The following is a 57,671-nucleotide window of genomic DNA, read 5'->3' as shown; positions in this document are numbered from 1 at the left end:
TCAGCTACACTGGTTGCCCTTTGCAGATAATGGTCAGCAGTTGGCAGGACAGCAAGTACAAAAGCGTTTTAACATAAAACAACTGACTGTTGAGCTCATTCACAGTGACTATGACGGTTTTGTGCAGCAAATGCAGGCGCAATGGCAATATGGCTATCAGCGTACGACTGACCATATACAGCAGCATGGTCTATGAACTCACAAATGAAAAATATTACACAGTCGACTTCAGCTCATAAGCTATCGCATCTTATCGTTTTCGGCGGTACGAGTGGACTTGGCTTGGCGTTGGCGCTGCATCATCAGGCGCTTGGCTGGCAAGTGAGTGGGGTTGGTCATAGCGTAGAGAAGATAGCCCATATCAATAGTCAGCATCCTGACATTGTTACTTACTGCTGTGATTTAACCGATAGCGCGCAAACACAAACGTTGGTAGATAACTTGTCAGATATTAGTTTTCAAAGAGTAATTTATAGCGCGGGTAGTTACACCAATGAGCGTATTCATCATTTGAGTCAAGCTGACAGCGATAAAATGCTAGCGATTAATCTGCAAGCGTTCGAGCAGGTTTTTAGGTGGGCAAGTGAGCAGATGAAGCGTCAAAGTCAGTTATTGGATATGGACAAAAATTCTAGACTGAGCATAATCTGTATCGCTTCTATCGCCGGTACAATGAATTATCCTTATGCCAGCCTTTATGCCAAAAGCAAACGCGCGATGATTGCGACTGCCAGCGCTTATCGAGCGGCACTTGCGCCGTATAATATCCAAGTCAACTGCATCGCCTCAGGTTATATGAATACCCAAGCCCTACGTGATTTGAATGACGGTGATGCTAGCCATAAGCCCTTTATAATGACGACAAAAACAGCGATTAACCACATTATGCAAGCGATTGATGAGGATAATGAGTTGGCCATATTTCCATGCTCCATGCGCTATATCACTCGGGCGCTCAATCATTTGCCTAAGCCTGTGCTTAACTGGATATTGCGCAGTAAGTTGGATAAAACCACTTAATATAGTCAGTCCTAAATAAAAGAAATACAACTATTGTAACTTGCTACTGGTATCCATTTTTCTTGCTTGCTGTGCATATGCCGACAGAGGCTGCGAATAATTAATCCCAGTAGCACTATATTCTTTTAAAAGTAGATCGACTATAACAGCTTACCCAAGCAGCCAATAAAACAAGGTAAATAACGGTACACCAATTAGCAAACTATCCACTCTATCCAATACGCCGCCATGTCCGGCAAGCATAGTGCCAGTATCTTTTACCCCGTGCTGACGCTTAAAGGCGGATTCTAATAAATCTCCAGCGATACCACTGACCGCTAAGCCATAAGCAGCTAATAAGCAAACCCACCAACTAAATGGCGTAAGCCAAATGCCTAATAGCGTTGCCAATACTGCCGCGAGCATACTACCGAAAAGAGCGCCTTCGATGCTCTTATTTGGGCTAATGGTTGGCGCAAGACCGCGCTTAAATAGTTTGTGACCAAGCAATCGTCCGCATAAATACTGGGCAATGTCATTGAACTGGCTGGCGAATAATACGAAAAATAAAATGCCATACTGCTCGCGTTGCCAGATTAATTGCTGTAAGGCAATGAGGCTGACAATCAGGGCGATAAAAGCAAAACTAAAGATTAGGTCTAACAGATTTAGACGTGTGTAAGCTTGAGTAGAATGGGCAGGGGTTTCGATAAAAGGCTGAGTATTTGCTTGCAAACCGCGCGCTTGGAGTTTTTCAATTAACATAGATTTGCTCTGTGGACACCATATACGTCTAATCTCATAAACGCCACGCAAACCTATCAAGACAAAAAAAGTGATGAGTAGCCACTGATAGGGGTAGGTAGGAGGCTGCATGAGTTGGCTATTATTCATTATTTTAGCGATAACATAACACGCGCAAAGCGCCGCTAACATGAGCCACCATGAGCGGGCGATCAAATAAATTTTCGGTAAGCGCTGACGCAAGCGAGGTAAGGCAAGCGTGCCCCACGTCAAACTGACGACCATCATAAGTCCGATCACAAACAGCGTATCAGTAGCCATATTTTTAGCACTTTGAGGTCAATAAAGAACGGCAAGTTACCGTTTGCTCATGGTTAGAGTGGCAACCTTCAATCGCTGTTAGACGTTAGCAACTGTATTTACCACTCTAGCCTCTGTATCATCGATTATAGGCTGAAGCAGCCAATCAACGCCACTCTCTTTGTCAGCTGTTTTGTCAGCTTCTCTCAACTTCGATAATGGCGCAATCACACTGGTTCGAGGTGTGGATGCCAAATGCGGATAGTCTTTACGATAGTGACCACCGCGACTCTCATAACGCTGATAAGCTGACTGAATAACCAATGTGGCTAATTGTAATTGTCGTGCTAATTGAAATAGTGTCAGCTCATCAGCAGTGATAGTGCCATCTAAAGTACTCATGCTGGACTGATTTAATCTGGTTTTTTCAAGCCACTGTTGCCATTGTAGTATCTGTATTAATATTTGCTCTAATGATTCGGCATTTCGAGTGATACCCATATAGGAGGTCATTAAAATTTTTAATTCTGTGACTATTTTGCCAGCATAATCGTGGGTAACGATATCAGTGTCATCACAATGAGATAAATTAAATAGAATGGTAGGAGAAGAAGGAAGCTTAATAGCTTGAATATCTTTGAGCGTTGGTGCTGTCCAAATGGCAGTTGCTAATAAGTTCGAGTGATCATAACTGGCAACGGGAGTTAGGTTTTCTAATGCTTTTAAATATCGCGGTAAGTCAGCAGCGATATTGCGCCCAACGACTACGCACTCCAAAAGTGAATTACTAGCTAAGCGGTTTGCTCCATGTAGACCTGTATAAGCAACCTCACCAGCAGCATAAAGCCCTGCCACATCGGTCAAACCATTGGCACACGTTACCACACCGCCGCAGCTATAGTGAGCGGTAGGGGCAACGGGGATAGGTTCCCTAGTCATATCAATACCGAGGTTGAATAATGTTTGATAAATCTGTGGGAAATGCTCCCGTAAAAACTGTTCTGGCAAATGACTGACATCTAAATGTACGTAGCCAAGTCCGTTATTACTGATCTGCTCAGCGATGGCGCGAGCGACGATATCGCGCGGTGCCAATTCTGCCCGTTCATCAATTTCCAACATAAAGCGCGCACCGGTTTGCGGGCAGGTCAGCCGCCCACCTTCACCGCGTAGTGCTTCCGATATTAAAAAACTACTGTCTGCCACTGCTAAGCCCGTCGGATGAAATTGGATAAATTCTAAATTTGCTAATCGGCAGCCGGCTTGCCATGCCATCATAACCCCATCGCCGACACAGACGTCGGGTGCACTGGCACGCTTAAATAATTGACCCATGCCACCACTAGCCAGTACGACTGCGCAACTATAAAAAGTCAGTTGTCGTTGATTATTATGATCAAAAACTTGCGCCCCTTGGCATTGCTTATTTGGATTGGCACTGTTTGTTAAAAGGCTCAGCGCTTCATGGTAGGGCAAGATAGTGATATTAACAGCATTTTGCGCCTTTATAGTCAAGGCTTCCATAATATGTCGACCAGTCGCATCATCCGCATGTGCGATCCGCCTGCAACCATGCCCGCCTTCTTTGGTTAAATGTAAGTCGGCAGTCTGTAGTTTGGTGACAGGTTTTGCATTATCTTCTTGCGGTATCTGCGTAAAAGGCACGCCTTGCTCACATAGCCATTGGACGGCCTGTTGCCCGGCACTTAAAATGCGACTGGTATTATTAGCTTCGCATAACCCTGCGCCAGCGATTAGGGTATCAGCTATATGGTCAGCGACAGAGTCCTCTTTATCCAAGCTTGCCGCGATACCACCTTGGGCATAATGACTGGAACAGACTTCCAAGGCGGCTTTGCTCAATACGGTAATGTTTAGCGATTTTGGTAATGCTAGAGCCGTGCTTAAGCCTGCTAATCCCGCGCCAATGATAAGTACGTCAGTTTGTACCATAGCAGCAGGGCTATCGAGACCTAATGATTCCGCTGTCAATGCCGCGCTCATATTAGGCAGCTCCGACATTGGCAAATAACTCACGGTCTTTGACAATATCTCCGCTCGCTGTCACACGCTGTTTTTGTGATTCGGCAAAATCAAGCATGCGTTGCAAGGGTTTTCTAGCCGCGACTGCCAGCTCAGGCGTCATCAAAACTTCACCGCTGCGCTGCGTCAAGCATTGTTCAATACCTTTTAGACCATTCATTGCCATCCATGGGCAAAATGCGCAACTCTTACAACTGGCGCTTTCACCTGCAGTAGGTGCAGCCAAAAACCGCTTAGTTGGTGAGCGTTTTTGCATCTCATGCAAGATGCCCAAATCGGTAGCGACGATAAAGGTATCAGCATCCATCTCATAAGTCGATTGCAGCAGCTTACTGGTCGAACCTACCACATCGGCGAGCGCCACTACGCTATCAGGGGATTCAGGATGCACCAATACCCTAGCGTTTGGATACTCCTCTTTTAATTGCATTAGCTCGGTCGCTTTAAACTCATTATGTACGAGGCACGAGCCTTGCCAAAGCAGCATATCTGCGCCCGTCTCTTTAGCAATATATTTACCTAAATGGCGATCAGGACCCCAAATAATTTTTTCACCATTCGCATGCAAATGGCGAATAATGTCGATGCCAACCGATGAGGTCACCACCCAATCGGCACGGGCTTTGACGGCGGCGCTGGTATTGGCATAAACGACGACTGTACGCTCAGGGTGAGCATCACAAAAGGCTGAAAACTCATCGGCAGGACAGCCCAAGTCAAGCGAGCATTCCGCTTCTAGGTCTGGCATCAGTACTGTTTTTTCCATACTTAAAATTTTCGCCGACTCACCCATAAAGCGGACGCCAGCGACCACTAAGGTCTGGGCGCTATGCGCTTTCCCAAAGCGTGCCATCTCCAACGAGTCGCCCACGCAACCGCCGGTTGCCAATGCCAAATCCTGAATAAAGGGGTCGACATAATAATGGGCGACCAATACTGCATCATGCGCTTTTAATAGCTGTTTAATGTTTTCCTCGACTATGAGACGTTCAGTACGCGGCAAGTCTGCTGGCATTTTAGCTTTGGCATATTCAATATTCATTTGTATTGCAATGCGATTGTCATTACTCATGATGGGCGCGTCGTAAGGATAAGTTTTCATAGATGCAAACCTTTTAGGCAGTAACGACAAGCAATATGCCGCTAAAAATAAGTCAATTAATATCGCTGGCTAGTCAGATGTTTTAATTATGCTCATTTTGAGCATAAATACAAGTATTTTTTATACATTTATGATTTGTACATTTATGATTTATAAAGACTCATTTTATATAATTACAACCACGAACTATGATAATCGTTGATTCAAGCTATACTGAGCAAATGGTCAACGGCTTAGCAGTTGAGCTTTATTTAATAATTAAAATAAAAGGTAATCACTAAAGTCATGACGTTGTCTTATTCACACGCGCATCAGCAAGGTAGTGGCACCACAGAAGTCGTGGCCGTGCTAGTCGCCATTACTGAGCATACCGCTCGGGTCTTAACCGTTGATCAAGGAAAGCTGTTACCCAATGGTCCATTGATGCCGTTGCATCGTTCATTGCAAGCGGGTGTGCGCCAATGGGTTGAGGAGCAAACACAGCAACCACTTGGTTATTTGGAGCAGCTATACACCTTTGTCGATACCAATAGGCGCAATGTTGATGGTCATGCACTGGTCTACGTGAGCTATTTGGGACTGGTGCAAGAGACACAAACGCAGCAGTTACAAAGCCAAGCATTGTGGCGCGATTGGTATGATTACTTTCCTTGGGAAAATCATTTGGATGGCATACCTAGCATCATTATGAATAATATTGTGCCAGCATTATTGAGCTGGGCAGATAGCGCTAAAGATTCAGGCATTCAGCAGCGCCGCCGTCAGCGTATTGGTTTATGTTGGGGTGTAAGTGAAGCGCTCTTAGTGGGTGATATGACCACAAGTGAAAATGCGGATAATGAATACACAGCCTATGAGCATTATGAAAATAGAGAGTGGGTCGCTGAGCATGTGTTACTGCGCTATGAGATGCTGTATGAAGCGGGGCTGATACCGGAAGCACCTAATTATCCACCCAGCTATTCAATGAATCATCAAAGCGTCCATCAAAGTGCTCACCAACCGAGCCATCAAAATAAGCTACCTGAAAACTGGTCACAGCTCATTGGTGTGCCGATGTATTATGATCATCGCCGAGTGATTGCAACGGCTATTTCACGGCTGCGTGCCAAAATTGAATACCAACCGCTTATTTTTGGCTTGATGCCAGATGTATTTACCTTGTCACAATTACAACAAAGCGTAGAAGCGCTCTCAGGAGTGCGCTTGCACAAGCAAAATTTCCGTCGTTTGCTAGATTCACAAAAACTTGTGACGGAAACAGGACAGAGTAGTAGCGCCCAACGTGGTCGCCCTGCCAAGCTTTATCGCTTTCGTCATGATATTGAACTACAAAGCTTATTGATGGATAGTAAGTTGCCTAAGCGTAAATAGGAGTCGATAGACTACCTTGCTATCTTTATTTTGATGATTATAAAACCCTGTCAGCTGCACAAAATGATGACGGTTCCTTGCGAGGCTGTTAACTTTACGCTATATTTATGCTCATTTTGAGTTTAATTGCGTAAGCATATATGAACGCCACGTTTATTTAAGGGTTAAAGATGACAGTTAAAAAAGAACCAGCATTGGATGATGTATTGCTTAGACCTTTGGTTGAAGCTGCGCTAACTGAAGATTTGGGCAGACGCGGAGATGTCACATCACAAGCCACCATTCCAGCCGATATGCAAGCAAAGCTAGAGATTAAAGCTCGGCAAGCAGGCATGATATGTGGTATGGATTTGGCACGTTTATCGTTTGCGATGGTTGATCCTCAGATTGAGTTTGTGGCTCAAGTTGCTGATGGTGAATGGGTTGACGCGGGTACAGTCTTGGCTAGTGTGCGTGGTAATGCGTGCCATTTACTGACAGCAGAACGTACCGCGCTCAATTTTATGACCCACTTGAGTGGCATTGCGACAGATACCAGAAAAATTGTAGATAGTGTGGCAGAGTATCCTGCGCAAATTACTTGTACACGTAAGACCATTCCTGGCTTGCGCATTGTACAAAAGTACGCGGTACGCTGCGGCGGCGGGCGCAACCATCGTTTGGGACTGGACGATGCTATTTTAATCAAAGACAATCATATTGCCATCGCTGGTGATATAAAGACTGCGATTAAACAAGCGCAAAACTTCGCTGGGCATTTAATTCCCATCGAAGTAGAAGTCGATACTTTAGCGCAATTAGCGCAGGCATTAGACGCTGGCGTGAGCTTGGTGCTATTAGATAATATGTCCCCTGAAATACTAGCGCAGGCAGTAACGATGTGTAAAGGTCGCGCGAGAACAGAAGCTTCAGGTGGTATTACTCCTGAAACCGTGCAAGCAGCAGCAAAAACGGGTGTTGATTTTATTGCCATGGGTTATTTGACGCACAGTACCACGGCATTAGATATCGGTCTTGATTTTAGCGCATGATTTTCAACATACCTGTCTTTACATACCTGTTTTAGTGATTAGGCTTTATGAGGTTATTTACCCGCCAAATGACGGTTGATTGGTCAATGTTAAGTATCTGTTTTTATAGATAGTCTGCTGTCAGAAAGTTAAGCAAAGTTAATGATTTAATTAGCTTATCTGCCTATGATACAATGACATTTTCAACCAACTATTGGGTCATCGTCGTACTTGCACGATGACCTTATCTTTTTGCCCGATTTGACTAATAGACAAGCGAGCGCTCAGTGAATACTGAAATCATCAAGATAATCTTAGCCTTTATGGTACTGATTAATCCCTTTAGCGCTTTGACGTTATTTTTGGATTTGACCCGTGGTTATTCGATGAATAATCGACGCAAAGTGGCGCGTGTTGCTTGTTTGACGATTTTTATCACTATTAGTTTCTTTACGGTAGCAGGCGAGACATTACTAAAAGCACTTGGTATTTCTATCGGCTCGTTTCAGCTGGCAGGTGGTATCTTGGTGTTTTTGATTGCTCTTAATATGATGAATGGCGACGGTAATCCCGTGAAGCCCGATCAAGAAAACTTCGATGTTGACCATGTACAAGACGCGCCGCCCACCATGGCAGCAGCAGTTGTGCCTATCGCTATTCCAATGATGATTGGACCAGGTGGTATCTCGACGGTGATTATTTATTCTTCACAAGTCTCTGGTATTTTGCAAGTATCTGCCATATTGATTGCTGGTTTATTTATCAGTCTGTTTTGCTATCTAGCATTGATGGCGGCAGGTCGTATCAGTCGCTTGCTGGGTGATACTGGATTGAACATCATGAGCCGAATTATGGGGATGTTATTGGCGGCAGTTTCTATCGAAATTATCGTTAATGGCTTACGCACTTTATTTCCTGATTTAGTGTAATGACGCTGCTACGTTATGTTTGTCCGTCAGTTTTTTGACTTATTCCTCAATGGGCGTGTTGAGTATTCAACCCTAGCACTGACAGTGCTGATTTATGAATGTTTAATACGCCTTAATGAAAAGCACGTGCAAACTCATATCAAATTTAAAAACCAAAGATTCGGTTAGAAGCCCTTTTTGTAGAATAGTCATGTCTTAAGCTATGGCTAATTAATCACCAAAAGTATTCGAAAAAACACCATTCATAAAAATATGTTACAGTGGACAGACAACTATTATCATAGGAGTTAGTCTTGAGTAATAAAAGAATTGCTATTTTAGGTGCAGGTCCAAGTGGTTTAGCACAATTACGCGCTTTTGAAGCAGCTCGTTTGGCTGGTGCAAAGAACTTACCTGAGATAGTGTGTTATGAAAAGCAAAACGCTATTGGTGGCATGTGGAACTATAGCTGGCGTACAGGATTAGACAGAAATGGTGAGCCTGTTCACGGTAGTATGTACCGTTACTTGTGGTCCAATGGTCCAATGGTCCCAAAGAGTGCTTAGAATTTGCTGATTATTCGTTTGACGAGCATTTTGGTGAAGCGATCCCCTCATATCCACCGCGTGAAGTCCTAAAAGACTATATTATGGGGCGTATCGATAAACAAGATATCCAGAAATACATCCGCTTTGAATGCCCAGTACGTTGGGTGTCATTTGATGATGAGACGCAAAAATTCACCGTGACGGTGATGAATCATAAAACCAACGAGCAAGAAGTGGAAGAGTTTGATTATGTCGTCGTGGCGACGGGTCATTTCTCCACGCCCAATATGCCTTACTTTGAAGGGTTAGAAGCTTTCCCTGGTCGCATTCTGCACGCGCATGATTTTCGTGACGCCTTAGAGTTCAAAGACGAAGATATTTTGCTCATCGGCAGTAGTTATTCAGCCGAAGACATTGGCACGCAGTGCTATAAGTATGGCACCAAATCAGTCACTATCAGCTATCGCACGCAAGCGCTCGGCTATGACTGGCCAGAGGGCATCAAAGAAGTGCCTTTGGTCACCCATTTTGAAGAAGATGTGGCGCACTTTGCCGATGGTAGCAGCCAAAAATTTGATGCCATTATTATGTGTACCGGTTATCTGTTTCATTTCCCCTTTATGCCCGATGAGTTACGTCTGCAAACGCATAACTGCTTATATCCAGCCAACTTGCACAAAGGGATTTTCTGGCAGCCAAACCCAAAGCTCATTTATTTAGGTATGCAGGATCAGTATTTCACCTTTAATATGTTTGACGCTCAAGCATGGTATGCACGTGATGTGATGATGGGCGATATCGAATTGCCTGAATTGGTACACTGTCAAGCAGATGAGAAAAAGTGGTTGGCAACTTATGCGAAGTGCGTGACGGTCAGCGATTCAATCGACTTTCAAGCCGCTTATATTCGTGATTTAACCAATGCGACCGATTATCCAGAATTTGCCGTTGAAAAACAGGGTGAAATCTTAAAAGAATGGCAAAAAGATAAAGCCGATAATATCATGACCTTTAGAGAAAAGGCGTATCGCTCTACGTTAACAGGCACGCTATCGCCTGAGTTGCCAGAGCCTTGGTTGGACGTCCTTGATGACTCGCTTGAGCATTTTTTGAACTTAACCTTCGTTAAGCCTAAAAAGCGTAAAAAAGTATCGTAAATAGTAAAAGTGTGAGATTCCAAAAAGCCAAACGCATTTATACAAGGTGTTTGGCTTTTTTTGTACTTATACTTATATTTAGGAGCTGTGTTAATGGTTTATCCTATCACCTATTTTGCCTTTATCGTTGTTTTTAACTTCGGTACAGATGCCACGCCAAATACAACATGAGTATCCCTACCAAAGCATCGAGTATATTCCACGCTTTTGGTTTGGCAAATAATGGTTTGAGTAATCGCGCCGCATAACCCAACGCAAAAAAGAAAAAGAATGAGGCGCTGACTGCGCCGACTGCAAATGCCAGCTTACTACTAGCACCCGTTGAAACCATGCCAACGAGTACCAATGTATCTAAGTAGACGTGTGGGTTGAGCCAAGTAAAGCCAAAACATAATAACAGGGCTTTTTTTAAGCTGGTGACGACTTGTCCCTCGACGGTGAGTGCATGTGTGACGCGCGCACTGGCATATAAGCTCTGCAATCCATAGCCTAGCAAGAATACAACACCAGCGAATTTTGCGATATTGACCACTTGCGGATATTGCGCCGTAACCGCGCCAAAACCGCCAACGCCCGCAGAGATTAATAGCGCATCACTGACCGCGCAAAATAAGCAGACAAAAAATATGTGCTCGCGTTTGAGTCCTTGTTTGAGTACAAAGGCGTTTTGTGAGCCAATCGCGATGATGAGCGATAGCCCAAGTAAGAATCCAGAGGTGTAGTCGGTCGCATTCATAATAGTGTGCTTAGCAGGGGGCGGATGAGAGGTGTTGACATTTTGCTTACTGGCAGCGCGGTAAAAAGCTGTTAAGATACGCTATTGGATAAATCTATGCAATACGAGCGCAATAAGCGTGCACGGGACGAGGGGCAAGGTAGGTCATGGTGGTAAGTCTGACAAGAATGCTAAAGTCATTTGGGCAAGCTCAAGATGACCTGCCAACGCTAGCAGCCAAAAATGCTCAGGAGATGGCTATCAGTCAAGATATAGAGGTGACTGATAATAATAGTAAAAACAATGATAAAAACGATCAAGCTGTCAGTCAGCGTTCTGTACTGACGCCGCCTGAGCGCAGCGAATGTATTTGTGATGCTTTGGCGCAAGTGAGTGATATCAGAACGCCGACACCTTTGACTGATCGCTACCTGTCCAATCGCGCTCAGATGCGCCCGACCAATAGACCGCCTTTTGACCCCGATACTTTATGGTATCTCAAACATGGACGCTGCCCGATTATGACTGAGCTTGTTGATGTGGTCGATGAAGCCACCCTAAACGCCATGCCCATCGAGGCCGTTGCGATACTAGACCGTATCAATGGTAAGTTAAAACGCTATCGTGAGTGGAGCAGTGAGCTGAACGAGGAGCAACAGCAACATAATGAACGCCAATTTGTCATCGATAAGCTGGTGTCAGAGAGCATTCCAGAAGCCCTCCATCATTATGAGCAATTACAGCGTTTTAGTCCGCACCGCACCAAAAACAATATGGTGCAAGGAAAAATGACGGCAGGTGACATGCTGACGGATTTGTTTTTAGAAATTGATTATGAGCTTGATGAATTGTTAGATGAGCTGCATCAAACGGTGATGAATCGTTTGGCTTCAACGCACCGTTATGTCAAAAGCCGGACAAAAAGTTAATGGCTAATAGTTAATGGCTGTTGATTGTCATTATAAAATTAACATAATTCAGAGCTGTGATTAAATTGGGGACACGTCCTAACATGGTTTTCACACAAGCGACGCAATGCATAACAATATAGGGCTTTAATAGAGCCTTATTTTTTTGTTTAATAATAACTATCTATCTTATTTAAAATAATAAGAAGTTTAAAATAACAAGAAATTTACCAAGCCATTTTATTCAACAATTAGGATACTCTAATGACTCAAGTTACTGCGATGTTTGTCATGTTCATTTTATATGGAGTGTTACCAGTCGCTGGTTTATATCTGGGGTATCGTGGTATCAAAAAAATGACTGCGCCTAAAATGCTTGAGTACAAAGCGATGCCGCAATTGGGTTACATCCCAGAAAAAAGCTTGCCTGTTGAAGTCAAAACAGCACTTGACCAAATCAATGAAAAAGGGGAGAAGCTGCGGGTCATTTATGGCGATACCAATAATGATGGCAAGATAGACGATAAAGACACGGTCAATGAAACCTACATTATGATTCAAAATTTAATGGACAGACATGTGCCACTTGCTGTGACTGACTATCGCCGCTTGCACGACTTAGATGTGGGGGATGGCGCGCGCGCTGACACGACCAAAATCAAGCACTCTAATGTGACTGGAAAAGAAGCGCTATTAGATGTATTACGTACCATTAATACTCAGTTTGATGATTTACTGAATGCCTCTTATCACCAAGATGGTCAAAAGCTGCTGGCGACCAACCGCTATCTACAAAAACGCTTTAATAATCCTGCTACTACGACAGATATTGAAAAGCTCGATAGCAATGTTAGTAGTGTCCGTAGTGCTAATACCAATATAGAAATTAAAGCGATTGAAAATCCAACTAGCGCAACTGGTAAGAATGTGAGTGCTGAGAATATTAAACTGTAAAGGCAAAGTGGTGTGATCAAACGATGAAGAGTAAGGGTATATGAGCATCTTAATAGGCATTGGCATTGTGACGACCGTCACCACCTTTTATTTGGGTAAAAAAGGCTGGCATGCGCTGCACAAAGCGGTCGGTATTTCGCCAGGTGTACTCACTTATCAGGATTATGATGCACCGTTGTCATTGTCCAAACTCAGTTGGCAGCAACTAAATTTAAATAAAAAACACCTGAAAAATTTATCAGAGCCACAGCTGCGCCAATTAAAACGTATCGATGAAAAAGTAACCCACTATCAAGCATATCAAAAATCACTACAAGCTCAGCATAAAACGCCTGCCGTAACCGAGCAACAGTTTGTATTAAACAAGATGTTGCAAACTCGGCTACCTGAAATGCTAATCAGGCATCATCATTTGGCACAAATCAATACAAGCACCAATCATGTTGGTGATGATAAAAGGATTGAAGCCAGTGAGTTATTACAGCAAGTCTTTAATAATATTGAGCAGCGTCTAGATAGATTATTAGAACAAATGGAAAGTCAGCAGTTGCAAGAGCCACGAGTAATGAGGAATTATATTAATAGCCACGATAGCTAAATATAAGTCGTCAGGTTGACAGCTACCTTTTATATTATTTCTATAAAAAAAGCTGCCAATGATTATTCATCATTGGCAGCTTTTTTGTGGTCTACTTTAAAACTATTGAAGATTCAAAGTCACACTACATTTTACATTCAGGCGATTAACGCTTGTCGTTGCGGTCACGAGTATTGCGCGTACCACGGCTGGCAGGGCTAGCACTACTTTTAGGCTTCGCGCTGCTGTTACGATTGTCGCTACCACTGCGGCTATCGCTACGACTGTCAGTAGCGCGACGCGCTTTAAGCGGCTTGCTTCTGATACGCTCTTGTTTCTCTTTCGCTGCGCCATGCAGACCCGTACCATAACGAGGACGTAAGCTCACTAGATCGGTCAACGTATTGATGTCTTTTCTGTCGAGTTCTAAGAAACGACCAGTACGTAGCTCTTTTGGTAGAGCAATCGTACCGTAACGCGTGCGTAGTAGACGGCTTACTTTCAGGCCTTGCGATTCAAACAAGCGACGTACTTCACGGTTACGACCTTCTTTTAGCTGGACGTGATACCACTTGTTGACGCCTTCACCACCGCCTTCTTTGATATCTTCAAACTTTGCAATGCCATCTTCTAGCATAACGCCAGCCGTTAATGCACGTGCAATTTCAGGCGTGACTTCACCCAATACACGTACTGCGTACTCGCGAGTGACTTCACCAGACGGATGCATCAAGCGATGCGCCATCTCACCATCATTGGTAAACAATAATAGCCCGGTTGAATTGATGTCCAAGCGACCAACCATCACCCAGCGATCATGAGTCAGTTTTGGTAAACGCTCAAAAACGGTTGGACGACCTTCTGGATCTTTAGCAGAGCAGACTTCGCCTTCAGGTTTGTAGTAAGCGATAACACGGCGACGCTTTTCGTTTTCAGAGGTGTATTTAATCTGACGACCGTCAACGCGAATCTCATCGCCTTGCTCGACGCGATCACCAATGGTCGCAGGTCCGTTATTAACAGTAACACGCCCTGATTTTATGACTTCTTCCATTTGACGGCGTGAGCCAAGACCCATACGGGCGAGGGCTTTCTGTAATTTTTCATCTTTCATAATCATGTCCTTGAGTCGGTGGGTTTACATTTCTCAATGTAAAAAATTGGATTGACTATTCTACGCTATTTTGATGACTTTAGCACGCAAACCAGTATCTACAAACGGTATCAATTTATCGTTTTACATTAATAAAAGAAAGTTTGCTAAATTAAAAGAGATTTCTAAAATAAAAGTTGATTAGGGTGTTGTGAAACTAAGCTATTTGCACACAAATGCTTATATTTATATTTTTAATAAAACAGTAGTTTCTTTGAATATTATTAAGATCAGTTAAGCAGCATAACCAATACCAAATTTCTGTTTTCGGCAGCATAAACCCTAAAAAATACTGCTAACTCCTTTGAATATGTCTTTAAATTTAGATTTTTCTGTCTTCTTGTTTTTATCGATATGCGCTATACGTCATTTGTGAAAAGGGTTTACGTAAAATAAATCAACTAAGAAAATTGTTCTTACATCAATGTTTATAAATATTGCGTTATGTATAGTTTAGGTGTATATTCAATAAATACATCCTTTTTTATGAATATATTGATAGCAGCAAGGCACTTATTTTTGATTCACGAATATAAATATGAGTAACTGTTATGGTTTATAAATATTTCATTTCTGTACAAAAGCGCTCCTTAATAGTAAGTGCGTCTTGCCTATTGCTGACAGTATTGCTCAGCAGTTGCACAATAAATTCAGGACTTCAGTCTGGGAAATTACCCGAGTCAGGGAAATTCACTGCAGAAAACGGTCTACAATTCTATATTCAACCTTTGAGTTTGGCTAATCTACCACCTAAAGAAGCCGTCAATCTTGATCGAGATTTATATCATTTAGTAAAAACATCTGGGCGTGTCAGCTATGGCATTGCTAAAGGGGATGTTCTCAATATTATCCTGACCAATTATCCAGATATTAATGCCTCAACGTCTAGTCTGACTGTTGACCAGCAAGGGTTTATACAATTCCCCTTAATAGGGAGAGTCAAAGCCAGCGGTCTCAGTGTGCCGCAGTTCACTGCCACTTTGCAAAGCAAGCTTCAACGCTATCTCAAATACTCAGATCCTCAGGTCAAAATCATCAACTACCGTGGTAGTAAGTTTTTTGTGGATGGTGAGGTCAAGCAGTCTGGTGAGTTTGTTATCGCAGATGTGCCCATCTCAGTATATGGTGCTATTTCTATGGCGGGTGGGACGACTGATACGGGTGATTCAAACCATATCGTATTAAACCGTCAAGGCAAAAGTTACAAGCTCGGTATCCAATCATTAAATCAAATGGGGCTGTCTGCCAATCAAATATACTTACAAGACGGCGATGCTATTCATGTCAATAGCCAAAGCCGCAATAAGGTCTATGTATTGGGAGAATTTGGCAAAATTGAGCCCGTTGCTATTCCTGAGCAAGGGCTAAGCCTAGCGCATGTACTAGGTGAGTCAAATGGGTTGAATTCTAATACGGCCAACGCCGCCAAAGTATATATCGTTCGGGATAATCCTAAGTATCAATATACCAATATTTATTATGTCGACATGCAGAGCATCACAAGCTTTGCCTTGGCCAGTCGTTTTGACATGCAAGCCAATGACATTCTTTATGTTGATCCAACTGGCTTGGCGCGCTGGAATCGTATTATTAGCGCTATACTGCCTTCAACATCAGCAATCAATGTGATTTCAGGGATATAGGAGTCAGTCATGGGAGCGTTTGATCAGATCTTGGTCGTTTGTGTTGGCAATATATGCCGCAGCCCGATGGCCGCTGCCATATTAACGGCATATTACCCAGAAAAGCACATTGACTCTGCTGGTTTGTCAGCGCTCGTAGGTCACGCAGCTGATGCCAAAGCGGTTGCATTGATGGCCACTCATAATATAGACATCAGTGCTCATATCGCCAAGCAAATTGATGAAGCATTGGTCAGTCAGTCAGATTTAATTTTGACGATGACAACCAGCCAAACCAAATGGATTGAAAATCAGTGGCCGCACTGTCGCGGAAAAACCTTTCGAATAGGGCATTGGCTTGATAAAGATATTGCTGACCCTTATCAGCAGGATGACTCAGCATTTGAGAAGAGTAGACAAGATATTATCGCTAGTCTTGAACAATGGACTGACAAGATTAGCGACGCGCCATCGATTAGAGCGTTGAAGTTCAGCGAATGCTATTAAACGATCAACATTGAGCGATGAGTATATGGTTATGAATAATATGGATTCAAAAGACCTATCAACGTCTACGGGCGAAAAAAACAATGACGACATCGATTTAATGGCGCTGGTGTTAGTATTGTTACGTGGTTGGAAAATCATTGCTCTCATGGCGATATTGGGGCTTTTACTAGGGCTTTTGTATACCCGCTATGTGAATCCCATCTATAAATCAGATGCGCTGATACAGATTGAAGAAAATACTCAAGGAATAGAGGCGCTTGGCGAGAGTATCTCAGAGCTGGTTGGTGCAGAAGTCAGCAAAGCGGAGACAGAAGCAGAGCTGATACGATCACGTATGATATTGGAGCCAGTGGTTGAGCTATTGCACCTGCGCATTAAGCTAACAGATCCCAATATTGGTCATCTTGACAGAATAAAAAGCAATCATACTTACACGCAATTAAATACACCGGATGATGTGTCACTTGATACCGAAAATGGCATAGTAAAAGTCCGCCAATTTGATGTATCACCAGCGTACTTGAACCAACTTTTTACACTAACAAAATCTGCTACAGGGTTTGTTTTGAGCAATGGGTTTGATGAATTTAAAGGTCAGCTTGGTCAGGCGCATCAGTTCAAAGGGTTGGACGGTCAGATTAATATTACTGTCACAGAGTTACCTGCTGATGGTTACCCAATTAATATTAGTAAGCAGACGATAAAGGCTGCGACTGACGCTATCAACAGCGCCTTATCCGTTGAAGAAAAAGGTCAAAAAACGGGGATTATTCAGCTGTCGATGACAGGTCCCAACCAAGAGCAAATCACGACTATACTCAATCAGATCGTCCGATCTTACGTCGATCAAAACCAATCTCGCGGTTCTGAAGAAACGACCAAAACACTTGCCTTTATGGAAACGCAGATCCCTCTATTAAAAGAAAAATTAGAGACTTCTGAGGCACTGTTTAATGACTTTCGTAAAAAATATGGCACGATTGATGTGGGTAAAGAAGCCGAGTTGTTATTGAATGAGAAATCCCGCATTGATGAGCAGCTCAATGAGCTTAAACTAAAAAAAGCAGACCTAACCACTTATTATACCGAAGAACATCCACTGGTCATTCAAATTAATGAACAGCTCAAAGTGCTCAATAATAGAACAAGAGAGATAGATAATACCATTGCAGGTCTACCTGAAATACAGCGAGAGTTTCTAAAGCTATCAGAAGATACGGCAATCAATCGAGAAATCTATCTGACGCTGCTCAAAAATTATGAGCAACTTAAAATCGTCAAGGCTGGTCAAATCGGCTATGCCCGTATTATCGATTCACCGACCAGTACCTTTAATGCCATTGCACCAAATAAACTACAAATCCTGATGCTGACCACATTGATAGGCATGATGTTTGGGGTGATGCTGGTGCTCTTGAAGAACCTTATTAGAAATGTCGTCAAAGATCCAGAGCATTTAGAGGTCACAACGGGCATCCCTGTCATTGCAACGATTCCACGCTCACCCTTACTGTCGAGGTTGAGTAAAAAGAAGAATACCACCCCTCGCATGCTCGCTCATGTTGATCACAGTAGTTTGAGTTATGAGGCGATCAAAAGTTTAAGAACCAATTTGATGTTTGGTATGCCAATGGGGACAGCGGTCGGGCAGCCCGCGCAAGTTATATTGATTACTGGGGAGAGCCCTGGTGTCGGCAAGTCGTTTATCGCTGCCAATTTATCAGAGGTATTTGCCCAGCTCAACAAAAAAGTCTTGGTCATCGATGGTGACATGCGCTTAGGTGAGCTGCATAAAATGTTTAATATGAGCCAACATGATGGTCTTGCCGATTATTTGTTGCAGGATAAAAAGCATTTTTCTCCGATTGATGGTACTCGATCAGACAGTGAGGTTTCTAGCTTAGGGGTCGAAAGCTTTATTCATCCCACTGGTATGGAATTGATTGATTTCATACCGCGCGGACGGCAGCCGCATAATCCTACCTCCTTATTGATGGGCGAAAAATTCAATCATTTGATGGCAGTATTAAAAACTCAATACGATTATATTGTCATCGACTCACCTCCGATATTGGCGGCGTCAGATGCTATGGTACTTGCGCAACATGCAGACAAAGTGCTTATCGTCACGAAGTTTAATCATTCAATAGAAGGGCAACTGGTTTATGCGATCAAGCAAATGAATAAAGCCAATGTACAAGTAGATGGCATTATTCTCAATGATGTACAGCAGGGTCTTATGGATAAATATAGCTATCACTATCATTATGCCTACGGAGATAACCACTAGTTTGCGTGGTAGTCGCTTATAAGCAAACCAACTTAATTGGGTGGATATTATGTTTATAAAAACAGAGTCAAACAATGCTTATCAATCGTCCAGTGGTTTTAATCAATGGTCGAAGCGTGTGGCTCTGTATTTATTGTCATTACCACGCCTGACGAAAAGCACCCTCTTATTTAGTATAGATTTTGCCATGTCGATCTTTTGTCTATTATTGGCCTTGATGCTACGACAAGGCTATGTGGCCTCTCATATCAGTCTTGCAGCGTTGGCTTTTTATGCATTCGTGCCGGTTGCTAGCTTATATCTTATTGGTTTTTATCGCAGCGCCTCTCGAGGGTTTTTTGATGCAGTGATGGGTCGTGTGCTGCAACTGTTTTTTTTACTTATTATTGTTTATCAAGTCATCATTTATTTGAGCCAATCAGCGACAATACCGCGCTCAGCCCCCGTTATATTTTTATTTCTATTTTTTATTTGGCTGTGGAATAGTAGGCTCATGATCCGCGCGTTACTGAAACGTCTACAGGGTACAGGTCAAAACCGTCGTCCAAATGCCTGTTGTGACAATGTGATTATCTATGGTGCAGGAGAAGCTGGTAGAGAGTTGCTAGAAAGTTTGAGGCATTCTTATCAGTACAATGTAGTGGCGTATATCGATGATGACCCGCAGCTTACTGGGGCCTATTTACATGGCAAACAAATATATGCAGCTCACGCGCTTCCGTGGTTGATAGAAAAACTCAATGTGGCGCAGGTGATTTTGGCCATGCCCTCTATGAGCCGTGGTCGTAAAAAACAGATTATGGACAGTCTGTCAGGTATCTCCGTTAAGATAAAAGACTTGCCAAGCTTACGTGAGCTTGCTGATGAAATAGTAACCGTCAGTCATATACGACCCGTCGACATACTAGATGTGCTCGAACGAGAAACGGTCGAACCTGTTGCGGAGTTGCTACAAAAAAACATCACGGGCAAAAACGTTCTCGTTACTGGGGCAGGTGGTTCAATCGGTAGTGAGCTGTGTCGGCAAATCATTAAAAATAAGCCTAAATGCTTGGTGCTATATGAACAGTCTGAGTATGCTTTATACACCATAGATCAGGAACTTGGTAATTTAAAAACAGCGAATGCTGATTATCAAAATATTGAGATTATTAGCATTATCGGCAGTGTCAGTAACGAAAAAAAATTAATCGATATATTCGAAAACAACCATATAAAAACGATTTATCACGCTGCAGCCTATAAGCATGTGCCTATTGTTGAGTCCAATCCCTTTGAGGGCACCATTAATAATACCAAAGGCACTTACCATTGTGCCCGTGCTGCGATACAGGCGCGTGTTGAGACGTTTGTGCTGATTTCTACTGACAAAGCCGTGCGACCTACCAATGTCATGGGAGCGTCCAAACGCCTGGCTGAGTTGGTCTGCCAAGGATTGAGCCAAAGTAACAGTCAGACTTGTTTTAGCATGGTGCGTTTTGGCAATGTTTTAGGGTCATCAGGCTCTGTGGTGCCGTTATTTACCAAACAGATTGAGCAAGGCGGTCCGATCACCATCACTCATCCAGACATCACGCGCTATTTTATGACGATTCCAGAAGCGGCCAGTTTGGTTATTCAGGCAGGTGCGATGGCATTCGGTGGTGAAGTGTTTGTGCTTGATATGGGCGCGCCCGTCAAAATTGTTGATCTGGCAAAACGTATGATTCGTTTGACAGGTTGTGAGCTAAAAGATGATAGCAATCCCAATGGCGATATCGAAATCGTATTTACTGGCTTGAGACCGGGTGAAAAGCTCTACGAGGAGTTAATCATTGGTGAAGACAATATCGAACCTACTTTTCATCCATTGATTATGCAAGCAATGGAGCACAGCTTTCCTTTGCAAGATATCGAAAATATTTTATTTGAATTTGCAGAAAAAGCAAAGCAGCAGGATGTGGTCTGGCTGAAAACACAGTTTAAGTTTTTTGTCGAAGGTTACCGAGAAGGATCTGATAAGGATGTCGAGGTAGTAGAGAAAGGAGATACCACACTGACCAATGAAATGGGTTAATAGAGAGAGGCGCGCTGTCATAAATTCCTTACAAGTTCTGTGAGTCACTAAATTGGACAATATGTCATGAGCTCTGGAGTATTTTCATCGATACAGAGCACAATAAACAGGTTGAAAACCAGTCACTTTGTGCGAGATGTGGTCATGGTCGGTGGCGGGATTGCTGCTGGACAGGCCATCGCCATGATTTTTATGCCATTTCTCACCAGACTATATAGACCTGAGGATTTCGGTATCGCTGCTGCCTTTACTGCTATCGTCAGCATTATTACGCCGATTGCCACTATGGGCTATGCAAATGCAATCGTGATGCCTGACAGTGATGAGGATGCTGCGGCCATTGCCCGATTGTCTATATTGCTCAGTTTGGTTATAGCTGTCTTCTCATTCATTGTTGTCTATGTCGGCAAGTTTCATTTGGCAAGTTGGATGGGTATGGAAAGCACGCCAAACATGCTATATCTCATACCATTAACGCTATTAGTCGGTGCTTTTCTTTCTGTCGCTGATCAGTCTGCTATTAGAGTGGGCTTATTTAAAGCGAAAGCTCGGGCTTATGTGGAAAGCAAGTTTGTGACAGACAGCAGTAAGCTGATAGGCGGTATGCTAGCGCCTTCAGGGATGTTGCTTATTTTATTGACGATAGCAGGGCAACTCACAAACTTTATCATGCAGATGCTTCGTGTACCTAGAGTAGGTGTATTAAATGTGCGTCATTGGTTTGGCAATAAGGGTATTCGACATGCCGCCATATCGCAGCGTGATTTTGCGATATATCGTATGCCACAAAGTATCCTGAATGCGGCTTCAGTGGGGTTGCCAACTATCTTGTTAGCCTCATTATTTAGTGCCTCTTCTGCAGGGCAGTATTCATTAGCTGTTCTTGTGCTTGGCGCGCCAGCGATGCTGTTAGGTCAGGCGGTTGGAGAGGTTTTCTATCCTAAAATTACGCGTGCCATCACAGCAAATTCATCTGAGGCTTATCAATTTTTATTAAAAGTGACGTTGATTTTATTGGTGGTAGGTATTGTGCCATTCGGTACGGTGTTCGTTTTTGGCGATTATCTTTTTTCTTTAGTGTTCGGTGTAGAGTGGGCATTAGCAGGTAGTTATTCGCAGTGGCTGTCTATTTGGCTTTTGACCAGTTTAGTGTCTGGTGCAAGTACTGCGGCATTGCCAGCATTACGTTTACAGCGATTCCTTTTGATTCGAGAAGTGTTTGCAGTGGTATTTCGTGCTGCAGCGCTGTATGTAGGTTTTTACGTTTTTGAGTCAGATATGATAGCCATTGCCCTTTTCTCATTTGTTGGGGTGTTGCTCAGTTTATCTATCATTTATGTCGCTTTTCGGCGTCTTGTTCATATCGATGAAGTGGAGCAGTAGGTATGTTTTTTGACTGCTTTGAATGTCACAAAGGATATGTATGAGAAGTCTCAACTTGAGAGGCTCACTATGATTTCAGTCATTATCGCTGCATTTAATGCCGCTGCTACTATTGATCGTTGCATCAACAGTATTGACGTTGCGAAAAAGAGTCACGACATTGAGCTGATAGTCATTGACGATGGTTCTAAAGATCATACTGCTAGCCTATTGCATAGCTGGGCAAATGCTAGGTCATGGATTACGGTGAAATATCAAAAAAATGGTGGCGTGGCAGAGGCTCGTAATACTGGGCTCGATATCGCAACCGGCAGTTACATCGTTTTTATAGACGCGGATGACACCATTGATGATTGGTATTTTGATTTTGTCTTTGATCAAGCTGTAGATCGAGATGTCGAGATGTTGGCATTTGGTCATAAACGCATGATGCTGGATGGCTCTGTTATTGAGCGTCCTAATAGTGTGGCAGAATACTCACGGCAAGATATCGAAATGCTACAACTGAGAGTGACAGAGAATAGACATATATATTGGTACGCCTGCACCAAGGTGTATAGCAAAAACTTAATCGCAGAGCTGCGCTTCGATAGCGACGTCAAATTTGGTGAGGATGGTATTTTTAATATCGCATGTCTAAGCAAAGCAAATCGTTTATCGGTGCTGCCAGACTGTCCATACAACTACTATGAAAATGCGACCTCAATAACAAGCTCACAATACAAATCAGGGCTTTTGGAGTCCATTGAAGCGGACTATACAGCCAGAGTCAAGATACATGATTGGTCGATCAGTGCTACTGAGAAGCAAGTGCTATTATCGGACTTTGCTCGTAGTTATGTCGAGCATATGCTGCCATATTTACTTAATAATTTGGCGCATATCGATATGAAAAAGCGTCGTGCAGAGCTGGTTAAAATACGCCAGTCTTTTGTTTATCAGAACTGTTTGCCGCATTATTATCAACGACATCCTGCACGTGGCATTCGTGTATTGATTTTATGTTTTTCACGGCGTTGGTATGTTATGACGCTGGTTTTTCTTCAACTGTCTTGGTCTAAAGCAAAGGTGAAAAAATATGCTTAATATTGATTTGTTGCCTCAGCCTTTACGCAGTGACGAAAACGGTCAAAAGCGCTGTTGTTTGCTGCAACAGACAACAGCTAGCGGGCAAATGACTGAGAAGGCATTGTGGTTTGTATATCCAGCGAACTTGCCAATGCCAGAAGACGATGATTGTGATGCTTATTTACTGGCTACATTGTTGCCCGCGATGCAGATGCGAGCAGCCATTCATGTGCATGGTAGCGTGTCGCATGAGCTATTAGCCAACCTGACAGAGCTACAGTATGTTTGGAATAAGTGGTTGCCAGAGCGTTATTTTTTGATTGATATACAAGTGGATCGTATAAGAGAACAAGACTGCCATATAGATGGTGCGATTGCTGCATTTTCTGGTGGCGTTGATGCTCAGTTTACCGCTTATCGTCATGCGACAGGCAGAGCAGGATACGCCACACGAAATATTAAAGCAGGGGTTTTTGTGCATGGCTTTGATATACCTTTAGAGGATACAGAAGGCTTTGCCAGTGCAGCAAAAATAGCGGCAAACACACTCGCAGATATCAATATCGAGCTATTGCCAGTTGAGACAAATATTCGCACGCTTTGGTCTATCAACTGGGAAGACTATCATGCTGCTGCTATCGCTTCGGCCTTATGTGGCTTAAAACGATATGCAGGCATTGGACTCATTGGTAGTGGTGATTCTTATGATGTATTAATTAGTCCTTGGGGCTCACACCCAATCATTGACCCGCTGCTAAGTTCTGGCGACTTTAGACTCATTCATGATGGTGCAGGTTTTAGTCGGTCAGAGAAGCTTCAAGCGCTTGCAGAATGGCCATTGGGTATAGATAATTTACGTGTCTGTTGGGTTGGAGATAAGCATGATAGCAACTGTGGTCGCTGTGAGAAATGTGTTAGGACGCGTCTCAATTTTTTGGTTGCAGGTATAGATAACCCTCAATGTTTTAGCGAGCCCATGGACTCATCACTTTTTAAATCAATGGCTCTAAAGGGCAGGGCTGTCAGCATAGATTGGAAGTTAATTCGTCATGAGATGATTAAAACGGGTAGAGGTCTTGAATGGCTGCCATACATTGAAAAAGCACTCAAACGTAAACCGCCTCCTAACTTGAATAGATTGTTTCCTGTTGGCTCAAGGCGTCGTATGTGGGTGAAAAAGCTGTTAATGAGAAACAAATAAGGGAGCATTAAAAATGAATATTGCTGCTATAAAAAAGCTCATTCCGCTCAGATTAAAAAAACACTTGGCCGCTTATATGGGGGCGAGAGGTTTACCGTTACCAACTGGTAAACGGTGCTTTATTTTTCTTGCCGCCGACTATGGCAATATTGGTGATATTGCTATTTCTCACGCGCAAAAGCAGTATTTGCAACGTGTGCTGACGGATTATGACGTTGTTAGTGTTGCTATCAGTCAAACCAGATTTGTACTCAATTCCATTAAACAGCAAATAACAGAGACGGATATCGTCACTATCATCGGCGGCGGTAATATGGGTGGCACGTATCCTGATATTGAGGAGCTGCGCCAATTAGTCATCAAGTCATTTCCTGCCAATCGTATCGTTTGTTTTCCTCAGACACTAGATTGGAATGATTCTATTCAATCTAAACGTGCCTTGCAGCGTATTGTAAACGTCTACGCCAAGCATCCAGATATACATGTTTTTGCCAGAGAGTCGATAACAGCGGCAAAACTCATCGAGCTTTTTGCTGAGTACAGTAATGTGCATATTGGTCTCGTACCAGATATTGTGATGAGCGCTAATGCCACAGTGCTGGGTACGACAGATTGCTTAGCGCCTTCAGGTATTTTGCGCTGCTTACGAGATGACAAAGAAGCCGCACTATCAGCTGAGCTATACGCCATGATAGACAAAGCCTTAGCAGATACTGGCTATCAGATTGAAAAGACCGACACACATGCTGGTGGTTCGCAACTCGATGAGGCACATTGCACAAAATTACTGACTGACAAGCTTAGTCAGTTTCGTGCTGCAAAATTGGTCGTGACTGACCGTCTGCATGGCATGATTTTATGTTTGCTATCGGGTACGCCGTGCTTGGTACTCCCGAACTCCAATCATAAGATAAGACAGACGCAGTTGGACTGGTTAGGCGGTCATCCAAGGCTGGTGTTTTTAGAGTTGGATGAGATTGCTGATATTGCAACATTCATCGATAGCCTTCTGTCCCTGCCTCACGGTACGATGGATGAGTCTCCAGTTGATATGGCTGGGTATGATGACCTAAAAAAAGCGCTAGTAGCGATATGACGACTATCAGAACGCCATTAGTGAGTGTCATCGTACCAGTGTATAACGTTGCGTCATATATCGATGCTTGCTTGGCATCCATCAAGCAGCAGACTTATCAGAATATTGAAATTATCGTTGTAGAAGATTGCTCCACTGATGATTCAAAACAAGCACTCGCGTCACATCTCATAGATGAACGCATCAAAGTCATTCAGCATCATAAAAACAGTGGTCTTTCTACGGCACGTAATACTGGTATCAAGTCTGCGATAGGCGAATACATGATGTTCGTTGATTCTGATGACATTATAGACACTCGCTTGGTGGCAGCGTGTGTGGATTGTGCGCTCACCACGAATGCAGAGGTTGTAACATATGGTTTTACACCGTTCAAAGATGGCATCACAGAGACAGATCTGCCGTATCCCGCTAGCAATTTAGCATCTGAGGCAACCAAAATAGACGGCTCATATTTTAGCTTACCGCATTTTGCATGGCTCAAATTTATTAAATCTAGCGTAGTGCGGTCTGCCTCGTTACAGTTCCCAGTGGGTCTGTACTACGAAGATTGGCCTTTTCATTGGCATCTTGGCTTAGCTACTAATATTAAGTATCACCTGCCCATTGATTTTTATCTATACAGACAGCGCGGCACGTCGATCACAGGGTCAACAGATAAAAAGCTATTAGACCTTTTCGTTATCCATGCAGAAGTCATCAGTTTAGTAGAGGACTATCAAGCGGATGAGGTTAAAAAAACACTCGCCAATAAAATTAAACAAAGTCATTGGAGTATTCTTACTCGTATAGATAATGACTATTTAGCAGCTGCATTGGCACAAGCTAAAAAAGCAGATAAAACGTTACGACTAAAGGGTTATAAGAGCGATTTGACCGTAAGAAATATGATGATTAGTGATATCGTACGTATGCCGACTCCAGTTGCCTTGCCGATGTTACAGGTGCTTCGTCAAGCGCTAGACAAAAGAGCAAGGGTTAAAGGTCAAGAGAAAATAGATTCAGAATAGTTTTGAGATATACGTTTGGTTTTATGGCTTCTTAATAGGTAAAGAGATGACTATTCAGAGAGTGCTACACATCGTGGGAAAAATGGATCGGGCTGGGGCAGAGACCATGCTTATGAATCTATATCGCCATATAGATTATAGCCAGATTCAGTTTGATTTTATCACTTTTACTGACGAGGTCGGTGACTATGATGCTGAGATAATAGCGCTGGGCGGTAGGATTATACCGATTTTAGCGGATCATTCATTAGCGCGTATGTGGAAGCTTAAAAACTTCCTTAAACAACACCCTGACTATCAAATCGTTCATGCTCATATGCTATTAAACAATGCTTTTCATCTGCTGGCTGCTAAAGGTGCTGGCGTGCCGCATCGCATTTCACATTCTCATAGCACCAGTAATGGTAAAACCAATATTGTTAAAAAAATATATGAACAGTGGGCATTCATTACCAATCGTAAATTGGCCACGAATAAAATGAGTTGCGGTGAACAAGCGGCAAATTACCTATTTGGCAGCATAAAAGATGTGTGGCTACTGCCCAATGCTGTTGACATACAGCAGATGATGACAGTCGCTAACCAATCAAGACAGTATATCGACCAAGAATTTGGCGATGAGGGGCTAAAAATCATCCAAGTTGGTCGTCTAAATGAGGTTAAAAACCATCAGTTTTCTTTAGAGATCGCTGAGCAGTTAAAAAAACGTCAAATCGCTTTTACCTTATACATTGTTGGACAAGGTTCATTGGATATGAGGCTCAGGCAACAAGTAGCAGATAAGTCACTCCTAGATACAGTCAAGTTTTTGGGGATGCGTACGGATATCACAGAATTAATGGCCAGCGCCGACTATATGATCATGCCTTCGTTGCACGAGGGTTTCCCTGTCGTCTTGGTAGAGAGCCAAACAGTTGGGTTAAAGGCATTGGTTTCTGACCAAGTATCACCTGAAGTAGATTTAGGACTTGGGTTAGTACAGTTTTTACCGATTCACTCAGCCAAGGATTGGGTTGATTACTTATTAACGCCTAAACAGCCAGAGCCCAATGAAAAAGACATAACCACAGCGCTGAATTTATATGGATTTAGTGCTGCTACCAACGCGCAAATACTAATGCAAAAGTACTTGAATATGTGACAAAGTGGTTGCTTCTTATCTATAGCCGTTTCAAGGTAGTTTGGACGGAATGAGAAAAAAATCGAGGTGGGTAGGAAGGCTATAGTTATATAGGTACTGGACGGTACAAAAGATACTAGACGGTGTAAACCTGCCACTATATCCGATTTATATAAGATTGACGACATCTACTTTTATAGAGGGTTAAATGCTTCCATACCTGCTGGTTCTTAGCCTTGTTATTTTTTGGATCGTACTGGAGAAAAAATCTCTCAATCGTACGTCTTTTTGGCTGCCGCTAATTATATTGACATTGTTTGCAGGCCTTCGTAGCTACCGAGTCGGTACGGATACAGGAAACTATACGAGAAATTTCAATAGTCAATTGAATGCCGAGTACTTTAGGTTCAACGAAGACATTGAGTTCGGTTATCAGTTATTAGAGTATGCATTATTACGTATGACCACTCATTATTTTTGGCTGCTTGTTATTACCAGTTTAATTATTGTCTATTGCTATCTTAGAGTGATTAAAAAATACAGCGTCAATTATTGGTTTTCCGTATTTTTATTTATTACGTTAGGCGTTTATACTTTTTCTTTTAATGGACTGCGTCAAGGATTGGCAATGGCGATCTTTACCTTGACCATTCCTTATCTGTTGGAAAAACGATTTATTCCATACCTGCTGATTTGTGCAATTGCTTCATTGTTCCATGTAACAGCATTATTTATGATTCCATTTTATTTCATCGTCAATTTAAGAATAAAACCCTTATATAAGATTTTGGCAACATTTTTAGGCTCGCTATTAGTGAGTGGGGTATTGGTCGCTTATATTTCTTCTACTAATGATAGATATGAGGGCTATGCGAAAGCATCCGATGAAGCAGGCGGGTTTTTAACACTTGGTTTTTATACAGCTATCATGATTTTAATCATCTTGGTCAGTTATCTTTATAAAATTAAAGACAAGGATTTTCAAAAATTAATAACATTTTATGCATCAGGCGTGGTTTTTATCATACCCTTAGCGATGTTGGGCACCAGTCCTTCAGGTCCTCAAAGGCTGCTTGCGTATTTTACATGGACATTAGTTTTGATACTGCCTATGATTTTAAAAAGAATGAATAATATTTATTTATATATAGCGAGTATCATTATTTTTCTCATGTATTTTGTCTTGACGACATCGAGATTTAGTAACTTGAGTCCGTATATTATCAATCCGATATTTGAGGTTTTCTAATGAAAAATCAGACATATATATCTATTGGTATTCCCATTTATAATGCTGAAGCGTACTTGGAAGATGCTATCAAATCCATATTGGCTCAAACGCATGAGTTATGGGAGCTTATATTGATCGACGATGGCTCTACTGATGCGTCATTGGCCATCGCCAAGCGTTTTGAAGAGTCTGACCATAGAATAAAGGTCATTGCTGATGGCATAAATAAAAAACTGCCTGCTCGATTAAATCAGCTTATTGAAGAAGCGAACTATGATTATATAGCGCGCATGGATGCCGATGATCTCATTCATCCGGATAGACTAGCGATTCAATTAAGTTTTTTAGAAAAAAATCCAGATTATGATTTGGTTTCTACAGGTGTCGTGTCTATTGATAATTTTAATAAAGTTTATGGTTGCCGTCATGTCGATGAAATTTACACGGAATTTAAAGAAATAGCCGCGGCTTATCCTATTGTACATGCTGCTGTTTTGGCAAAAAAGAGTTGGTACGAACGAAATAAATATAATGAAAATTATCCAAGGTCTGAAGATTACGATTTGTGGTGTAGAGCTATCTCAAATCAAGATTTAAATTTAGCAGTATTGCCCGATTTATTATACTATTATAGAGAAGAAGGAAATTTATCATTATCTAAAATAACCAGATCATACAAAGACAGTTTTAAAACGTACTGTGAATATAAAGGAAACAGTTATTTGGGTTCTTTGAAATTATCAGCAAAACTCACAACAGTCACTTTTTTAGATTCGATAGGATTATTACAAAAGATAGCCAATAAAAGAAATAAATTAACAATATCTGACACGCTAAGAAGTCATCATCAGTCAGTGGTAAATAGTATTTGTGCTAAATGATATTGTTTATAAAACGTCACTGATAAAATAATATATAAAAAATACTGAGGTGCTGAAATGACATTAAAGATATGCTTTCTAATGACAGATGCGGTGTCATTTAATGTGCTATATCGTGATCAGCTTGAATACATTAGAGATCACGCGGATGTTGATATCACCTTAATCTGCGGTGGCGATAAACAGCAGTTAGATATTTTACGTGAGCGCAAAATAGGTAAGGTGATTAATTTAAATTTTCAGCGTAAGCCTTCTTTGTTTAAAGATGCTCAGTCACTCGCGCTTTTAACCCGTTATATGCTATCGAATCGTTTTGATGTGGTGGTTTATTTAACACCTAAAGCCTTGTTGTTAGGGAGTATCGCAAGTGCTGTTACATTGCAAAAGAGACGAATTGCTTTTAGCGTGGGTAGAGCCTATGAGAATTTTTCAGGTTTAAAAAAGAGGGTGTTTCAGGGTCTGGATATATTAAGCTTTGGCTTGTCTCACGAAGTTTTATTTGTTTCTGAATCTTTGCTCAGCGTATGCCTAGAAGAAAATATCCTCAAAAAGAGCAAGGCAACTGTCATTGATAATGGCTCATTTAACGGCATCGATACTGATTTGCTGCAACCTATGGCTCAGCTAGAAAAAGAGGCATTAAGAAAGAAGTACAAGATACCTGACAATACCTTTGTGATTTGCGTGGTAGGACGAGTTTGTGATGATAAAGGCTTCAAAGATATTGAGTATATATCCGAAAAACTAAGAGAAGAAAACGTCTACTTTATGTTCATAGGAGACTGTGAAGACGACGTAGGGAAAACAGCCGTTGAAGAAGTCGTCAAAGATAATAGAGGTGTATATATACCAGCCAACCCAAATGTGCACGAGGTTTTTCAGTGTGCTGATTTACATTTATTTTTGAGCTATCGTGAAGGGTTTGGCAGTGTCGCTATTGAAGCAGCAAGTTGCGCCGTTCCAACCTTTGCCTATGATGTCGTTGGTGTAAAAGATAGTGTCAAAGAAGGTGTCAGTGGTCGAAAATTCAATTTTAAGGATATGTCGTCTGTCGCCGAAGCGATCAGTGCTGCTGCTACTGATAAGGAATTTGAAAAGAGATATCCTGATGCAAGAAACTGGGCCATTGCAAATTTTGAACGCAAGCAATTGTGGCAAAGTTATTTAAGTTTTTATTTACGTAATAGGGATGACCGCGTAAACGACAAAAGGCGGGCTGAAAAATGATAAAGCGACTATTTGACATCACGGCGGCCACGGCGGCCTTGGTAATATTATCTCCTGTTTATGCTATTACGGCTTATAAAGTCAAAAAAAACTTAGGCTCACCAGTGATATTTAAACAAACTCGCCCTGGTCTAAATGGCAAGCCGTTTGAGATGATTAAGTTTCGCTCGATGAAAGATGCGATCGATACAGAGGGTAATCCTTTAGAGGATGATGAGCGTTTGACGGCATTTGGTAAGACCTTGCGTAATAGTAGTCTCGATGAGCTGCCTGAACTATGGAATGTGATTAAAGGTGATATGAGTTTGGTGGGGCCGCGACCATTATTGATGGAATATCTGCCGCTATATAATGATGAGCAAGCGCGTCGCCACCGTGTACGTCCGGGTATTACGGGATATGCACAAGTTAATGGTCGTAATACGATTGGTTGGCATGAAAAATTTACGCTCGACACATGGTATGTCGATCATCAGTCATTATGGTTAGATATTAAGATTTTGATTAAAACAGTAAAAAAAGTCATTATCAAAGATGGTATTAGTGCTGATGGTGAAGCGACCATGAGTAAATTCACAGGTAATAGCGTCGATAAAAACGCGCTTTGATGAGGAACGCATGCTAAATACTCCTTTTTCACCTTGGCCTAGTTTTACTCAGCAAGAAGCGGATGCGGTCAGTCAAGTATTGCTATCCAACAAGGTCAATTATTGGACAGGGCAAGAATGCCGTCAGTTTGAAGAGGAATTCGCTGACTGGGCGGGTAGCAAATACGCGATTGCATTGGGCAACGGAACTTTGGCATTGGACGCGGCATTGCAGGCACTTGGTATAGGTGTGGGTGATGAAGTTATCGTGACGCCGCGCACTTTTATTGCCAGTATCTCCTCAGTGGTTAATGCAGGCGCGACGCCCATTTTTGCGGATGTTGATGAGGCGACAGGGAATATCACTCCAGAGTCGATAGCGGCGGTATTGACGGACAAAACCAAAGGCATCGTCTGTGTGCATTTGGCAGGTTGGCCCTGTGATATGGATGGCATCATGGCACTGGCAGATCGGCATGATTTATATGTCATTGAAGACTGTGCACAAGCGCATGGTGCACGCTACAAAGGTCGTAGCGTTGGTAGTATCGGTCATATTGGCGCGTGGAGTTTCTGCCAAGATAAGATCATGACCACAGGCGGCGAGGGCGGCATGGCCACCACCGATGACGAGCAGCTATGGCGAAAAATGTGGGCGTATAAAGACCATGGCAAAAGCTATGCCGCGGTCTATGAGACTGAGCAACTGCCCGGCTATAATTGGCTACATGAGAGCTTTGGCACCAACTGGCGCATGACCGAGATTCAAGGCGTGATTGGGCGTATTCAATTGGCACATATGAGTGACTGGATAGCGAAGCGCCGTGCTAATGCTCAAGCGATATTAAAGGCATGTGCTAAATGGGAAGAAAAAGGCTATCTATCGGTGCCAACATTAGAGCAAGATTATCAGTTTCCAAACTCTACCCATGCCTATTATAAATTGTATGTTTACGTGCAACCAAATAACCTAGCTGAGGGTTGGACGCGTGATCGCATCATTGAAGAAATAAATGCGTCAGGCGTGCCTTGCTATTCAGGTTCTGCCTCAGAGGTATATTTAGAAAAAGCATTCGATGATACAGGCTTGCGTCCAGAAAACAGACTGCCAATAGCAAAACAGTTGGGAGAGACCAGCTTAATGTTTTTGGTTCATCCTACCTTAACCACTGCCGAAATTGCGCAAACGGTAGATGCAATCGATCGCGTGTTTGCTTCAATGATTCAGTAATGTGAGAATATCGCTTATTAAGGCGTGTTGAGTATTTATAAATAGTTGCGGCTATTAACTTTTATTTGTGAGTAGACTGTCTTATAAAACGATAAAGGTTGTCAAGGTTGCATTGGTAATGACATGATATTGCTAGATTGGCGAGTGATAGAAATTTATAAGTATCCAAGTCTTATCTCACGCTAGGATTTTTTAGTCCAGACAGGTACAATATCAGTCTTAATCATACATTGATCAAGCATAAGACAGGCATGCAAATAGTTGCGGGCGCTGTCTTTCTTTTTTTTATCGCACCCTCTATTGGAGTTACTATGTCAACTGCCCAAGGACCTGCTACCGTTTTGGACGGTAAAGCACTTGCTAAACAAATAGAACAGCAACTGAGTACGCGTGTAGACGCTATCAAGAATAAAACAGGACGCACCCCAAGCTTAGCGACGATATTGGTCGGCGACGATCCCGCATCTGCGACTTATGTACGTATGAAAGGTAATGCTTGTAAACGTGTCGGCATGGATTCTATACGCGTTGAGATGCCAAGTGCGACGACCACTGAAGAGCTGATGGCGAAGATAGATGAGCTCAATAGCAATCCAGACGTTCATGGTATCTTGCTACAACATCCAGTGCCTGCGCATATCGATGAGCGTGCTTGCTTTGAGCAGATTGACTTGGCAAAAGACGTCGATGGTGTGACTTGCCTTGGCTTTGGTCGTATGGCGATGCAGCAATCTGCTTATGGTTCATGTACCCCGCAAGGCATCATGCACTTATTAGAGCATCATAATATCGAGCTTGCTGGTAAGGAAGCCGTAGTTGTAGGTCGCAGTGCCATCTTGGGTAAACCAATGGCGATGATGCTATTGAATGCCAACTGCACCGTAACGATTTGCCATTCAAGAACGCAGGATTTAGAGTCGCATATTAAGCGTGCGGATATCGTGGTTGGGGCAGTGGGCGTGCCTGAACTGATCAAAGCTAATTGGATCAAAGCAGGCGCGGTAGTCATCGATGCAGGTTTCCATCCGACTGATAATGGCGGCGTTGGTGATATCGAGTTGCAAGGTGTTGAAAACATCGCCAGTGCTTATACGCCTGTACCGGGCGGCGTGGGTCCAATGACCATTAATACCTTGATTCGCCAAACGGTTGATGCTGCTGAAAAATCTGCCGGTTTGAATATCGGCTAAAAAGAGAGTCATACGAATACTGATTGCCGATAAATAAGGGGGCTGAGGTAATATATACTCAGGCTAAATCAACCACATCTCAGTTGATAGGACCTAAACATGGCTAAAAAAAACGTAGGTGTTCATGAGCGACTACAAGGTATCGGTAGAGAGTTTGTCGATGTCTGTCATTACGTTATTTTATTTCTAATCAGTGTGGTTGTCGTTTGGACCGCTGGCAAAGAGTTCGTTGGTATTGTTCAAAAAGGCTCAGCGGATTTAAAAGACATATTGATGTTGTTTATTTATCTTGAGCTGCTCGCCATGATAGGTATTTATTTTAAAACCCATCGTCTGCCGGTACAGTTTTTAATATTTATCGCGATTACTGCTTTATCACGACATTTGGTGGTCGATGTACAGGCGGTCTCAGACTATTTTCATTTATGGCTGCTGGCGACAATTTCTGTGGCCATTATGCTATTGAGCGGTTCTATCGTAGTATTAACTTGGACAGCAAAAACGTTTGGCCGTCCAGAGGACAATCTTGATAAACAGCATGCAAACTTAACGATTAAAGCGCTGTTACCTGATAATGCTCAAGCGCCTGATAGTCATACCAAGCATCGCCGTGAATAACTATTAAATAGCAGCATAAAAAAGGGTTACCACTGAACTGAACCCCATAAGTTGGACACAACTTATGGGGTATTTTTATGCGTTACGATCTAGACTTTAAGATGCAAGTCATCGCATACTATCGGCAAGGCCATAGTAGTCACGCCACCGCTAAGAAGTTTAACGTCAATCCAGAGTTTGTACTCAAATGGGTTAAGCAATACCAAAGCGGTGGCATAAATGCCATTAAGCCAAAGACAAGTAAGGCCAAATACAGCAGTGAGTTTAAACTTAACGTACTAACCACCATGCTTAAAGAAGATTTAAGTCAATCTGAGGTGGCACTGAAGTTTAACATCAGCTCACCGGCGCTCATTAGTCATTGGCACAAAGCTTATCGACTACAGGGTATGTCTGGACTCGTATCTAAACATAAAGGTAGAACCGCCATGAGCAAACCATTTATCACAGACAAGCCAGATGATGAAAAGAGCTTAGCAGAGCTTAAGCGTGAGAATGAGTATCTACGTGCGGAGAACGCCTACCTAAAAAAGCTAGATGCCTTGCTCAAACAGAAGAAGAAACAAGCTTTGAAAAAGCAAGGCTCATCGAAGGACTAAGAGAGCGCTGCTGTTTATCTGACTTACTTAAAGCCGCTGGTATGCCCAAAAGTGTCTTTTACTATCATAGAGCAAGACTTGAGCGTGATGACAAATACACTGAATTAAAACAGCGTATTGCTAAGCTGTATCATCAGCACAAAGGCAGGTATGGCTATCGCAGAATCACTGAGGCTCTAAAGCAGTTAGGTAGTCATTACAACCACAAGCTCATCGCTAAGCTGATGCGTAACATGAAGCTTAGCGCCAAGATAAGACGTCAGAAGTACCGCTCTTATAAAGGACAACAAGGTAAGATTGCAAAGAACTATTTAAAGCGCCAGTTTACTGCAGATAAACCGAACACACGCTGGCTCACCGATATTACTGAGTTTAAGGTGGGTGATCATAAGCTGTATTTATCACCCATACTCGATTGTTATAACAATGAGATCATCAGCTATACGCTCTCAAAGAGACCCACTTATGACTTAGTTGGTAAGATGCTAGCTAGTGCTTTAGATAAGACAAAGGCGTGCCGTGGTAAAAGATTAATGCTGCATTCAGATCAAGGGTGGCATTATCAAATGAAACCGTTTAGCACGACGCTTAAACAGCACGGAATTAAGCAAAGTATGAGCAGAAAAGGCAACTGTTTGGATAATGCACTGATAGAGGGGTTCTTCGGTACGCTGAAGTGCGAGACGATTTATATTGAGAAACCGAAAACTATTGAGCAGTTAGAGAAACAGATTCATGAGTATATGCATTATTATAATCATGAGCGTATTCAACTTAAATTAAAAGGACTGAGTCCTGTGCAATACAGAACTCAGTCCTTGTTATAAACTAAACCGTCCAACATTTGGGGTTCAGTTCACCACTGGTAGCCCTTTTTTGCCTTCTTAAATCTCACATTTTATTGTTTGAGCGTTAAATTCCCTTTAAGAAGGTCATTAATGTTTGTTTTTGCGTGGCGGATAACTGTGTAAAGCGCGTCTTTGTACTTTCTGCTTCACCACCATGCCAGAGTATCGCTTCAGTCAAGCTGCTGGCACGACCATCATGCAAAAACCGCGCTTCTGGATCACGTGCCACAATGCCAATTCCCCACAATGGCGGCGTACGCCACTCAAAGCTTTCTGCATTTTTCTCTTTCACGCTATCATCTAGTCCAGCACCCATGTCATGCAGTAATAAATCAGTATAAGGATAAATGTTTTGCTGTGATAGGAGCGGGAAGCGATCACTATTGCCTGTTTTTTGCTTGGGTGTGTGACAGCCAGCACAGCCGACTTGTGCAAACAGTTGCGCTCCTTTATTAAAATCTGATAAATCGTCTATTCGCCTTTCAGGTACGGCAAGGGCGGTCATAAAATCGGTCACGGCGTCTAGACTGCTGTCTGAGACTTCTGGAGAGCCGCCATTCGCTGCTGTCCAACAAATAGGCTGATTTATTGTACAGTTAGGATCCATAAATACCGAGGTCGTCAAACCCATATCTTGCGACATGGCATTGGCGTTTTGGGTGCGCAGGCTTGAGTTAATCGCCTTCCATCCAAAGCGGCCAATGCGCTGCTGTTTGCCATCTTGTAACCAATGTACGCGGCCACTGATACCGTCTTGATTGTTATCATCAGGGTCAGCTGCCGCAATGATATTCGCTTCAGGAATCAGGTCGAGCAAGCCCATGCCGACCAATTGCGGTGAGATACGTCCGCTAATCGCTGTATTTCCTAAGGGTTGATTAGGGTCAGTTGGAGTAAAGCTAAACTGTATGCCAGCAGGTTTATCATTTTGACTGGGCATCGCTGCGTAGCGCATGCTCCCTTCGGGATTGATACTTGTGGCAATACTTTGATGCTGCATTTGTTCACCGTAATAAGCATGTGGCAGGCCTTGCTTATTACCCAACCGGAATAAAATCGCATCACTCAGCTGACCATTGGCTGCATAAATGGGTTTGCGACCTTCAGCGCTATGGCATTGGGTACAGGCATTGGCATTTAACAGTGGCCCCACACCATCGAACAGTACGCGACCCTCATTTGCTGGTGTCCACTCTGTGATAAATAACTCACGTCCAGGTGATACCCCGCCTAAAGCGCTGCTCGGTAGATTGGGCATGATTTGCAAAAAAGGCTGTGATCCACTGGCGGCAATCGTAGCACTGCCACCTGCTGGCTGCCAGTTGGTATCGATTTCTGGAGTGTCAGGAGTAGTGGGTGGGTTGGGTACGTTAGTATCGCCATCATTACTGGAATTATTTGAATCATCTGAGCCACCACAAGCAGTGAGCAGCAGCGCGATACTTACACTGAGTAGTGTGTTACGTATGATGGGAGGTAATGTATACAGTGAAGAATTTGATATGGTTGACGAGTTTGATCGTAAAAACATGGGCTGACCTGAAATGGCTAGAATATAAGGGGCTAGGGTGTATCTTCATCGTCAGCCTATTTAGAGGGCTGACGATTTAATTGAGGATATCCTGAGGATTGTGCGATAAGCTACCGCGCAATAGTTAGGCGTATTGACTCAAACAAGCAGCATAAACGAGGCTGCTTGTTTGAGAATTTTATGATAGGAAATTCAACCAACTATGCACTGTTTACTTCGTCATGCTTAAAGCACTTATAGCTGACTAGGTAAAGCAACTGGGATAGGGTTGTTGTACATCCAAATATGAGTGGTGTCTTTGTTGCCGAGTGAGCCTTCAAAGCTCCAGCCCCACGTAAATAAATGACCAGCTTTCAGCGTATTATTATCTTGGTCAAACGATTTTTCATGAGCAATTAGATGCATGGCACCCATGGCCATATTATCGATATTCTTGAGATTCGGCAGCTTATTGGTTGGTTCATCTAGGTCGTTGTAAATGGTCTTGCCTGCGCCATTTGTCTCCCCAAACATGCCCCATGCATAGAGAATACCATCCGTTGTTGATGAGCCATTATTAGTGGCGACATTGTCCAGTAACGCATAGCTGGCATTGCCATTGGCATAGACGCGGCGAACTTCTTTATCTGTAAACCAAGGTAGTTTGGTCGGTGAGGTAATGACATCTGCCCATGCCTTTTCGCTGCCATTAAATGTCTCACCATTGTAGCCCAATTGACTAGTGGCATTTAACCCCCAGCCATACACTGCGTCTTTACTGGTCAATGCTAAGATATGGTCTTTGCCAGCCGTCAATTGGGTCACTTTTTCTACATCTATAGCGGGTTGGTCGTCAGCTTTTTGAGTGGCGTCATCTGTCTTAGCATTAATGGCGTTATTAATCGTTTCATTAATGACATGAATACGTACAGGGGTTGCATTGACGTTGATACAGTTGGTTGTAGTGTTACAGACTTTGCCTGTGCCAAGGTTGGCGTAAGCATCGCTGCCCCAACCCCAAACCTGACCTTTATCATCTAAGGCATAAGAGCTATTGCCACTGACAACCACCTGCACGATATGTCCTGCCTCTGTGGCTGCTGTAAAGTCAACTTTGACAGGGGTGCTGCTATCGGTGCTGGTATTATTACCAAGTTGACCGTACCCATTGGCACCAAAGGCCCAAACCGTACCCTCTTCGGTCAATACCAAGTTATGGCTATAGCCGGGTGCGACCATGACGGCATTTTCGATACCTTCGATCGCGCTGATATCCAAACGACAGTCAGCAGTCTTACTACAGTCATTTCGACCCCCATCACCGCGACCCAGCTGCCCGTATTTGTCTTCGCCCCAACTATAAACTTGACCATTTTGAGCAATAGCGAGTGAATGATTTTGATTAAAGCCAATAGATATCAGGTCTTTTGGTGCGCTGTTCATCAGCATCGGCGTGTCTGGATGTCCCATAATATCGCTGATTTTTGTGGTCAGACCGAGTCCTGTCTGACCATAGTTGTTGCGACCCCAACCATATAGCTGACCATCACGCAGGGCAGCGGTATGCGAACCACCTGCCGCTATGGTATCGCCTACGTAGATGGTCTTGGTTGAGCGCATGATATTACCAGCATTGTCTGTGGCTTCTAAGACAATGGTATTGCTACCTATCGTTAATAAAATACGATCATCAAAATAACCATCAGTATCTAGCGTTAGCGCTTGAGCTGATTCGTTATTATGCATATAGGTCAATGATTTAACGCCGCTGCTATCTTGTACTTGTCCTGAGACAAATACCGCGGCAACCGCGCTATAGCCATCAGTAAAGTTGCTATCAGTGGTTAGTAGTGGCGGTGTCCCATCTATGATAGCAGTGGCTGTGTCGGAATCACTGCCACAAGCAGTAAGAATCAAGGCTGCGGTAACGACCGCGACAGCTTGAGTAAGACGGGATAAACGCATAAAAACCTCGATAGATGCAAATTGACAATATGTCAGTATGCCAGCCATAAAATAACAAAACCGTCCCATATGAAACCGACGGTTGTAGGATTTGTGATATTGACTGAGTCAATCGTACATGATGGCATTGGAATAATAGAAATGCTGGCAAGAGTTTAGCAATAATAAATGTGAATAGTATTACAAATAAGAATTATTATCAATAATAAAGTGGAAAAACAGCACCATGAAGGATGCTGTTTTTAAAAGCTGAACGCTGACTATCAATGAAACATCAACTATAAATTTTGGTTATAACCATTTAAGCCTTTTAAAATTGTAATATAAATAGCCACATAATGATCCAATGATGAGCATGATGACAAAGTAGGAATATTGCCAATGCAGCTCGGGCATGAAATCAAAGTTCATCCCATAGATACCTGCAATGGCCGTCGGTACAGCTAAAATACCTGCCCAAGCAGCAAGCTTACGAACCACCTCGTTCTGTCCCATATTAACCATGGCCATATAGGTATTCATGACCACACTCAGCATCTCGTTTAGACCATTAATGGCGTCTAATGAGTGTAGCAAATGGTCATTGACGTCGCGGAAGTAGGGCTTAGCGGCCTGAGAAAACCCAGAGACCATCTCGCTTTTTTTATGATTGATAAAAAAACTACAGATATCTTGTACTGGTAAAATAATCGCCCGCATGTGTACGAGTTGCGATTTGAGCTCATAAAGGTTTTTTAATGTACCTTTATCAAACTCATAGGTAAACACGTAACGTTCTTGCTCACGCAAATAGCGACCTAAACGATCGGTAATCGGCATATAATTATCCACGATAAAATCGAGAATAGCATGCAGTACAAATATCGGCCCCATACGCAGCTTTTCAGGGCGACGATGACAATGCTCACGGACAGGTGCGTAGGAATTTGATGGACCATTACGGATGGTAATCAGGTAGTTTTTGCCCATAAATATCGCGGTGGTGCCATAGCGAATGACATTGTCCTCAAGCTTAGCGGTACGCAATACCACAAACACCATGTCATTGTCGTAGTTCTCGACTTTGGCACGCTGGTGATCGGCGAAAGCATCCTCAATCGCCAACTCATGTAGCCCAAAGGCTTCTTTGACTTTGACCATGGTTTCTAGGCTTGGATCATAGAGACCAAGCCAAATAAACTGACCATTATTATTTAAGGCACGACTAACATCGTTTAGCGCTAATTTATCGAGATTTTCACCGGTCTTACGTGAATAAGCATAGCAATTGACGACTTCATCGGCACTGGAAGAGTCAATATCCTCATAGCGTTCAGAGTCAGGATCGTAGACCGTCATGGTCTCGATGGTGTCCTCAGTGGTGGTATCAGCATCGCCATAGATATAGCTGTCGTCATTGTCTAGATAGAGATGTTCATCATTCATATCGGCGTAAATACGATTGATATTAGAGTCAGGTGCAATACGCGCGGTTTTTTTGATCAACTGGTCGTTATTGTTTTCCATACACCCTCCCTTTATAAAGTAAAAAACGTGTCACAATCAGAACTTATAATGATTGTTGTTAATAATGATCGTTATTAAAGGGCGTAACTTTTCAAAGTATCAATATCGACCAAGCTCAGTAAGCTTTCGTGGCAAGCTTCTAGTTTGATTTGCGGGGCAATATCAAAGTCCAAAGCTTCGACCCAGCGTAACGCGCAAATGCACCAATAATCACCAGGCTTAAGACCAGAAAATCCATACTCAGGTAGCGGCGTAATCAAATCATTGCCGCGACTGGCAGAAAAGTTCAAAAACTCGCTGGTCATCTTGGCGCATACGGTGTGTTGACCAACGTCATGGTTGCCAGTATGACAAAAGCCGTTGCGGTAATAACCGGTAATAGGGTCAAAGCAGCAGCTGGCAAGTGCCGTACCTAAGACATTGGCTTGATTGTTGGCAGGGTTTGGGTGGTAATCAGATGACATAAGGCTTCCGAGATAAAAATATGGCTTAGTGTACCATGAGTCGGTATCGAAGGCGTTGTTCTCACTTTGCTCATTATTTTCTTTATGATATAAAATGATGGTAACCATTTTTGAGTCAACGATTACTTATATAGTCTACAGATAACCTTCATAGATTAAGTGCTGATAAGACGTAATTAGATAGTAATTGTGGCTAATTGTCACTAGGCGAACCTTGGCTGCTATGCTAAACTAAAGCATAGAGTGCCTTGATTATTTAACGCCGTTTATTAGCGCATAAAGATACTCGTCTTATCATTCTAAATTATACTTATTACTCACCCTTTTGCGGCTACCTAGTTTGTTTATAAATAATTGGGTCAATGATGTTGCGCGTTAAAAATAAAAATGCATGGCGTCAATGCAATTGTAAATATAACCTTTAAGTACCGCATCAGTACCGCGTTTTTGGTAAGCGATACGCCAAACAAGGATTTATTGTGTCTGTCAGTTCTGATTCTGCAAAACTTGCCCAGTTAAATACGACTAATGAAGCGGCGGCTCAGCCTGCTGAAAACACTGCTACCTCTACTAGCATGCCATATTTAAACAACTTTGCCAGCGACGTTGCCAATAGCTGGTTGCTGCCTGATGGGGTGGTGGATGTGCTGTTCGAAGATGCGCGTAAGCAAGAAGTGCTTAGGTATCAGCTGACTCAGCAGCTTATTGGTCATGGTTATCAGTTGGTCAATCCACCAATGATTGAATTTACTGAGTCATTGTTGAGTGGCGCCTCAGAAGATTTAAAGCGCCAAACCTTCAAGATTATCGATCAGCTAACAGGTCGCTTGATGGGTCTGCGTGCGGATATTACCCCGCAGATTTTGCGTATTGATGCGCATTGGGGCGGCACAGGTATTGCGCGTTATTGCTATGCAGGTGATGTGATTCATACCTTGCCATCAGGGCTGTTTGGCTCACGTACGCCTTTGCAGCTCGGCGCTGAAATATTTGGCTGTGCTTCACTTGCCGCAGATATTGAGCTGATAGATGTGTTGTTTGGCATGATAAATAAGCTAAATATGAGTGCGACGCTGCATATAGACTTGGGTCATGTGGCGATATTCAAACGCTTGGCTGAGTTGGCAGCGTTGTCTGATAATGACACTGAGCAACTCATGCATTTATATGCCAATAAAAATCTACCAGAGCTAAAGCGTGTCTGCCAGTTATTGTCAATGGGTGATGATTTTTATGCATTGGCACGTTTTGGTCATGATATTACCAATCTATTGGCGAGATTGTCAGAGACTGCACAGCAGGACACGCAAGTCGCAACTGCTATCAATGAATTACAACGCTTAAAAACACATTTACAAGACCAGTGGCAATGCCCTGTGAGTATCGATGTGACGGAATTATCAGGCTATCATTATCACACGGGTATTGTGTTCAACGGCTATATCAATAGTGAGACGCAACCTCTGGTACGTGGCGGTCGTTTCGATGGTATGCAAAGCGGCAACCAGTTAGCAATCAATCAGCCACGTGAAGCCACTGGTTTTAGTATGGATGTCAGTCGTTTGCTTGCACACACGCAGCTTGAGGCGCCCATTATCGTATTGGTCGACTATGAAGCATTGAGCAGTGCGAACCAAGAACAGAGACAGATACTGCTACAGCAGGTTGAGAGTTTACGTGAGCAAGGCTATCGTGTCACCATGCCATTGAATGCAGAGGATTGCCCAGTTGGTATGACGCATCGTTTGAGCTTTATAGATAATCATTGGCAGTTACAGAGTATTTAAGCATTAGTTTTTAATATTAATATTAGTATTATTACCATTTTTTAACGTCTTTAAAATCAAGATAACGAAAGTTATCACAGGTTTTAAACCGTTATTGCACACACCTCAATACATAAAGGTAAGGATTGATCATGGGTAAGAATGTCGTAGTTTTGGGTAGCCAATGGGGCGATGAAGGTAAAGGTAAAATCGTCGATTTACTAACCGAAAAAGCTTCAGCAGTTGCACGTTTTCAAGGCGGACATAACGCTGGTCACACGTTAGTTGTCGATGGCAAAACCACCATCCTACATTTAATCCCATCAGGTATTTTACGTGAAGGCGTTATCTGCTTCATCGGTAACGGCGTGGTGTTAGCACCTGACGCATTATTGAAAGAGATGAAAGAGCTAGAAGACAACAACGTACCAGTACGTGAGCGTCTGCGTATCTCTCCAAACTGCCCACTTATCATGCCGTATCATGTGGCACTTGACCAAGCACGTGAAGCAAAACGCGGTACTGGTAAAATCGGTACGACAGGTCGCGGAATTGGACCTGCTTACGAAGACAAAGTAGCCCGCCGTGCTATCAAGCTTGCTGACTTGTTCCGTGATGATTTAGAAGAAAAACTCCGCAACTTAATCGAATATCATAACTTCCAATTGACTCAGTATTATAAAGTTGAAGCGATTGATTTTGATGAGACACTTAAGCTTTGCCAAGAGTGGAAAGAAGAGATTAAAGGCATGGTTACTGATGTGACCGAAGACCTTAATCAATTGCGTTTGGCTGGTAAGAACCTGATGTTTGAAGGCGCGCAAGGTACATTACTTGATATCGATCATGGTACATATCCGTTTGTGACTAGCTCAAGCGTAACCGCTGGCGGCGTGTCTACTGGTACAGGTATCGGTCCATTGTACTTAGATTACGTACTTGGTATCACTAAAGCTTATACTACCCGTGTCGGTAGTGGTCCATTCCCAACTGAGCTATTTGATGATGTTGGTGCGCATTTGGCTAAAGTCGGTCATGAATTTGGTGCGACCACTGGTCGTGCGCGTCGCTGTGGTTGGTTCGATGCGGAAGCATTACGCCGTGCCGTGGTGCTGAACTCTATGTCAGGTATCTGCTTAACTAAGCTTGACGTATTAGATGGTCTTGAAGAGTTACTAATCGGTGTGGGTTATAACTTGCCTGAGACTGAATGTGCAGGTGCACACGATGCTGAATTCTATGAGTCAGTCACGCCTAAGTATGAGACGATGCAAGGGTGGAGTGAGTCAACCGTTGGTATCACTAACTATGATGAACTTCCAGAAAATGCGAAAAAATATATCAAACGTATCGAAGCGTTGATTGGTTGCCCAGTTGATATTATCTCAACCGGTCCTGATCGCGAAGAGACAATCGTATTGCGTGACCCGTATGATGCTTAGTTTCTTATCGTAAAATTTAATTAGTTTAAGCGTTCATAAAAAAATCCCAGTGCTGAGCATTGGGATTTTTTTATGAGTATTACCTTGTGAGTAATGTCTTATAAGTAAATTCTCATCATTTTTTATTATGCTAACTATTATTAACGCCAAGTGATAAAAAGTGTTAATCACTATTAATCTCTAACGATAAAAAATCAAGATATCTGGCAATTGAATAAATTGAGATAAGAAAAAATAGTATAAAAGAGAGAATTGCTAACATTATTCTGGTTTAATTGGTATATTATGTCATAAATGAATGTAACTTTATCAATATATAAAAAGGAAAACGTGATGAAAGCGACTATTATCAAGCACTCTATAGGCAAAACAGCTTTAGCGCTGCTAACGTCTGCGGCTTTTATGTTTCCTATGCTGTCATGGGGCGCGCAAAACTGTGACAAACCCAACAATGATTTTGATGATTTATATTGCTTAACGAAAGTATATTTAGAAGCGGATAAAGAGCTGAATAATTCTTATGCAAAATTGGCTAAGCAGTTAAATAGCCAGCAAAAATCCAAACTCAAACGTGGACAATTGGCGTGGATACGCGAGCGTAATGACCAATGTAGTTATAATAATGATGAAGGATTTTTTGTCAATATGGGCTGTGCGACTCGGGTGACAACTGAGCGAGTGAACTTCTTAAATGATCGTGTGCGTGAATGTAGCGCTGGCAGTTGCCGCGACAGCCGCTTAGGCGAGTAGTTGTTTTTTAGTATTGCTTGAAAGCAGTGACCTTCATAGCTGCGTATTAACAAAATCCCTTAGCATTATATGCTGAGGGATTTTTTTGGTAACACTTACATAGAGTTTTCGCCAAGTTGGTTTTATGCTCATTAATGACAAAGATAGTTAGTGATGAGATACGTAGGGTAAGAATCTGCTATTGATGAATGCTCACTTTGTCTTAAGATAAGCTGCGGTCATAAATTTACTTTTATGCAAGGTGCGGTCATAAATTAACCCTATCATTTATAGCGCTAATCATTATAATAGGCAGCAATCCTGTGTTGGCGCTCATATTATCGCATTGATAGACCATGAGTTATTTAAATATGCCTAAGTCAACATTGCGGCCAAAGATAAAACAAAGTATTTACCATCTCATTTTTATCGAATTCATTATTTATTAGGAGCTTTTCATGGCTAACGAACGTACTTTATCTATCATCAAACCTGACGCAGTAGCTGGCAACAACATCGGCGCTATCTACGATCGTTTTGAAAAATCAGGTCTAAAAATTGTTGCCGCTAAAATGATGCAACTTGATGATAAAAAAGCGGGCGGTTTTTACGCTGAGCACGCTGAGCGTCCATTCTACAACGATCTAGTGTCATTTATGACTTCAGGTCCAGTATTGGTATCTGTATTAGAAGGCGAAAATGCGATCGCTAAGCATCGTGATATCATGGGCGCTACTAACCCGAAAGACGCCGCTGAAGGCACTATTCGTGCTGACTTCGCTAGCAGCATCGATGAAAACGCGGTTCATGGTTCAGATTCAGCTGAATCAGCAGCACGTGAAATCAGCTACTTCTTCAATGAAGAAGAAGTGTGTGCACGTACGCGTTAATATAGTAAACCAAATATAGTCTGTTACGGTGTCAGACTCGCTTAATGTACTCAATGTACAATTGGCGCTTGTCTTCCTTGTACCAGCTCTATATTTGATTCACTATGCACTAATAGCTTATAAAATTGACTATAAATTATTAGTGTGGCAAGACGGCTTATATCTTTTGGTATAAGCCGTTTTAGCTATTATAATAGTCTGACTATGTGTTGAAATTTTAGTGTTGAAATTTTAACTTTTCTCCCTCATTATTGGTTTTATATAGCGTTATCAATCCTTTATCAGCATATTACTTTTAGCTTTTGGTAAAAAATGCGCTCATAACGGATTGCTCATGCACTCATATATTGAGTACGTCTGCAACACCCATCTCAACAATTGTATCGCTCATACCAGTAGATACAAAAAGGTTATTTATTATGTCAACTGCTCAAACTCCTATTCAAACTGACGTCCAACAAGTCCCTGCTAAGACTACTAAGAGTATAAAATTAGTAGACGAGGCGCAGGCGAAAACCAATCTACTAGGTATGACACAAGCGCAGCTGGCGGAATACTTTAAGAGTATTGGCGAAAAGCCGTTTCGCTCGACGCAAGTCATCAAGTGGATATATCAGCAGGGTGTCACTGATTTTGAGCAAATGACCAATCTAAGTAAATCTTTGCGTGATAAATTATCAGCCAATGCCTGCGTCATTCCGCCGAAAGTGATTCATCGTCAATACAGTGATGACGGCACGCGTAAATGGGTATTTGAAGTCACGGGTGGCTCGTTGGTCGAGACCGTACTGATTCCCGCAGATGACAGTAAATTAAACGGTCGTAAAACCTTGTGTGTCTCTTCGCAAGTGGGCTGTGCGCTCGACTGTAGCTTTTGTAGTACGGGTAAGCAGGGCTTTGAGCGCGATTTGACGGCGGCTGAGATTCTTGGACAATTATGGGTGGCAAATGCCTCTTATATGACCGATGAAAATGATAGTTTAGAAAATGTTGACCATAGTTTATGGGAAAACAACGTCACCAACGTCGTCATGATGGGTATGGGCGAGCCGTTATTAAACTATCGTCCCGTTGTCAGCTCGATGGAATTGATGCTCAGTGACCATGCTTATGGTTTATCAAAACGCCGCGTTACTTTGTCGACTTCAGGCGTCGTTCCAAAAATGTACGAGTTGGCACAGGAGCTTGACGTGGCTTTAGCGATTTCATTACACGCGCCAAATGATGAGTTGCGTAATGAGCTAGTACCAATTAATAAAAAATATCCATTAGAGCAGCTCATGGCGGCAGCGAGAAATTACGTTTTTGAAGTCAATCCGCGCCACAAAAAACACGTGACTATTGAATATGTGATGCTAGATGGTGTCAATGATAGTAATGAGCATGCTGAGCAATTGGTCGCATTATTGGGCGATTTACCGAGTAAGATTAACTTGATACCATTTAACCCGTTCCCTCATGCAAATTATGATAAGTCGAGTAATAATCGTATTCATGCCTTTAGCAATATATTAAGTGAAGCAGGTTTTGTTTGTACCATACGTCAAACACGCGGTGATGATATTGATGCGGCATGTGGTCAATTGGTTGGGCAAGTGGCTGACAGAACCCGTCGTTCAGCCGCGTGGCAGCAAAGCATCAAGGATCGTGAAAGTGTTTAGTATGATGGTCATATAGATGGTGAATAGACATTTTCGATGTAGCATCGTATTTGTCTTTTATCTGTCGCAATGGTAATAAAAATGTAGCAATAACGATTAGTTTGGATGTGCACAGCAATTAATGACAACTAAATTGTACTTATGCGGGCTAAATCTATTAAACTGATGCCTCGAGGATCGAACGCATTGAATCACAGTTTTATGATGGCGGCTATGATGACTTCTAGAAATTCTTGTCAGTTCAATTATCAAAAAATATTTTCTCAAACTTATAAGCGATTGAGTACAGCGAATGGACAAGTGGCTATTGACCCAATAGCGATGTCGAAGCGTACGGTATTAGTGACGGCATTGGTAGGGCTGCTGCTCACTGGTTGTCAAAGCACGCCGACCAATGATTTGACAAACATCGCGGCTTATCAAACGTCTACGCGACCCAATGACAATCGTAACTTAGATCAACAAGAAATTGCTCGCGTGCGCACTTCACTTGCCGCGCAATATATCCGCAAAAATGAGCTTGATACCGCTCAGCGCCAACTCGAAAAAGCCTTTGCTGCCGATAGCCGTTACGCGCCAGCCTATGATATGATGGGCGTTTTGCTGCAGCAAGAGGGCAGTCGACTCAATCTCGAAAAAGCCGATCAATATTTTAAAAAAGCGATCACGCTTGATAAAGATTTTGAGCAAGCCCACAATAACTATGGCGTTTATTTGTCACAAATGAAGCGCTATCGTGAGGCGGCAGAGCAGTTTGAGATTGCGGGTTCAGCATTAGGTTACGAAGGTCGTATTGGTGCGCTAGAGAATCTAGGGCGCACTTACTTACAGCTAGGGGATCGCAGTGCGGCTGCTAAAGCATTTTTACGGGCACTTGATGGCAATCGTAATAGTATTATTGCCCATATCGAGTTGGTTGATTTATTGCTTGAGCAGCAACGTGTTCCACAGGCTCAAAGGCTTTATGATGAAACCTTGATACTGGTGCAAGGGCAGGGCATTAGCCCGCGCTTGCTATTACAAGGTATCAAATTGGCCGCTGCACAAAATAACATAACGACGCGCCAGCAATTGGCACAGCAGCTTTTATCTGCTTATCCTTTAAGTGATGAAGCAAAACAACTTAAGACTTGGCTTAACAATCCAGAGGCACCATGGAAATGACCACCCCATCATTAAACACTCAATCTAACGCTCAGGGATCATTTGGTGCCGTGTTGCAGCAAGCCCGTAAAAATAAGCAAATCAGCTTAGACGAGGTGGCTGCTGAGTTATTTATTTTAAAGCGTCATTTACAAGCGCTGGAAAATGAAAATTTTTCGGAGATGCCGCAAGCTGCTTTTGCCCGTGGGTTTGCCATCAATTATGCTAAGTTTTTGGGTTTGGATCCTGTAAAAATAGCGACCAGCTTTGATGCCGCTTATCCTACGGAGCTGAAAGCAAAGTCAGTGAATAACACGGATACGCCACTGCGTCCAATGGGCACGTTGCAACGTGATACGCACAATCGTATTCGTTTTAACCCACTACTGATCATCGCCGTTATTGGTGTCATTATTTTAGCGATTTTCTTATTTCGCATGGTGAGTAATGCAAGTAAAGAGAATACCGAGCAGCCAATATCGACGGTCGAAGACGTCTCAGCGATAGAGCAAGCGCAAGGTGCGGCAATCAATACTGATGAGATGGGCGTTGGTGCCTCTGGCTCTGCTCTAAACTTGGGCGGCGATGCAAGTCCAGCGTCTTTAGATGTCAAACTGACGGATACCGCCGTCGTTAGTATTACTGATGCCTCTGGTAGCAGCCTAATGAGTGGCTCACAGACATCTGGGGATTATAAACTGTCAGGTACGCCGCCGTTTAATGTACAAATTGATAATGTTGATAATGTCAGCATAATGCTTAACCAAGAAGCGGTTGCGCTAAATACTTATGCAACGGATAAGCAAGCCAATTTTGAGTTAGCGCCTTAACTTTTTAAGCGGCTAATTGTGAATGCTAGTCTTATCGACTGCTGTACAAGATTTATTTTTAAAAGTTGCTATCTGCAAGCTATTATAAGTGTGTTTTTTCTGCGTTTTTTCGCTTTAACTGAAGGGTTTGTCTATGTCAACGTCAGCGCCTATTAACCGTCGCCTTACCAAAAAAATATATGTCGGTGATGTCGCGATTGGTGGTGATGCGCCGATTAGTGTGCAGAGTATGACCAATACAGATACTTGCGATGTGGCAGCAACTGTCGCCCAAATCGAACGCTGCGTTGAAGCTGGTGCGGATTTGATGCGGGTGTCGACGCCAACGATGGATACGGTCAAAGCTTTTGGCGAAATTCGTAAGCTGGTCAGTGTGCCTTTGATTGCAGATGTGCATTTCGACCACAAAATTGCGTTAGCAGTTGCCGAAGCAGGGGCTGACTGTCTGCGTATTAATCCAGGTAACATCGGTAGCGACGCCAAAGTACGTGAAGTGGTCGCCTGTGCCAAATATTACAACATCCCTATTCGTATCGGTGTCAATGCAGGCTCGCTCGAAAAAGACATTCAGCGCAAATATACCGAGCCAACTGGCGAGGCGATGCTTGAATCAGCCATACGCCATATCGATATATTAGAGCGTCTAAATTTTGATCAATATAAAGTATCGGTTAAAGCCAGCAATGTGTTTTTGACCTTGGATGCGTATCGCCTGATTTCTGCCCAAATTGATAATCCACTGCATTTAGGCGTCACCGAGGCAGGCGTTTATCGTACGGGCGCGGTTAAATCCGCGATTGCACTTGGCGGGTTATTATTAGATGGCATTGGTGATACCATTCGTATCTCACTGGCGGCAGAGCCTGAAGAAGAAATTAAAATCGGCTTTGATATTCTAAAATCGCTCAATATACGTTCTAATGGTGTCAACTTTATTGCGTGCCCAAGCTGCTCGCGCCAAGAGTTTGATGTGATTCGAGTTATGACGGCTTTAGAGTCGCGTTTAGAAGACATTCGTGAACCAATGAACCTGTCTGTGATCGGCTGTAAAGTAAATGGTCCTGGTGAAGCCAAAGAGGCCGATATTGGCATTGTTGGTGCTGCACCAAGATCCTTGGTATATCGTATGGGTGAAAAAAGCCATCTTATCGATACCGATAATTTGGTCGATGAAATAGAAGGCATGGTACGCGCACATGCCGAAGATTTGGCTAAAAAACGCGAGAATGAGATTATCCGCGTAAAATAAAACACTATTATGAGCAAAAAATAAAAGAGACACTTGTTAAAATTTTTAAGGATATGACCGTACCATGATTAAAGCTATCAAAGGGTTTAATGATATTTTGCCTGATCAGTCCGCAAAATGGCTGCATTTAGAAGCGATATTGGCTGAAGTGCTGGGCAGATACGGCTTTGAGCATATTCGTTTGCCAATCGTTGAGCAAACCGATTTGTTTGCGCGTGCCATTGGTGGCGCGACTGATATTGTCGAAAAAGAGATGTATAGCTTTACCGATAAGTCTGAGCCACCAACGCCGTTGGCTCTACGCCCTGAAGGTACGGCAGGTGCAGTACGTGCTGTGATTGAGCACAACTTGCTGCGCGGTGATACGCCTAAGTTATGGTATATCGGTCCAATGTTTCGCTATGAGCGTCCACAAAAAGGTCGTTATCGTCAATTTCATCAAATAGGTGTTGAAAGCTTTGGTAGTGCCTTACCAGATGCTGACGCTGAGCTGATCGCCATGACCCATCTAATGTGGCAGGAGTTGGGTCTAAAAGATGAGATGCGTTTAGAGCTAAACAGTCTGGGCGAAATTGATGAGCGTCATGCTTATCGCGAAGCATTGGTTGCTTATTTAACCGATAAAAAAGATCAGCTGGATGAAGACAGCAAGCGCCGCCTGACCACCAATCCGCTACGTATTTTAGACAGCAAAGAAGCAAGCACCCAAGCTCTATTGGTAGATGCGCCTAAGCTTGCTGACTTTTTAGGTGAAGAGAGCGTGGCACACTTTGAACAAGTACAAGCCTATTTAACAGAGCTGGGTATTAATTTTGAGATCAATCCACACCTAGTACGCGGTCTTGATTATTACAACAAAACGGTTTTTGAGTGGGTGACTGACAAGCTTGGTAGCCAAGCGACCGTTTGTGCAGGCGGTCGTTATGATGGTTTGATCGGGCAACTAAAATCCATCGGTACTGATGGCAATAAGCCAGTAAAATCTGAGCCTGCTGTTGGATTTGCCATGGGGCTTGAGCGTTTATTACTGTTAATGGAAGCAGTTGCGCCAATTGCTGATGTTCCCGCTTGCGATGTTTTCGTTGTTGCGCATCCAGAAGTTTATAGTGCTGGTATTGGCTATGCCCAACGCCTACGCTATAGTCGCCCAGATATTCGGGTGAAAATGGCGAGTGCGACGAGCCTAAAAGCGCAAATGAAGAAAGCCGATAAGTCAGGTGCTGCATTGACCGTTATTATTGCGCAGCAAGAGCTGGATGATAATACCCTCAGCGTTAAAGACATGCAGACGGGCGAACAACAGACGGTTGCGACAGATTGGCTGTCGAGCAAAGAAAATTTTATCCGTCAGTAATCGATTGCGGTTTTAGCATTAGCAATTTAATAACACTTTTATCAGGTAAACACATATGGCTCTGACACCCAATTCGCCGAATGCAGACAATTCAATGCAAGCGTTAAAGCAGTATGGCAGGTATATTGTCACTGCGATTTTGTTGGCACTGGCCGCTTATTTTGGTTGGACATATTGGCAGGACAACCATGCGCGCGTAGACACCGTTGCAGCAGATCATTATGCAGACATTCAGCGGTTGTATGAAGAAGTCAGTTTGGCCTTACAAAACCCTGATTTGGAAGCAGAAGCACAAGCAGCACTTGCACAAAGTCGCACCCAGCTAAATAAAGATATTGATGCGCTAGTTAGCAAGCATGGTGAGTCGGTTTACGCTTGGCAGGCACTGATGATTAAAGCGCGTCAGCAAGTAGATAATAATGAATTTACCGAGGCAAGTGAAACCCTCAAAAAAGCATTGGCCATTGATTTAGGTGATGCAGGTTTACAGGCAATTACTCGTTTGCGCTATGCGACAACGTTACTGGCGGCAGGCGATACGGATGCTGCATTAGCAGAAGCCAACAATGATATGCCAAGCTCATTTGAAGCCAGCCAACAAGAGTTGTTAGGGGATATTTATTTGGCACAAGATAATAAAGACTCAGCGATCAAGTCGTACAATAATGCTTGGGAGTTGTTACGCAATCGTCAAGAGACGCGTGCAGTATTGGCATTAAAGATGGAGAGTCTGGGCATCGTACCTGAGCCTATCGACGAACCAGTCAGTCTGATTCAAGAGTCAAGTAGTGCTGCACAGCCCTTAGTGGAAGAAAATGCTGCTGCCGAGGTTGCGCAATAATTGTACAGTAAAAAGCGCTGTTAACCAATAATAGCGTTTGCGTTCTACCTAATGCCTGATAATTGCTAGTCAATAGCGCGTATCTATAACCGTTCTACAAGCTAAGTGGTGCAGTAAAACAGCATCGGATAGACCATCAGCACTCATTGAATGTGCTTGATGAATACTAATCGCCGATCTTACATTTACTGATAACCAATTTACTAATTAATAATAATTTATTTGTAGTGAGAACTCATAATGACTCAATCTATTCGCTCTAGCAAGATATCAAAGTTAAAACCGTCAAATCGACGGTGATGCATGTGGCAGTATTGGCAGTGATGAGCACTGCAGTGATTGGGTGTAATCGCGGTATTAAACCCGTCGTCAATGATCCAGTCAAGCTGGTACAGACTGCTGAGCCCATCAGTGTGTTGCAACCGGTTTTTAGCACGGATATTGGCAATAAAAAAGCCAGTAAGAAAGATCCATTAGACTTGCAAGTAGGTTATGTCAATGGCCAAATCGTCACTGCATCGCGCGGTGGGGACTTGACCGGCTTTAACAGTGCAGGCGAACGTTTATGGTCGATCAACGTTGGCGATCAAATCACGGGCGGTGTTGCTTTAGATGCTTTAAGCCAAGCAGCGATTATTAGCACACGCGGTGGTCAAGTGATGGCATTTGATAGTGTAACTGGTGCAAAACGCTGGCAGAAGCAGCTATCAGGATCAGTATTTACACCCGCTTTAATTACCAATAACCGTGTCATTCTATCAGCGAACGATGGCTTTTTACATGGCTTGTCACTACAGACAGGTCAGTCAGTCTGGCAGTTTGCCACACAAGTGCCAGCCATCAGTGTGCGCGGTAGTGCGGCGCCAACGTTATTAGATAGCAAAACGGTATTATTGGCGACTGCTGATGGTCGTTTACATGCGGTGACGACTGATAGTGGTTTACCGCAGTGGTCAAGACGTGTTGGCGTTGGCACTGGTAGTAGTGAAGTTGAGCGCATGAGTGATGTCGATGGTACGCCGATCGTCGATAAAAACCAGCTATTTGCCATCAGTTATAGTGGTCAGTTATTAGGTATTGATTTGGCTTCGCGTCAAGTCATGTTTGTCAACGAGCTTGCCAGCTTAAAGTCACTTGCTGTAAATAACCAGCAAGTGATTGGTACCAGCTTAGAGGGCAAAGTGGTTGCCTATAATCGCAGTAATGGTGAGGTTCTTTGGGAAAGTGAAGAGCTGGCTTATCGTCATTTAACCAATCCTGTAATGATTGGCAATTATATTGCCGTGGGTGATTTTGACGGCATGGTACACTTATTTGATCCAGCTAGCGGTAAAATCGTTAGCCGTGTACAAACTAAGGGTGCTTTGAGTAGCTTGCAAGTACAAGGCAGCCGCTTGATGACACAGAGCACATCAGGACAAGTTGCTATTTGGCAATTAGCCCGCTAAGCTTTTTATCGGTTAATGCTTACTTAGATAGTATGTTTGATATTATCGTTAAGCCAACGGGTTGATTGCAATTTTAGAAAACACAAACGCTGCTTCGTCAGCGTTTAGTGCCTTGTGTAAATTGCTTGTTTAAATACAGGCTTTCGCGTACTCTATGCGACCGATGCGCTGTAGGTGTTATCCATATATATTATTTATTTATCATTTAGTCATCCTATGTACCACTTGCTAATTGTAAAATAGCTGACTATTATTTTTGCTATTGTTTTATCATTCATTTTAATTTGCGGTCAAGAGCAGCTTATTCACGACTACTGTTATATCACTGGTTATAAGAATAACTGTACTGCCCGCCATTGTGCCTTTCACTGAGAGTAACCCATGAGTATCAAGCCTGTGGTCGCCTTAATTGGTCGTCCAAACGTCGGTAAATCTACCTTATTTAATCAGTTCACAAAAAGTCGGCAGGCATTGGTTGCTGATTTGTCAGGACTGACTCGTGATCGTCAGTACGGTGATGCGACCTATGAAGACAAATCTTTTATCGTTGTAGACACTGGTGGTATTGGTGAGGCGGATGACGGTAGCGGCAACATTGATGATTATATGTCTGAGCAATCGCATACAGCGATTCATGAAGCAGACATCATCGTATTTGTGGTGGATGCTCGTGCTGGTATGATCGGCGCAGATGCTGAGATTGGTAAGTTTTTGCACACCCTTGGCAAACCAGTCTATGTGGTTGCCAATAAAGTCGATGGTGCTCACGACGCTGCACCTGCCGAGTTTTATGCATTAGGATTGGGTGAGCCATATCCGATGGCAGCAAGTCATGGTCGCGGTGTCGGTAATTTGCTTGAAATATTGACGGCTGATATGCCTGAGCAAGAGAATGTTGTAGAGCCAAAAGGTTTGAAGCTAGCGATCATAGGTCGTCCAAACGTTGGTAAATCGACGCTAGTCAATCGTCTATTGGGTGAAGACCGAGTAGTGGTTTTTGATATGCCCGGTACCACGCGTGACAGTATTTATATTCCTTATACACGCGAAGGTAAGGACTACGTCTTAATCGATACTGCTGGTGTGCGCCGCCGCGGTAGAATTGATGAAAAAGTAGAAAAATTCTCGGTCATTAAAACCCTACAAGCAATCGAAGATTCTAACGTAACCGTTATTGTTATTGATGCGCATGAAGGTATCGTTGATCAAGACTTGCATATGATTGGCTATGCGCTTGATGCGGGTCGTGCTCTAGTTGTTGCGATTAATAAGTGGGATGGTCTGACTGCTGATCAGAAAAATTATATCAAGATTGAGATGGATCGCCGCTTTAACTTTATCCCTTATGTAAAAGTGCATCTAATCTCAGCGCTACATGGTACGGGTGTGGGTAATCTATACCCGTCTATCTTGCGTGCTTATAAATCTTCGATGTTTGAAGTGTCAACCAATCGTTTGACTCAGATTCTGCAAGACGCGGTGACAGCCAATCCACCACCAACGGTTGCTGGTCGCCGTATTAAACTGCGCTTCGCTCACATCGGTGGTCACAATCCGCCCGTGATTGTCATTCATGGTAACCAAACCAGCGCGCTACCTAAGAGCTATCAGCGTTATCTTGAAAACCAATTCCGTCAAGTATTTAAGCTCGAAGGCACGCCGCTCAACGTTGTCCTTAAACAAAATGACAACCCATATGCCAACAAGAGCGATACGCCAACCAAAGCGAAGACGCAACAGTTGCGCCAACGCGAGCGTAATCGGGCACAGAAATTTACTACCAAAGATAAGCAGAAATTCACCAATAAAGATAAAAAGCGTTAATTTAGCAAAATGATGACGGTCTTTATATTGTTGTAGTAAATAAAGACTGTTTTATTCTATTGTTCATGCTTCTCTGTAATGTGCCATATCATGATGATTATATCGGTCATCATGATATATTAATACGTTGTTAAGTTTTATTAACATGTGATATTTCCCTCACTACTCCTACAAAATACCTGTACTATAATCAAAAGTTTTCTTAACTCAGTTAAGTAATATGAACAACCGTCCCTCTCAAACCATCTCTACGCTTATTTGGCGTTCTGTCGTACAAGCCATTATTTTGGCTGTGTTGGCAGGCTTCTTGATGTCTATCGTTTATGGTTTGTTATACCACTATAAAGAGAAGCGTCAGCATATCCAGCAATTGGCTACCATGTTGACCACCAGCGCATCGACAGCCGATGGTGCTGATATCGTGGCAGAGCAAGTGAGATTCTTGTTAGAAAGTGAACCCAGCATTAGAAGTATTTTATTTTATTCAACACCCAAACCTATTGATGAAGTTAATCAATCCAGAGATGATTGGAAGAATGCCTTATTTGCAGATACTGTCAGCCTCAATTATCCCGTTACCAGTGACGATATCGGTGATGATAGCGCGCTAGATACGTTAAACAGCAGTCAGCAATCGTCCACGACTTTATCAAATGGTGAGCAAGAATCGTCAGCGTCTAGTGAGGCCAATAAAAATAGCGCGTTAGTTGGATATATTAATCTCACTTTAGATGTGAACACCCTGCGTTCACATTGGTTTCGAAGCAATATATGCTATGGCTTATTACC

Annotated in this window: 50 protein-coding genes and 1 pseudogene (1 of these 51 running past the window's edge); 42 read left to right on the top strand and 9 right to left on the bottom strand. The window is 42.9% G+C overall.

From position 1 onward, the window contains the following. Nucleotides 1–196: the 3' end of a patatin-like phospholipase family protein gene (locus JMV76_RS12670; RefSeq protein ID WP_201502946.1), read on the top strand. Its footprint begins 1,016 nt before the window's first position; the window shows 196 of its 1,212 coding nt (coding positions 1,017–1,212); its start codon lies off the left edge, out of view; the stop codon is at nucleotides 194–196. Nucleotides 197–204: 8 nt separating this feature from the next. After that, nucleotides 205–1,020, top strand: coding sequence for an SDR family NAD(P)-dependent oxidoreductase (locus JMV76_RS12665; RefSeq protein WP_201502945.1), 816 nt, complete (start codon nucleotides 205–207; stop codon nucleotides 1,018–1,020). A gap of 150 nt (nucleotides 1,021–1,170) precedes the next feature. On the opposite strand, the gene JMV76_RS12660 is transcribed toward JMV76_RS12665, so the two are convergent. The 3 genes from JMV76_RS12660 to nadA all read right to left on the bottom strand — a co-directional run bounded on the left by JMV76_RS12660 (nucleotide 1,171) and on the right by nadA (nucleotide 5,188). Beyond that, on the bottom strand, nucleotides 1,171–2,064 hold the full coding sequence (locus JMV76_RS12660) for a phosphatidate cytidylyltransferase (RefSeq protein WP_201502944.1): 894 nt from the start codon (nucleotides 2,062–2,064) through the stop codon (nucleotides 1,171–1,173). A gap of 78 nt (nucleotides 2,065–2,142) precedes the next feature. Further along, entirely contained in the window at nucleotides 2,143–4,047 is a 1,905-nt protein-coding gene (gene nadB / locus JMV76_RS12655) for an L-aspartate oxidase (RefSeq protein ID WP_201502943.1), read from the bottom strand. Between the two features lies 1 nt (nucleotide 4,048). Further along, entirely contained in the window at nucleotides 4,049–5,188 is a 1,140-nt protein-coding gene (gene nadA, locus JMV76_RS12650; RefSeq protein WP_201502942.1) for a quinolinate synthase NadA, read from the bottom strand. 285 nt (nucleotides 5,189–5,473) lie between these two features. On the opposite strand from nadA, the gene JMV76_RS14915 reads away from it, so the two are divergent. From JMV76_RS14915 to JMV76_RS12630, 5 genes are all read left to right on the top strand, one after another. Beyond that, nucleotides 5,474–6,562: an NUDIX hydrolase gene (locus JMV76_RS14915; RefSeq protein ID WP_227690391.1), complete on the top strand. Its 1,089-nt coding sequence runs from the start codon at nucleotides 5,474–5,476 to the stop codon at nucleotides 6,560–6,562. Nucleotides 6,563–6,732: 170 nt separating this feature from the next. Further along, nucleotides 6,733–7,593: a carboxylating nicotinate-nucleotide diphosphorylase gene (nadC, locus tag JMV76_RS12640; RefSeq protein WP_201502941.1), complete on the top strand. Its 861-nt coding sequence runs from the start codon at nucleotides 6,733–6,735 to the stop codon at nucleotides 7,591–7,593. A 266-nt stretch (nucleotides 7,594–7,859) separates the two neighbouring features. Then, nucleotides 7,860–8,501, top strand: coding sequence for a MarC family protein (locus tag JMV76_RS12635; protein WP_083475671.1), 642 nt, complete (start codon nucleotides 7,860–7,862; stop codon nucleotides 8,499–8,501). A gap of 293 nt (nucleotides 8,502–8,794) precedes the next feature. Next, entirely contained in the window at nucleotides 8,795–9,046 is a 252-nt protein-coding gene (locus tag JMV76_RS15120; RefSeq protein ID WP_265090307.1) for a hypothetical protein, read from the top strand. Then, nucleotides 9,010–10,185, top strand: a complete 1,176-nt coding sequence (locus tag JMV76_RS12630) for an NAD(P)-binding domain-containing protein (protein ID WP_265090306.1) — start codon at nucleotides 9,010–9,012, stop codon at nucleotides 10,183–10,185. Before JMV76_RS15120 ends, JMV76_RS12630 begins: the two co-directional genes overlap by 37 nt. Before the next feature lie 133 nt (nucleotides 10,186–10,318). On the opposite strand, the gene JMV76_RS12625 is transcribed toward JMV76_RS12630, so the two are convergent. Then, entirely contained in the window at nucleotides 10,319–10,921 is a 603-nt protein-coding gene (locus tag JMV76_RS12625; protein WP_201502940.1) for a LysE/ArgO family amino acid transporter, read from the bottom strand. Nucleotides 10,922–11,088: 167 nt separating this feature from the next. On the opposite strand from JMV76_RS12625, the gene JMV76_RS12620 reads away from it, so the two are divergent. The 3 genes from JMV76_RS12620 to JMV76_RS12610 all read left to right on the top strand — a co-directional run bounded on the left by JMV76_RS12620 (nucleotide 11,089) and on the right by JMV76_RS12610 (nucleotide 13,360). Continuing rightward, nucleotides 11,089–11,829 (top strand): hypothetical protein, encoded by a 741-nt coding sequence (locus JMV76_RS12620; protein ID WP_201502939.1) that lies wholly within the window; start codon nucleotides 11,089–11,091, stop codon nucleotides 11,827–11,829. A gap of 243 nt (nucleotides 11,830–12,072) precedes the next feature. Then, nucleotides 12,073–12,762, top strand: a complete 690-nt coding sequence (locus JMV76_RS12615; protein WP_201502938.1) for a hypothetical protein — start codon at nucleotides 12,073–12,075, stop codon at nucleotides 12,760–12,762. Between the two features lie 40 nt (nucleotides 12,763–12,802). Then, nucleotides 12,803–13,360: a hypothetical protein gene (locus JMV76_RS12610; RefSeq protein ID WP_201502937.1), complete on the top strand. Its 558-nt coding sequence runs from the start codon at nucleotides 12,803–12,805 to the stop codon at nucleotides 13,358–13,360. Between the two features lie 145 nt (nucleotides 13,361–13,505). Here JMV76_RS12610 and rluB read toward each other — a convergent pair whose 3' ends face one another. Continuing rightward, nucleotides 13,506–14,453 (bottom strand): 23S rRNA pseudouridine(2605) synthase RluB, encoded by a 948-nt coding sequence (rluB, locus tag JMV76_RS12605; protein ID WP_201502936.1) that lies wholly within the window; start codon nucleotides 14,451–14,453, stop codon nucleotides 13,506–13,508. A 773-nt stretch (nucleotides 14,454–15,226) separates the two neighbouring features. Between rluB and JMV76_RS12600 the strand changes: the two genes are divergently transcribed. The 19 genes from JMV76_RS12600 (at nucleotide 15,227) to JMV76_RS12510 (ending at nucleotide 36,239) form a co-directional block, all read left to right on the top strand. Continuing rightward, a complete protein-coding gene (locus tag JMV76_RS12600) occupies nucleotides 15,227–16,135 on the top strand; it encodes a polysaccharide biosynthesis/export family protein (protein WP_227690389.1) in 909 nt (302 codons plus the stop codon). 9 nt (nucleotides 16,136–16,144) lie between these two features. Further along, nucleotides 16,145–16,621 (top strand): low molecular weight protein-tyrosine-phosphatase, encoded by a 477-nt coding sequence (locus JMV76_RS12595; RefSeq protein WP_201502934.1) that lies wholly within the window; start codon nucleotides 16,145–16,147, stop codon nucleotides 16,619–16,621. 31 nt (nucleotides 16,622–16,652) lie between these two features. Next, nucleotides 16,653–18,914 carry a polysaccharide biosynthesis tyrosine autokinase gene (locus tag JMV76_RS12590; protein ID WP_227690387.1) on the top strand — a complete coding sequence of 754 codons (2,262 nt, stop codon included), beginning with the start codon at nucleotides 16,653–16,655 and terminating at the stop codon, nucleotides 18,912–18,914. Between the two features lie 49 nt (nucleotides 18,915–18,963). After that, the gene (locus tag JMV76_RS12585) at nucleotides 18,964–20,970 is read left to right on the top strand and encodes a nucleoside-diphosphate sugar epimerase/dehydratase (protein ID WP_201502932.1); all 2,007 of its coding nucleotides are present in this window, start codon (nucleotides 18,964–18,966) and stop codon (nucleotides 20,968–20,970) included. A gap of 111 nt (nucleotides 20,971–21,081) precedes the next feature. Continuing rightward, entirely contained in the window at nucleotides 21,082–22,353 is a 1,272-nt protein-coding gene (locus tag JMV76_RS12580) for an oligosaccharide flippase family protein (RefSeq protein ID WP_227690385.1), read from the top strand. 36 nt (nucleotides 22,354–22,389) lie between these two features. After that, entirely contained in the window at nucleotides 22,390–23,439 is a 1,050-nt protein-coding gene (locus JMV76_RS12575) for a glycosyltransferase family 2 protein (protein ID WP_201502930.1), read from the top strand. Next, nucleotides 23,432–24,622 (top strand): hypothetical protein, encoded by a 1,191-nt coding sequence (locus JMV76_RS12570; RefSeq protein WP_201502929.1) that lies wholly within the window; start codon nucleotides 23,432–23,434, stop codon nucleotides 24,620–24,622. The genes JMV76_RS12575 and JMV76_RS12570 overlap by 8 nt, the downstream gene beginning before the upstream one ends. 13 nt (nucleotides 24,623–24,635) lie before the next feature. Further along, entirely contained in the window at nucleotides 24,636–25,718 is a 1,083-nt protein-coding gene (locus tag JMV76_RS12565; protein WP_201502928.1) for a polysaccharide pyruvyl transferase family protein, read from the top strand. Next, a complete protein-coding gene (locus tag JMV76_RS12560; protein WP_201502927.1) occupies nucleotides 25,715–26,728 on the top strand; it encodes a glycosyltransferase family 2 protein in 1,014 nt (337 codons plus the stop codon). The genes JMV76_RS12565 and JMV76_RS12560 overlap by 4 nt, the downstream gene beginning before the upstream one ends. 46 nt (nucleotides 26,729–26,774) lie before the next feature. Beyond that, complete coding sequence (locus JMV76_RS12555) at nucleotides 26,775–27,869, top strand: glycosyltransferase (protein WP_227690383.1); 1,095 nt, start codon at nucleotides 26,775–26,777, stop codon at nucleotides 27,867–27,869. Nucleotides 27,870–28,056: 187 nt separating this feature from the next. Continuing rightward, complete coding sequence (locus tag JMV76_RS12550) at nucleotides 28,057–29,097, top strand: EpsG family protein (protein ID WP_201502926.1); 1,041 nt, start codon at nucleotides 28,057–28,059, stop codon at nucleotides 29,095–29,097. Then, entirely contained in the window at nucleotides 29,097–29,960 is an 864-nt protein-coding gene (locus tag JMV76_RS12545) for a glycosyltransferase family 2 protein (RefSeq protein WP_201502925.1), read from the top strand. Before JMV76_RS12550 ends, JMV76_RS12545 begins: the two co-directional genes overlap by 1 nt. A gap of 57 nt (nucleotides 29,961–30,017) precedes the next feature. Then, the gene (locus JMV76_RS12540) at nucleotides 30,018–31,187 is read left to right on the top strand and encodes a glycosyltransferase (protein WP_201502924.1); all 1,170 of its coding nucleotides are present in this window, start codon (nucleotides 30,018–30,020) and stop codon (nucleotides 31,185–31,187) included. Continuing rightward, nucleotides 31,184–31,795, top strand: a complete 612-nt coding sequence (locus JMV76_RS12535; protein ID WP_201502923.1) for a sugar transferase — start codon at nucleotides 31,184–31,186, stop codon at nucleotides 31,793–31,795. Before JMV76_RS12540 ends, JMV76_RS12535 begins: the two co-directional genes overlap by 4 nt. Nucleotides 31,796–31,805: 10 nt before the next feature. Beyond that, nucleotides 31,806–33,005, top strand: a complete 1,200-nt coding sequence (locus JMV76_RS12530; RefSeq protein ID WP_201502922.1) for a DegT/DnrJ/EryC1/StrS family aminotransferase — start codon at nucleotides 31,806–31,808, stop codon at nucleotides 33,003–33,005. Between the two features lie 311 nt (nucleotides 33,006–33,316). Then, nucleotides 33,317–34,195 (top strand): bifunctional methylenetetrahydrofolate dehydrogenase/methenyltetrahydrofolate cyclohydrolase FolD, encoded by an 879-nt coding sequence (gene folD, locus JMV76_RS12525; RefSeq protein ID WP_201502921.1) that lies wholly within the window; start codon nucleotides 33,317–33,319, stop codon nucleotides 34,193–34,195. A 99-nt stretch (nucleotides 34,196–34,294) separates the two neighbouring features. Continuing rightward, on the top strand, nucleotides 34,295–34,813 hold the full coding sequence (locus JMV76_RS12520) for a phosphate-starvation-inducible protein PsiE (RefSeq protein WP_045451736.1): 519 nt from the start codon (nucleotides 34,295–34,297) through the stop codon (nucleotides 34,811–34,813). A 77-nt stretch (nucleotides 34,814–34,890) separates the two neighbouring features. Further along, nucleotides 34,891–35,412, top strand: coding sequence for a helix-turn-helix domain-containing protein (locus JMV76_RS12515; RefSeq protein WP_201502004.1), 522 nt, complete (start codon nucleotides 34,891–34,893; stop codon nucleotides 35,410–35,412). After that, entirely contained in the window at nucleotides 35,400–36,239 is an 840-nt protein-coding gene (locus tag JMV76_RS12510; protein ID WP_201502079.1) for an IS3 family transposase, read from the top strand. The genes JMV76_RS12515 and JMV76_RS12510 overlap by 13 nt, the downstream gene beginning before the upstream one ends. An 85-nt stretch (nucleotides 36,240–36,324) precedes the next feature. Here JMV76_RS12510 and JMV76_RS12505 read toward each other — a convergent pair whose 3' ends face one another. From JMV76_RS12505 to JMV76_RS12490, 4 genes are all read right to left on the bottom strand, one after another. After that, nucleotides 36,325–37,791 (bottom strand): di-heme oxidoredictase family protein, encoded by a 1,467-nt coding sequence (locus JMV76_RS12505; RefSeq protein WP_201502920.1) that lies wholly within the window; start codon nucleotides 37,789–37,791, stop codon nucleotides 36,325–36,327. 234 nt (nucleotides 37,792–38,025) lie between these two features. Further along, nucleotides 38,026–39,735 (bottom strand): RCC1 domain-containing protein, encoded by a 1,710-nt coding sequence (locus tag JMV76_RS12500; RefSeq protein ID WP_201502919.1) that lies wholly within the window; start codon nucleotides 39,733–39,735, stop codon nucleotides 38,026–38,028. A 291-nt stretch (nucleotides 39,736–40,026) separates the two neighbouring features. Beyond that, nucleotides 40,027–41,241, bottom strand: coding sequence for a magnesium/cobalt transporter CorA (gene corA, locus JMV76_RS12495; protein ID WP_201502918.1), 1,215 nt, complete (start codon nucleotides 41,239–41,241; stop codon nucleotides 40,027–40,029). Nucleotides 41,242–41,315: 74 nt separating this feature from the next. Continuing rightward, on the bottom strand, nucleotides 41,316–41,705 hold the full coding sequence (locus JMV76_RS12490; RefSeq protein WP_045451983.1) for a DUF2237 family protein: 390 nt from the start codon (nucleotides 41,703–41,705) through the stop codon (nucleotides 41,316–41,318). Nucleotides 41,706–42,184: 479 nt separating this feature from the next. Here JMV76_RS12490 and JMV76_RS12485 point away from each other — a divergent pair, with 479 nt between their 5' ends. The 13 genes and pseudogenes from JMV76_RS12485 to JMV76_RS12425 form a co-directional block, all read left to right on the top strand. Next, nucleotides 42,185–43,492 (top strand): ATP phosphoribosyltransferase regulatory subunit, encoded by a 1,308-nt coding sequence (locus JMV76_RS12485; protein ID WP_201502917.1) that lies wholly within the window; start codon nucleotides 42,185–42,187, stop codon nucleotides 43,490–43,492. 131 nt (nucleotides 43,493–43,623) lie between these two features. Next, nucleotides 43,624–44,913, top strand: coding sequence for an adenylosuccinate synthase (locus tag JMV76_RS12480; protein ID WP_201502916.1), 1,290 nt, complete (start codon nucleotides 43,624–43,626; stop codon nucleotides 44,911–44,913). 333 nt (nucleotides 44,914–45,246) lie between these two features. Beyond that, nucleotides 45,247–45,663: a lysozyme inhibitor LprI family protein gene (locus JMV76_RS12475; RefSeq protein ID WP_060490620.1), complete on the top strand. Its 417-nt coding sequence runs from the start codon at nucleotides 45,247–45,249 to the stop codon at nucleotides 45,661–45,663. Between the two features lie 437 nt (nucleotides 45,664–46,100). Beyond that, on the top strand, nucleotides 46,101–46,532 hold the full coding sequence (gene ndk, locus JMV76_RS12470) for a nucleoside-diphosphate kinase (protein WP_055124481.1): 432 nt from the start codon (nucleotides 46,101–46,103) through the stop codon (nucleotides 46,530–46,532). Between the two features lie 419 nt (nucleotides 46,533–46,951). Next, nucleotides 46,952–48,193: a 23S rRNA (adenine(2503)-C(2))-methyltransferase RlmN gene (gene rlmN, locus JMV76_RS12465; protein ID WP_201502915.1), complete on the top strand. Its 1,242-nt coding sequence runs from the start codon at nucleotides 46,952–46,954 to the stop codon at nucleotides 48,191–48,193. A gap of 213 nt (nucleotides 48,194–48,406) precedes the next feature. Beyond that, a complete protein-coding gene (gene pilW, locus JMV76_RS12460) occupies nucleotides 48,407–49,357 on the top strand; it encodes a type IV pilus biogenesis/stability protein PilW (RefSeq protein ID WP_227690381.1) in 951 nt (316 codons plus the stop codon). Next, the gene (locus JMV76_RS12455; RefSeq protein ID WP_201502914.1) at nucleotides 49,354–50,166 is read left to right on the top strand and encodes a helix-turn-helix domain-containing protein; all 813 of its coding nucleotides are present in this window, start codon (nucleotides 49,354–49,356) and stop codon (nucleotides 50,164–50,166) included. Before pilW ends, JMV76_RS12455 begins: the two co-directional genes overlap by 4 nt. Before the next feature lie 133 nt (nucleotides 50,167–50,299). After that, nucleotides 50,300–51,415 carry a flavodoxin-dependent (E)-4-hydroxy-3-methylbut-2-enyl-diphosphate synthase gene (gene ispG / locus JMV76_RS12450; RefSeq protein ID WP_201502913.1) on the top strand — a complete coding sequence of 372 codons (1,116 nt, stop codon included), beginning with the start codon at nucleotides 50,300–50,302 and terminating at the stop codon, nucleotides 51,413–51,415. A 64-nt stretch (nucleotides 51,416–51,479) separates the two neighbouring features. Further along, entirely contained in the window at nucleotides 51,480–52,769 is a 1,290-nt protein-coding gene (gene hisS, locus JMV76_RS12445) for a histidine--tRNA ligase (RefSeq protein WP_201502912.1), read from the top strand. 55 nt (nucleotides 52,770–52,824) lie between these two features. Next, the gene (locus tag JMV76_RS12440; RefSeq protein ID WP_201502911.1) at nucleotides 52,825–53,610 is read left to right on the top strand and encodes a YfgM family protein; all 786 of its coding nucleotides are present in this window, start codon (nucleotides 52,825–52,827) and stop codon (nucleotides 53,608–53,610) included. A gap of 299 nt (nucleotides 53,611–53,909) precedes the next feature. Continuing rightward, the gene (bamB, locus tag JMV76_RS12435; RefSeq protein ID WP_201502978.1) at nucleotides 53,910–55,058 is read left to right on the top strand and encodes an outer membrane protein assembly factor BamB; all 1,149 of its coding nucleotides are present in this window, start codon (nucleotides 53,910–53,912) and stop codon (nucleotides 55,056–55,058) included. Between the two features lie 381 nt (nucleotides 55,059–55,439). Next, a complete protein-coding gene (der, locus tag JMV76_RS12430) occupies nucleotides 55,440–56,882 on the top strand; it encodes a ribosome biogenesis GTPase Der (RefSeq protein WP_055124475.1) in 1,443 nt (480 codons plus the stop codon). 220 nt (nucleotides 56,883–57,102) lie between these two features. Further along, a pseudogene (locus JMV76_RS12425) lies at nucleotides 57,103–57,671 on the top strand (sensor histidine kinase); the annotation flags it as partial.

The sequence above is a fragment of the Psychrobacter cibarius genome (assembly GCF_904845955.1).
GTDB lineage: Bacteria > Pseudomonadota > Gammaproteobacteria > Pseudomonadales > Moraxellaceae > Psychrobacter > Psychrobacter cibarius_B.
This window is presented reverse-complemented; position numbering and strand designations above follow the sequence as displayed.

Coding starts and splice junctions, on each gene's coding strand:
- JMV76_RS12665 (WP_201502945.1), top strand. CDS start 205: ATGAAAAATATTACACAGTCGACTTCAGCTCATAAGCTATCGCATCTT.
- JMV76_RS12660 (WP_201502944.1), bottom strand. CDS start 2,064: ATGGCTACTGATACGCTGTTTGTGATCGGACTTATGATGGTCGTCAGT.
- nadB (WP_201502943.1), bottom strand. CDS start 4,047: ATGAGCGCGGCATTGACAGCGGAATCATTAGGTCTCGATAGCCCTGCT.
- nadA (WP_201502942.1), bottom strand. CDS start 5,188: ATGAAAACTTATCCTTACGACGCGCCCATCATGAGTAATGACAATCGC.
- JMV76_RS14915 (WP_227690391.1), top strand. CDS start 5,474: ATGACGTTGTCTTATTCACACGCGCATCAGCAAGGTAGTGGCACCACA.
- nadC (WP_201502941.1), top strand. CDS start 6,733: ATGACAGTTAAAAAAGAACCAGCATTGGATGATGTATTGCTTAGACCT.
- JMV76_RS12625 (WP_201502940.1), bottom strand. CDS start 10,921: ATGAATGCGACCGACTACACCTCTGGATTCTTACTTGGGCTATCGCTC.
- JMV76_RS12620 (WP_201502939.1), top strand. CDS start 11,089: ATGCTAAAGTCATTTGGGCAAGCTCAAGATGACCTGCCAACGCTAGCA.
- JMV76_RS12615 (WP_201502938.1), top strand. CDS start 12,073: ATGACTCAAGTTACTGCGATGTTTGTCATGTTCATTTTATATGGAGTG.
- JMV76_RS12610 (WP_201502937.1), top strand. CDS start 12,803: ATGAGCATCTTAATAGGCATTGGCATTGTGACGACCGTCACCACCTTT.
- rluB (WP_201502936.1), bottom strand. CDS start 14,453: ATGAAAGATGAAAAATTACAGAAAGCCCTCGCCCGTATGGGTCTTGGC.
- JMV76_RS12595 (WP_201502934.1), top strand. CDS start 16,145: ATGGGAGCGTTTGATCAGATCTTGGTCGTTTGTGTTGGCAATATATGC.
- JMV76_RS12590 (WP_227690387.1), top strand. CDS start 16,653: ATGAATAATATGGATTCAAAAGACCTATCAACGTCTACGGGCGAAAAA.
- JMV76_RS12585 (WP_201502932.1), top strand. CDS start 18,964: ATGTTTATAAAAACAGAGTCAAACAATGCTTATCAATCGTCCAGTGGT.
- JMV76_RS12575 (WP_201502930.1), top strand. CDS start 22,390: ATGTATGAGAAGTCTCAACTTGAGAGGCTCACTATGATTTCAGTCATT.
- JMV76_RS12570 (WP_201502929.1), top strand. CDS start 23,432: ATGCTTAATATTGATTTGTTGCCTCAGCCTTTACGCAGTGACGAAAAC.
- JMV76_RS12565 (WP_201502928.1), top strand. CDS start 24,636: ATGAATATTGCTGCTATAAAAAAGCTCATTCCGCTCAGATTAAAAAAA.
- JMV76_RS12560 (WP_201502927.1), top strand. CDS start 25,715: ATGACGACTATCAGAACGCCATTAGTGAGTGTCATCGTACCAGTGTAT.
- JMV76_RS12555 (WP_227690383.1), top strand. CDS start 26,775: ATGACTATTCAGAGAGTGCTACACATCGTGGGAAAAATGGATCGGGCT.
- JMV76_RS12550 (WP_201502926.1), top strand. CDS start 28,057: ATGCTTCCATACCTGCTGGTTCTTAGCCTTGTTATTTTTTGGATCGTA.
- JMV76_RS12545 (WP_201502925.1), top strand. CDS start 29,097: ATGAAAAATCAGACATATATATCTATTGGTATTCCCATTTATAATGCT.
- JMV76_RS12540 (WP_201502924.1), top strand. CDS start 30,018: ATGACATTAAAGATATGCTTTCTAATGACAGATGCGGTGTCATTTAAT.
- JMV76_RS12535 (WP_201502923.1), top strand. CDS start 31,184: ATGATAAAGCGACTATTTGACATCACGGCGGCCACGGCGGCCTTGGTA.
- JMV76_RS12530 (WP_201502922.1), top strand. CDS start 31,806: ATGCTAAATACTCCTTTTTCACCTTGGCCTAGTTTTACTCAGCAAGAA.
- folD (WP_201502921.1), top strand. CDS start 33,317: ATGTCAACTGCCCAAGGACCTGCTACCGTTTTGGACGGTAAAGCACTT.
- JMV76_RS12520 (WP_045451736.1), top strand. CDS start 34,295: ATGGCTAAAAAAAACGTAGGTGTTCATGAGCGACTACAAGGTATCGGT.
- JMV76_RS12515 (WP_201502004.1), top strand. CDS start 34,891: ATGCGTTACGATCTAGACTTTAAGATGCAAGTCATCGCATACTATCGG.
- JMV76_RS12505 (WP_201502920.1), bottom strand. CDS start 37,791: ATGTTTTTACGATCAAACTCGTCAACCATATCAAATTCTTCACTGTAT.
- JMV76_RS12500 (WP_201502919.1), bottom strand. CDS start 39,735: ATGCGTTTATCCCGTCTTACTCAAGCTGTCGCGGTCGTTACCGCAGCC.
- corA (WP_201502918.1), bottom strand. CDS start 41,241: ATGGAAAACAATAACGACCAGTTGATCAAAAAAACCGCGCGTATTGCA.
- JMV76_RS12490 (WP_045451983.1), bottom strand. CDS start 41,705: ATGTCATCTGATTACCACCCAAACCCTGCCAACAATCAAGCCAATGTC.
- JMV76_RS12480 (WP_201502916.1), top strand. CDS start 43,624: ATGGGTAAGAATGTCGTAGTTTTGGGTAGCCAATGGGGCGATGAAGGT.
- JMV76_RS12475 (WP_060490620.1), top strand. CDS start 45,247: ATGAAAGCGACTATTATCAAGCACTCTATAGGCAAAACAGCTTTAGCG.
- ndk (WP_055124481.1), top strand. CDS start 46,101: ATGGCTAACGAACGTACTTTATCTATCATCAAACCTGACGCAGTAGCT.
- rlmN (WP_201502915.1), top strand. CDS start 46,952: ATGTCAACTGCTCAAACTCCTATTCAAACTGACGTCCAACAAGTCCCT.
- pilW (WP_227690381.1), top strand. CDS start 48,407: ATGATGACTTCTAGAAATTCTTGTCAGTTCAATTATCAAAAAATATTT.
- JMV76_RS12455 (WP_201502914.1), top strand. CDS start 49,354: ATGACCACCCCATCATTAAACACTCAATCTAACGCTCAGGGATCATTT.
- ispG (WP_201502913.1), top strand. CDS start 50,300: ATGTCAACGTCAGCGCCTATTAACCGTCGCCTTACCAAAAAAATATAT.
- hisS (WP_201502912.1), top strand. CDS start 51,480: ATGATTAAAGCTATCAAAGGGTTTAATGATATTTTGCCTGATCAGTCC.
- JMV76_RS12440 (WP_201502911.1), top strand. CDS start 52,825: ATGGCTCTGACACCCAATTCGCCGAATGCAGACAATTCAATGCAAGCG.
- bamB (WP_201502978.1), top strand. CDS start 53,910: ATGCATGTGGCAGTATTGGCAGTGATGAGCACTGCAGTGATTGGGTGT.
- der (WP_055124475.1), top strand. CDS start 55,440: ATGAGTATCAAGCCTGTGGTCGCCTTAATTGGTCGTCCAAACGTCGGT.